This window comes from Mycobacterium sp. 852013-51886_SCH5428379 (assembly GCF_001665575.1).
Taxonomy (GTDB): domain Bacteria; phylum Actinomycetota; class Actinomycetes; order Mycobacteriales; family Mycobacteriaceae; genus Mycobacterium.
Genome location: NZ_LZSU01000035.1, coordinates 56,642 through 107,087, shown reverse-complemented (window position 1 = coordinate 107,087; position 50,446 = coordinate 56,642). Strand labels below are relative to the sequence as shown.

The following is a 50,446-nucleotide window of genomic DNA, read 5'->3' as shown; positions in this document are numbered from 1 at the left end:
AGATGTGTATAAGAGAGGGGGTGGCGGCAGCGCGTCGTTCAGATATGCCAGGGGATCGGAGCATCCGCTGACGTCGACGAACCGTCCGCCGACCGACGCGCACAACGTGGCGTGCGCCGTCGGAACCACTGGCGTGAGGCCGGCGGCGAACATCAGCGCAACCGCGCCGGCTCCGGAATACGACCACATTCTTCGCACCCGCCCATGTTGCGTCATCGACGCGTCATCCGTAGGGACTTCGCCGTAATCGCCGCGTCCGCAGGCGTTCAGAGAGTGCGCCGACTGACGAAACACCGGTGCAGGCCGGTGACGGGATCGTCGAACTCGATGCGCTGGGCGAGCAGTTGCAGCGGTCTGCTGAAGTCGTCGGGTGCGACGTCGATGATGTCCGGGTAGAGCGGATCGTTGCGCAGCGGCATACCGAGGGCGGCCATGTGCACCCGTAGCTGGTGCGTGCGGCCGGTGCGCGGGGTCAGCCGGTAGAGATCGCCGTCGACGTGTTCGACGAGGGTCTCGGCGTTGGGCTCGCCGTCCTCCTCGACTGCCTGTAACTGCCCGCGGTGCTTGACGATTCGGCTGCGCACCATGACGGGGAGCGCGGTGTCGGTGCGGAGGCCGGAGCGCGCGAGGTAGGACTTGCGTATAAGTCCGCGCGCGAACAGGGTCTGGAAGCGGCCGCGGACCTCGCGTCGGGTGGTGAACATCAGCACCCCCGCGGTCAACCGGTCCAGCCGGTGTGCCGGGCTCAGCTCGGGTAGTGCCAATTCGCGGCGCAGCCGGACCAGCGCGGTCTGCGCGACGTGTCTGCCGCGCGGCATGGTCGACAGGAAGTGCGGTTTGTCGACAACCACCAGATCGTCGTCGCGGTACAGCAGCGGGAGGTCGAACGGCACCTCGACCTCGTCGGGCAGATCTCGGTACAGCCAGACATACGCGCCCGGCGGCAGCACCGTGCCCGCCGTCACCGGACTACCGTCGGCGGTGACTACTTCTCCGGCAAGCACTTTCGCCGCCGCCGCCTCGCCGAATCGACTCGCCAGTTCCACCAGAACCGCCCCGCCCCGTAACCGCACCCGGGCCGGACCCAGACCGTCCCGCTGCGGCAGCGGGGCGATCACGTCAACGGCACCGGCTCGAGGATCTCCGCGCGTGCCTCCGGGGCCGCGGCGCGCAGCGCGTCGGCGGACTCGTCGTCGGGCTGCTGCTGGCTGCGCACCTCGGCGTCGACCCGGGCGCAGTAGGTGTCCACCTCGCGGTCGACATCCTCGGCGCTCCAGCCCAGCAGCGGGGCGACCACCTCGGCGACCTCACGCGCGCAATCCACCCCGCGGTGCGGATACTCGATCGAGATACGCATCCGCCGCGACAGGATGTCCTCCAGATGCAGCGCGCCCTCGGCCACGACCGCGTAGGCCGCCTCCACCTTCAGATAGACCGGCGCCTCGGTGATGGGCGTGAGGAGTTCGGGCCGATCCTCCGCCAGCGCCAGCACCTCCCCGATCAGCGAGCCGTACCGGTCCAGCAGATGACGCACCCGATAGGGGTGCAGACCGTTCTGCTCACCGACGTGCTGGGTCTGGTTTATCAGCGCGAAATAGCCGTCGGCGCCCATCAGCGGCACCTTCTCGGTGATCGACGGGGCCACCCGGGTCGGTACGAATTCGGCGGCCGCGTCGATCGCGTCCTCGGCCATCACGCGATAGGTGGTGTACTTGCCGCCGGCGATCGCGACCAGGCCGGGGGCGGGTACGGCGACGGCGTGCTCGCGGGACAGCTTCGAGGTCTCCTCGCTCTCCCCCGCCAGCAGCGGCCGCAGCCCGGCGTAGACACCGTCGATGTCATCGTGGGTCAAAGGTGTGGCCAGCACCGTGTTGACGGTGCCGAGGATGTAGTCGATGTCGGCCTTGGTGGCCGCCGGATGGGCGAGGTCGAGATTCCAGTCGGTGTCAGTGGTGCCGATGATCCAGTGCGTGCCCCACGGGATGACGAACAGCACCGAGTTCTCCGTGCGCAGGATGATCGCGACCTCGCTGACGATGCGGTCGCGGGGTACGACGACGTGCACGCCCTTCGACGCCCGTACCCGGAACCGGCCGCGTTCCTTCGACAGCGCCTGGATCTCGTCGGTCCACACCCCGGTGGCGTTGACCACCACGTGACCGCGGACCTCGGTGACCGCGCCGTCCTCGCTGTCGCGCACGACGACCCCGATCACGCGGTCGCCTTCGCGCAACATGTTGACCACCTGCGTCGAGGTGCGCACCACCGCGCCGTAGTGGGCGGCCGTGCGGGCCACCATCATGGTGTGCCGGGCGTCGTCGACGACGGTGTCGTAGTACCGGATTCCACCGATGAGCGAACTGCGCTTGAGGCCGGGCGCCAGCCGCAGTGCGCCGGCTTTGGTCAGATGTTTCTGCGCGGGAACGCTTTTCGCGCCGCCGAGCTGGTCGTAGAGGAAGATTCCCGCGGCGATGTAGGGCCGCTCCCAAATCCGATTGGTCAGCGGGAACAGGAACGGCAGCGGTTTGACCAGATGCGGCGCCAGCGTGGTCAGTGAGAGTTCGCGTTCGTGCAGCGCCTCCCGCACCAGACCGAATTCGAGCTGTTCGAGATAGCGCAGCCCGCCGTGGAACATCTTGCTGCTGCGGCTCGAGGTGCCGGAGGCGAAGTCGCGGGCCTCCACCAGCGCGACCTTCAGACCCCGGGTGGCCGCATCGAGGGCGGCGCCGGCGCCGACTACTCCCCCGCCGATGACGACGACGTCGAACTGCTCGCTGCCGAGCCGCTGCCAGGCCTCGGTGCGCTGGTCAGGGCCGAGAAGGGTCTGGTCGTTGCCGGGTTCGCGCACGCCTGACTCCTGGTTACTCGTCGGTACGGGTCGTGTCCAGGCTACGTGGCGCTGCCGGATTTGCCCGACTCCAACGCTGTCGTCGGGCCTAATCCAGATCGTCGTGCGCCATCAACCGGCGTCCGGCCTCGACGATCGAACCCGACAGCGACGGGTACACCGACAGCGTTTGCGCCAGGTCGGTCACCGAGATGCGGTTCTGTACCGCCAGCGCGATCGGCAGGATCAGCTCCGAGGCGATGGGCGCGACCACGACGCCGCCGATCACCACACCCGTCGCCGGCCGGCAGAAGATCTTCACGAAACCGTGCCGCAGCAGCGACATCTTGGCGCGGGCGTTGGTGTTGAGCGGGAGCATCAGGGTCCGGGCCGGGACGCTGCCGTCGTCGATGGCGCTCTGCGGGATGCCGACGGCGGCGATCTCGGGGCGGGTAAAGGTGGCCGAGGCGACGGTGCGCAGCCGGATCGGGGCGACGCCCTCGCCCAGTGCGTGGTACATCGCGATGCGGCCCTGCATGGCGGCCACCGACGCCAACGGCAGCAGCCCGGTGCAGTCGCCCGCGGCGTAGATGCCCGACGCCGGCGTGCGCGAGACCCGGTCGACCGGGATGTACCCACCCGGGGCCAACTCGACGCCGACCCGCTCCAGGCCCAGGCCCGAGGTGTTCGGCACCGACCCCACGGTCATCAGTGCGTGGCTGCCCTCGACGGTGCGGCCGTCGGCGATGGCCACCTTCACCCCGCTCTCGGTGCGGGTCACCGATTGCGCGCGGGCGTTCTTGATCAGCGTCACCCCGCGTTCGGCGAACACCTCCTCGAGCGCCGCGGCGGCGTCGCTGTCCTCGTGCGGCAGGATCTGGTCGCGGCTGGCGACCACGGTCACCGTCACCCCGAGTTCGGTGTAGGCGTTGCAGAATTCGGCGCCGGTGACGCCTGAGCCGACGATGATCAGGTGGTCGGGCAGCTCGGTGAGGTCGTAGAGCTGGCGCCACGTCAGGATGCGCTCGCCGTCGGGTTCGGCATTGGGCAGCACCCGGGGGCTGGCGCCTGTCGCGATCAGGACCACGTCGGCTTTGAGCACGCCGGTCTTGCCGTCGTTGGTGGTCACCCGCACGCGGTGATGCGCCATGCCCGGGACGTCGTCGACCAGTTCCCCGCGGCCGCCGATGACGGTGACGCCTTCGCGCAGCAGCTGGCTGCCGATGTCGGCGGACTGCGAACGGGCCAGCGTCTTGACGCGGTTGTGGATGTCGGGCAGCGAGATCTTGGCGTCCTCGATGCTGATGTCGAATCCGAGGCCGGATGCGCGGCGCAATTCGGTGCGCACGCCGGTGGAGGCGATGAACGTCTTCGACGGCACGCAGTCGTAGAGCACGCACGCGCCACCGACGCCGTCGGAGTCGACGACCGTGACTTGAACATCCGGACCGCTGCCTGCGGCCACCAGGGCTGCTTCGTAGCCGGCGGGGCCGCCGCCGATGATGACGATCCTGGTTGTCACGGTCCTAATCTATCCGGCCCGGTTCGATCATGATGTCCGGCGGTGATGCGGTGCTACGGCCGAGGGTTAAGCTCTCCTACCGTGCCGCTCTACGCCGCGTACGGCTCCAACATGCATCCCGAACAGATGATGGAGCGCGCACCGCATTCCCCGATGGCGGGCACCGGCTGGCTGCACGGCTGGCGGTTGACGTTCGGCGGCGAGGACATCGGCTGGGAGGGTGCGCTCGCCACGGTCGTCGAGGATCCGCTGAGCAAGGTCTTCGTCGTGCTCTACGACGTGACCAAGGAGGACGAGGAGACCCTCGACCGCTGGGAGGGTTCCGAGCTCGGCATCCACAAGAAGATCCGCTGCCGCATCCATCCCCTGACTACTGATACCGACACCGAACCGGTGCTGGCCTGGCTCTACGTCGTCGACGCCTGGGAGGGCGGGCTGCCGTCGGCGCGGTATATCGGGGTTATGGCCGATGCGGCGGAGATCGCCGGCGCCCCCGCCGAGTACGTCCACGATCTGCGGATCCGCCCGGCCCGCAACATCGGCCCCGGCACCCACGGCTAGCCCCTCCACCCGCGAGCGTGCGCGTCTGCACACGACACGCCGCAGTTTCACGGCATGTCGCGCACGCTCGGCGCTGGCGAGTGTGCAGAGCCCGCTCAGTCGTCGAATTCGATGACCGGCATCGGCTCGGTCGGCACCTCGGCGACCGCCATCTTGGCCACCGAGTCGGCGGGGATCACGTCGCGCGCCAGGGCCAGCAGCGCCCGTTCGGTGCCGACGTCGCGCCCGGCGCGTTCGGACAGCAGCCAGCGGATCTCGAGCAGATCGCAGAACGCCTGGATCGCGGTGCCGGTGCCGCCGATCGCTTCGTGCGCGCGGTGCATGGTGGGGGTCGCCACCTCCATCACCCACAGCTGTGCGGCCGTCGCATCGTCGACGTCGTGTCCGGCTTCCTGGCTCAGACGCGCCTGGAACGTCCACAGGTCGCCGAGCAGGATGCGGGCCTGCCCCTCGCCGGTGTCCAGCCCGGTCAGCTCGCGCAGCCGTTCGGCGTGGTAGCGGCGATCGCCGACGGCGACATGGAGCCGTTGCCGGTCACCGCCGGTGTCGCCCACGGGCTGCAACGTCACCTCTTCCACGGCGAACCCGAGTTCGTTGAGGCGGCGGATGGTGCCCTCGACGCGGTAGCGGTCGGTGAAGTCGAAGACCGGCTCGGCGTGCAGGACGTCCCACAGCCGCTGGTAGCGATTCGGGATGTCCTGGGCCTCGGCGATCAGCGTGTCCTCGAGGTCCTCGGACGCGCCCAGCCAGGCGGCCAGATCCATCAGATCGGCGGCGACATTCTCCACCAGGATGTCCAGGTCGTGACGGCGCTGGCCGTTGGACAGCTGCGGGTGCACCTCACTGGTCTCCGCGTCGACGAGCCACGCCTGCAGGACCTGGCCGTCGCGGGAGAACAGCGTGTTTGCCAACGAACAGTCGCCCCAGAACACGCCGTGGCGATGCAGTTCGACCAACAGTGAGGCCATCGCGTCGAACAGCCGCGCCCGGTGTTTGGGTTCGTCCGGCGGCAGCCGGCGGAACAGCCGTCGGTACTGCCACGAGCCGTCGAGGAAGCGGGTCAGTAGCAGCGAGGTCTCGAAGTCCGGCTGGTGGACCAGACCCGCGCGGTGCACCGCGGGCAGCCCCATCTCCTCGAGGGCGCCGAGCACGCCGTACTCCTTGTCGGCGATGCGCGGCGGCAACTCCTTGACCGCCCACAGCGCGCCGTCGCAGTGCACGAACCGGACGAGGTGGCGGCTCGGGCCCACGGCGACGTCACGCAGGGGCACGTCGGGCGCCGTCCACTCCTCCAGAGGGCGGTCCCATGGAAGCGCGAGCAGACCGGGCGTCGGCGTGCGCAGGCGGAGCTCCGGCACGGCCATCACTCCAGCCTGTCACCTCCGGCCCCGTCTTCGCGAGCGTGCGTGTCTGCACACGGACACGCCGTGGGAAGCGTGCAGTTTGCGCACGCTCGTCGGAAAGTTGTCCACAGGACGCCCGGCGGGGTCTTCCGGTGCTCACGCTCGCCCGGTCACGATCTCGGCCATGGAACCGACGCTGCACGCGCTGTTCGAGGCCCAAGACGGCGTGGCCACCAGCGCCCAGATCCTGGCGCGGGTGAGCCGACGTCGGTTCGAAGCCGAGCTGGGCTCGGGCCAGCTCGAACGAATGTGGCACGGCATCTACTGCCGCGGCGCGGCCACCGACACGCTGCGGCTGCGTGGCCTGGACCTCGCCTGCGGGCGCTCCGTCCCGGTCTGTCTCGGCACCGCCGCCGCCGTGCACGGCTTCGACACCGAGACGTCCACCGATCTTCATGTCCTCAATCCGCCCGGAGGACAGCTCCGGTCGGCCGACGGTCTGGTCGTCCACCGTCGCGACGGCGCGCCTCTGGTCACCGTTGGCGGGCGGCTCGCCACCGCTGCTCCCTGGACGGCCGTCGAGGTCGCGCGTGGGTTGCGTCGGCCCCGCGCTCTCGCGACGCTCGATGCGGCGCTGCGTAGCGGGACATGCCGCCGACCGGACCTGTGGCGGGCGGCCACTGACCAGTCCGGACGGCGCGGCATCGTCGCCGTGCGCGATTTCATCGCCATCGCCGACAGCCGCGCGGAATCCCCGCTCGAGAGCGAGGCACGGCTGGTGATGCTCGACGGTGGCCTGCCGTCACCCGAGCTGCAGTACGAGCTCATCGACGGCAACCGGGAGCGGCGCCGGCTCGACTTCGCCTGGCCCGCATACCGGCTCGCGGTGGAGTACGACGGCATGGACTGGCACGCCGGCGCCGAGGCCATGAAGCGCGACCGGCGGCGGACCGCGGCTCTGATGGACGTCGGGTGGACGGTCATCGCGATCGTCCTCGACGACGTGCGGCACCGCCCATGGGAACTCGTGGCCCGCATCGACAAGCAGCTTCGTCTCCGTCGCGCGGCGTGAGCGCGACGAAAATGCCGCAGATGCGCGGCGTGTCGTGTGCAGACACGCACGCTCGCGGAAGTTAAGCCAGCAGCGCGGACTGCTCGACCAGGTTGACCAGCACCCGCACCCCGACGCCCAGCGCCCGCTCGTCGAGGTCGAAGTTCGGCTGGTGCAGATCGAGTTGCGCGCCGCGACCGCCCCACACGCCGAGGCGGGCCATCGCTCCCGGCACCTCCTCGAGATACCAGGAAAAGTCCTCGCCGCCGCCGGACTGCCGGGTATCGGCGAGCGCGTCCGGCCCGATCGCCTCGATCGCATGCATCATGATCCGCGTCGACAGCTCTTCGTTGACCACCGGTGGCACGCCCTGGCGGTACTGCACGCTGTACTCGATGCCCAGCGGAGCAAGCAGCGACGAAACGGTCTCGCGGACTAGCGATTCCAGCGTCAGCCAGGTCTCGCGGGAGGCCGTGCGGATGGTGCCGGCCAGCGTGCCGGACTGCGGGATCGCGTTGGCGGCGGTGCCGGCGTTGACCGCACCCCACACCATCACGGTGCTGTTGCGCGGGTCGATGCGGCGCGACAGCACCCCGGGCACGCCGGTGATCAGCGTGCCGAGTCCATAGACCAGATCACTGGTCAGATGCGGTCGCGAGGTGTGTCCACCCGGCGACTGCAGGGTCACCTCCACCTGATCGGCGGCCGAGGTGATCGGGCCGGGCCGGACGGCCACCCGTCCCACCGGCAGCCGGGGGTCGCAGTGCAGCGCGAAGATCCGCGTGACGCCGTTCAGCGCGCCGGCGGAGATGGCGTCGATGGCGCCGCCGGGCATCAGTTCCTCGGCCGCCTGGAACAGCAACCGCACCCCGACGGGTAGCGACGGGGCGGACGCCAGGGCCAGCCCCGCCCCCAGCAGCACCGAGGTGTGCGCATCGTGACCGCAGGCGTGCGCCACGTTGGGCACCACCGACGAGAACGGCAGACCCGTCCGTTCGGCCATCGGCAGCGCGTCCATGTCGGCGCGCAGAGCGATCCGCGGTCCGTGGTCGGGGCCGAAGTCGCACGTCAGTCCGGTGCCGCCCGGCAGTACCTTCGGGTTCAGGCCGGCATCGGCGAGTCGCGCCGCGACGAACTGCGTGGTCGCGAACTCCTGACGCCCGAGTTCAGGGTGGGCGTGGATGTGGCGGCGCCAGGACACGAGTTCGTCGTAGTTCGCCGACAGCCAACGCGCCGCGGCATGTTGCAGCACGCTCACGACGCCCGCCTCCTCTGCCTCTCGAGCACCCGGTCCCGCTGCTCAGCCGTCTCGGCAAGCCGCACCACCGTCCGCGCGAGCATGGTCGCACCTTCGACGACAGCGGTGTCGGCGCTCGGGGACGCCGCGGCCGCCGCGAACGCCGGCTGATGGATCGACGCGCCGCCGGCGTCGATGCCGACGACGGGGTGGATACCGGGGATCACGTGGGTGACGTTGCCCATATCGGTGCTGCCCAGTGGCAGCGCCGCCTCCAGATCCGCAGCAAGGGGTTCGCGTCCGATGCGCTGCATCTCGTCGCGGAAGACCGAAGCCAGCCACTCATCAGGTCGCAGCTCGGCGTAGGGGGGCGCGGTCTCGGCGACCTCGTGCTCACAGCCGGTCGCCACGGCGCCCGCGGCGAAACACCCCGCGACGCGTGCCTCGAGCTCGTGCAACGACACCGAGTCCGAGGCCCGCATCGTGTAGCGCAGCGCGGCCCGCGCAGGGATGACGTTGGTGGCCTGACCGCCCTCGGTGACGATGCCGTGCAACATCTGGCCGGGAACCAACTGCTGACGCAGCAGCCCGATCGCGACCTGCGCGACGGTGACAGCGTCGGCGGCATTCACGCCGAGATGGGGAGCGACCGCCGCATGCGATTCGTGTCCGGTGTAGACGACGTCGACCTCCGAGAGCGCCAGCGAACGGGCGGCCGCGATGTCGACCGGACCCGGGTGCAGCATCACCGCGGCGGCGATGTCGTCGAATACGCCGGCGTCGAGCAGCAGCGCCTTGCCACCGCCCGTCTCCTCGGCGGGGGTGCCGACCAGCACTACCGTCAGACCGAGCTGGTCGGCGACCTCGGCCAACGCGAGCGCGGCGCCGACCGCGGACGCGGCGATGATGTTGTGCCCGCACGCATGCCCGATGCCGGGCAGCGCGTCGTACTCCGCGCAGATGCCGACGACGAGCGGTCCGCTGCCGTAGGAGGCGCGGAATGCGGTGTCGAGCCCGCCGGCGGCCGGGGTGATCGCGAAGCCGTGCTCCGCGACGAGCGCCTGGGTCTTCGCGCAACTGCGGTACTCGGCGAACGCCAGTTCCGGCTCGGCGTGGATGTCGTGGGACAGTGCGATCAGATCGCCACGGCGACGGTCGACGGCGTCCTCGACGCTCGTGGACGCGGTGGCGGAAGGCATTAGCGCAGTATCTCACTCCCCCGACGGGGCTAAGCTGCCCTACCGTGACGAGCCCGGAAGTCAGCCCGGACGCCGGCCCCGACAGGACGGCGCGGGAGGCGGCGGCGGCGATCCGTGACCGCACGGGCATCGACGCCCATGACGTCGCCGTGGTGCTGGGGTCGGGGTGGGCGCCGGCGGCCGATGCGCTGGGGACGCCGCGCGCGCAGGTTCCGATGACCGAGTTGCCGGGTTTCACGCCGCCCAGCGCTCAGGGCCACGGCGGGGTGCTGCGATCGGTCGAGGTGGGCGGCCACCACGTCCTCGTCCTCCTCGGCCGTATCCATGCCTACGAAGGCCACGATCTGCGTCACGTCGTGCACCCGGTGCGCGCGGCGTGCGCGGCGGGTGCCGACACGATCGTGCTGACCAACGCGGCGGGCGGGCTGCGAGAGGACTTCACCGTCGGCCAGCCCGTGCTGATCAGCGACCATTTGAACCTGACCGCACGATCGCCGCTGGTCGGCGCCCAATTCGTAGACCTCGTCGACGCCTACTCCCCCCGGCTGCGTCAGCTGGCCCGGGCCGTCGACCCCGGGCTGGCCGACGGCGTGTACGCGGGGCTGCCGGGTCCGCACTACGAGACGCCCGCCGAGATCCGGATGCTGCGCACCCTCGGCGCCGACCTGGTCGGCATGTCGACGGTGCACGAGACGATCGCCGCGCGCGCGGCGGGCGCCGACGTCCTGGCTCTCTCGCTGGTCACCAATCTGGCCGCGGGGATGACGGGTCAGCCGCTGTCGCATGCTGAGGTGCTGGAGGCGGGCCGTCAGTCCGCGGCGCGGATGGGCGCGTTGCTCGCCGCGGTCATCTCGTCGGTCTGACCCGACGGCGGGTGCCGGGTCAGTCGGCGGCTCGCCCACACCACGGCGCGGGCGATCAGCGGTGAGGCGAACAGCATCAGCAGCACCCGCAGCACCTGCGCGGCGATGATGAAGGTGACGTTGGAGCCGGTCTCGACGGCGGTGGCCAGGACGGCGTAGACGCCGCCGGGGCTGGTCGCCAGGTAGCCCTCCAGCGGGCTGAGGTGGGTGTAGTGCGCGAGGACCACGCCGAGGCCCGCTGTTGCCGCACCGAGCAGCACGATCAGCGTCAGCGCCGCGGGCAGTACGCGGCCGATGACGCGCAGCGATTGCATCGTGAACGCCAGGCCGGCCTGCCATCCGATGAGCAGATAGGCCGCCTGCACCAGGACCGCGGGTACGGCCAGCCCGGGCGCCCCGGCTTGTTCCAGCACGCCGGTGAGTTCCGCGACGACGGTCAGCGCCATCGGGCCGAGCAGCCCGGCGCCGGGCAGTCGCAGCAGCCGCCCGCAGACCGTTCCGGCCACGACGAGGACCAGAAGCAGACCGACGCTCGCGTACCACGGCATGGTCGTGGTCGGGCCGAGGTCGCCGGACGGCTGCGAGCGGTCGGGGCGGTAGACCAGCGCGACCACCACCGGCATGGACGCCGTGATCAGGGCGACGCGCAGATACTGCACCACCGACACCACGCGGTCGTCGCCGCCGAGGTCGCGGGCGATGGCGACCAGACCCGAGGCGCCGCCGGCGGTCAGCGCGAGAGATCCAGTGAGAGGGGTGATCTCGCGGTGCAAGCCGAGCAGTGCGCCGGCGATGACGCTGAGCACCAGGGTCGCCACCGCGATCGCGACGACGAACGGCCAGTCCGCGCCGAGGGCGCCGATGGCGTCCTGGCGGACCATCGTGCCGATGTAGACGCCCAGCACCCCTTGTGCGGCGACGCCGGCGGGTCGGGCCAGTGCGCCGGGTGAGAGCGAGGTGAGGGCGAACCCGATCGCGACGACGAGTGCGGCGAACAGCGCTGCGGACGGCACGCCGGCCAGGGTCAGCGGCACCGTCACGCCGATCGACGCGGCCGCCAGCAGCACCCATTTGATGATTCGCCGCACTGACACCTCCCGATCCCAAGTATCACCTTGGTATCTCGATCATGCAAAGGCGGTGTTCGCGGTTGGATGCCAAGGTATAACTTGCTTATGATGCGGCGCGGCGACGACTCGGCGACCGAGTTGAGAGAGGCGATCATGGCGGTAGCTCGGCAGTTGCGCCGGCACCGCCCCGACCACGGTCTGACGCTGAGCCAGATGGAACTGCTCGGCGAGGTGAGTCGGACCGGGGTGAGCACGCCCGCCGAATTGGGTGCGCGGATGCGTGTGCGGGCGCAGTCGCTGACCGACAGCCTCAACGAACTCGTCGCCCGCGGATTGATCGTCCGGCGTCCAGACGACCGCGACCGGCGCCGGCAGCTCATCGAGATGACTCCCGACGGCCGCGCGTTGCTGGCGGCCGACCGGGCCGAACGCGACGCATGGCTGCGCGATGCAATGGCCGAGACGCTCACCGACCTCGAATACGAATTGCTGATCATCGTCGCGCCGGCGCTGAGGAAGCTGGCATTAATCGACGAAAAACGGGGCACTCTGGGCCCATGACGTCCTCGGCCACCGCGACGACCGTCCAGGAGTGGATCGCCCACGATCCCGATCCGCAGTCTGCTGAAGAGCTGTCGCAGCTCAGTCAGGAAGAGCTCCACGAGCGCTTCTCCAGACCTCTGACCTTCGGAACGGCCGGGTTGCGCGGCCCTCTGCGCGCCGGGCCCAACGGTATGAACCTCGCAGTCGTCATCCGTGCGGCGTGGGGTGTGGCCAAGGTGCTCAAGGACCGCGGACGGGAGGGATCGCAGGTGCTGGTCGGCCGCGACGCGCGGCACCGCTCCGACGAATTCGCCCGCGCCACCGCCGAAGTCCTTGCCGGACAGGGCTTCCGACCGCTCCTACTGCTGGCCGCCGCACCCACACCCGTCATCGCGTTTGCGGTACGGCACATGGTCGCCTCGGCGGGCATCCAGATCACCGCATCGCACAACCCGCCGACCGACAACGGGTTCAAGGTGTACTTCGAGGAGGGGCTGCCGATTGTCGCGCCCATCGATCGCGAAATCGAGCAGGCCATCGCCGAAGCGCCACCGGCCGACGAGATCCCCCGCGCACCTGTCGACACCGCGGGGATCGAGGAGATCCAGTCCTACGTCCACCGCGCCGCCCTGGTGCGACGGACGACGGATCCGGTCCGCGTCGCGGTGACCCCGCTGCACGGTGTGGGCGGTGACTATCTGCTCGACGCACTCGTCCGCGCCGGCATCAGCGACATCCACGTCGTGGAGAGCCAGTTCTCCCCCGATCCCGACTTCCCCACCGTGAAGTTCCCCAACCCGGAGGAGCCCGGCGCCGTCGACGCGCTGCTCGAGTTGGCCGCCGACGTTGACGCCGACATCGCGATCGCCCTCGACCCCGACGCCGACCGGTGCGCGGTCGGGGTACCGACCCCCGACGGCTGGCGCATGCTCTCCGGCGACGAAACCGGTTGGCTGCTGGGCGATTACCTGCTGTCCCAGATCGAGCCGGGCGACGTCATGGCCGGGATGGCGGTGGCCAGCACGGTGGTCTCGTCGCGGATGCTCTCCGAGATCGCCGCGCGCCACGGCGCCCGCTACATCGAGACGCTCACCGGCTTCAAATGGCTGGCCCGCGCCGACGTCGACCCACCCGGGCACACCCTGGTGTACGCCTACGAGGAAGCCATCGGGCACTGCGTCGACCCGGCCGCCGTGCGGGACAAGGACGGCATCAGCGCCGCCGTGCTGGCGTGCGATCTGGTCGCGGCACTGCATAAACAGCACCGCACCGTGCTCGACGCCCTCGACGACCTGGCCCGCCACCACGGTGTGCACACCACCATCGGCGTCACCCGGCACGTGGCCGACGCCGATGAGGCCGCCGCGGCGATGGCCCGGCTGCGCGACACCCCACCCGACCGACTGTGCGGATTCCCCGTGACCGTCATCGACCTGCGCAACGCCGACCCGCCGCTGCGCACCGACGCGCTGATCCTCACCGGGTCCGAGGGCGAAGGTCCGGACGCCACGGCGGTACGCGTGGTGATCCGGCCGTCGGGCACCGAGGCGAAGCTCAAGTCCTACATCGAGGTGCGCTGTCCCGCGGGTCCGGATCTGGCCGCATCTCGCGCCCGCGCCGACCAGTTGCGCGACGAGGTGGCCGAGACCGCACGGCAGTGGTGAACCTCCGCCGCTGATCGGACGGAACCGCACCGGCCTGCCGACCGTCCTATCTACATGCCCGCCGATGTCCGCGTGGACGGTGACGCCGTCCGCATCCTTGCCAGCACCCATGCCGATCACGCCGCCGCGCTCGCCTCAGCGTCAGCCGCCCTGACCGCTGTACCGGTCGGCGCCGTCGCCGACGCCCTGGGCGCCGTCGGTGCGCGGTTCACGGCCGCCCTGGCCGATGCGCTCGCCGCGGCCACCGCCCGGGCCGATGCGCTCGCCGACTTCGCCGCAGCCGGGTCGGCGACCGCGGCTGCGGCGGCGATGTCCTACGACGACGTCCAGATCCGCGCGGCCGCGCTGATCCGCTGCTGAGATGCCCGGCGCGCTGACGGCCGCCCTGTCCGCTCCGCTGCACGAACTCCAAGCGCTGGTGGGGCCCGGCTGGTCCGGCGCAGGGCCGGCCTCTGCGCTGGCCGGCCTGCAGGACACGCTGTCCGGGGTGGCGGAAGCAGTGGACGCCGCCGCACGGCAGGCCGGTGCCGGCTGGACGGGAGCGGGTGCGCGTGGCGCCGAGGAGTTCAGCGGGGCGACGTCGGTGGCGGTGCTGCGGCTGGCCGAATACGCCGGCGAGCTGGGCGCCGGGACCCGCGCCGCCGGTGCGGCCGCCGCCCACGCCCGCGGCCGGCTGCGCGACATCGTCGACCGCTTCGAATCCCGCGCCGCCGCCCTGGAACCGCATCTGGACACACCGGGGGTGGCCGAGGAACTCCTCGCCGAAGCGCAAGGCGCGCTGCGCGAGGCGGTCACCGTCGTCGAAGAACTGCGCGCCGAGCTGGACAGCCGGTCCGCGGCGGTCTCGCCCGCAGGTGGGTCCGCGCCGATGTCGATGCCCGGTGCGCCCACAGGGGTCGGCGGCGGAACGTCGCCGACTGCCGGATCCGGGTCCGGGGGTACGACCCCCTCCGGCGGCGGTGAGTACGCCAGCCTCGCCTCACTCACGACGCCGCGGCCCGACGCCGCCACGTTCGGCGACGGCACCGCTGTGGCACTCCCCGGCGGAGCCACCGCCGACGCCCCCAATCAGGTTGCCGCCGAGGCGGTTCGGCACGCGCTGACCCAGTTGGGCGTGCCCTATCAGTGGGGCGGGACCACGCCGGGCGTCGGGCTGGACTGCAGCGGGCTGACACAGTGGGCGTATCGCGAAGCAGGCCTGGACATTCCGCGGCTGGCCCAGGAGCAGGATGTCGGCGCCGCCGTCTCCCCCGGGGCGCTACGGCCGGGCGACCTGGCGGTGTGGAGTGGCCATGTCGCGATGATCGTCGGGGACGGGGTCATGATCGAGGCGGGTGACCCGGTGCAACTCTCGCCGGTGCGCACCACCAACGCCGGACAGGGCTTCCATGGCTTCTTCCGTCCCACCGGCTGACGCGCACCGCGTCGACCACGCCGTCGCGCGGGCCAGAGCCGTCGCGTCGGTGTGCGCCGGCGCGACCGAGGCGTTGGCGGCCGTGCGCGGCCGCGCTCAATCGTCCGACGGTGTCGTCACGGCGGCGGTCGACGGCGCCGGCACGCTGATTTCGTTGACCTTGGCCGAGTCGGCCTGTCGGCTTCCCGCCGCGCGGATCGGACCGCTGATCGTGGAGACGGTGCAGACGGCGGGCCGCGCCGCCCTGCAACGGCGGCAGGCGGTGCTGCTCGACCTGTGCACAGATCTCGGTCGTTAGGCTGTGCCGCATGGCTGCAGACATCGTGCCGGTTCAGATCTCCCTGACCAAGGGTGACCTGTACACACTCTGGGCTCCGCGCTGGCGGGACGCCGGGGACGAGTGGGAGGCGCTGCTCGGTAAGGACGAGGACGTCTACGCATTCGAATCGGTCGCCGACCTGGTGGCGTTCGTCCGGACCAACACCGACAACGACCTCACCGACCATCCGGCCTGGCAGAAGTTGACGGAGGCGAACGCGCACCGCCTGACGCCCTCCGAGGACCGCCACCACGACATCGTCGGCGTCCCCGAGGTGGTCGCGGAGAAGCCGACCGCTGAGTCCGTCGCCGCCCTGCACCGCACGCTGGCCCTGGTGTCGTCGATCGGATCGGTGTGCGATCTGACGCCGGTGGCCAAGTTCTTCAATGGCAACCCCGTGCTGGGCACCCTCGGCGGCGGCATCGACGCCTTCACCGGCCGCAGCGGACGCAAACGCTGGGGCGAGATCGAAGCGGTCATCGGTCGCGGCTGGGACGGCGTGCTGGACGCCATCGACGAGATCGTCACCGTTCCCGACGTCGACGCGAAGGCCTCGGAGAAGGCCGCCGCCGAACTCGACGAGCCGGCGCCCGAACCCGACGAGACCGAGGACGCCGACGCGGGTGTGAGCGTGGAGCAGCCCGACGACGCCGACGTGGAGGTCGAGCCCGCCGCCGTGGCCGCGGAGGGCGCCGTGCTCGGCGGCGACGAGGACTTCTGGGTCAAGGTCGGAATCGATCCTGTGCGGATGATGACCCGCTCGGGCACCTTCTACACGCTGCGCTGCTATCTCGGCGATCAGCCGGTGTTCCTCGGCCGCAACGGCCGGATCAGCGTGTTCGGCTCCGAGCGGGCACTGGCGCGCTACCTGGCCGACGAACACGACCACGATCTGTCCGACCTGGCCACCTACGACGACATCCGCACGGCGGCCACGGACGGTTCCCTCGAGGTCGAGGTCACCGAGGAGAACATCTACGTCCTCAGTGGGCTGGCCGACGACATCGCCGACGGTCCGGACGCGGTCGACCGCGAACAGCTCAACCTCGCAGTCGAGCTGCTGCGCGACGTCGGTGACTACGCCGGGGACAACACCGTCGAGCAGACATTGGAGCCGACGACCGCACTCGGTGCGTTCATCGCCCACGTCCTCGGCACCGCCGACGCCGTACGCCCCGAGGCTCCGTTCGCCGAGACGGTCCAGCAGTGGGAGGCCCTCGAGGCGTTCGTGGAGTCCCGGCTTCGGCAGGAGTAGGGGTCGGGAGTGGTCAGCCCACCAGCACCGCGTACCGGGGTTTGATCACGTCGTCGATGAGGGCGAGCCGTTCGTCGAACGGGATGAACGACGATTTCATCGCGTTGATGGTGAACCGCATGAGGTCGGTCCACCCGTAGCCGAACGCTTCGACCAGGCGCAGCATCTCCTGGCTCATCGTGGTGTCGCTCATCAGCCGGTTGTCGGTGTTGACCGTGACCCGGAACCGCGACCGGGCCAGCAGGTCGAACGGGTGCTCGGCGATACTGGCGACAGCTCCGGTCTGCACGTTGGAACTCGGGCACAGTTCGAGCGGAATTCGCTTGTCGCGCAGGATGCCGGCCAGCCGGCCCAGGGTCACCGCACCGTCCGGTCCGACGGTGATGTCGTCGACGATGCGCACCCCGTGGCCCAGCCGGTCGGCCCCGCAGAACGCGATCGCCTCGTGGATCGACGGCAGACCGAAGGCCTCGCCGGCGTGGATCGTGAAGCGCGCGTTGTTGTTCCGCATGTATTCGAACGCGTCGAGATGACGGGTGGGCGGATAACCCGCCTCGGCGCCCGCGATGTCGAACCCCACCACTCCGCGGTCACGGAAGCGGATCGCCAGCTCGGCGATCTCCCGGGACCGCGCCGCGTGGCGCATCGCGGTGACCAGACAGCGCACCGTGATCGCCCGGCCGTCGGCGGCGGCGGACTTCTCCCCGTCGGCGAAGCCTGCGAGCACCGCGTCGACGACGTCGTCGAGCGACAATCCGCCGTCGATGTGCAGTTCCGGCGCGAAGCGGATCTCGGCGTAGACGACGTTGTCAGCGGCGAGGTCCTCCACGCACTCCCGCGCCACCCGGTGCAGCGCCGAGGGGGTCTGCATCACCCCGACGGTGTGGGCGAACGGTTCGAGGTAGCGCACCAGCGACCCGCTGTGCGCGGCCGTGCGGAAGAAGTCGGCCAGCCCGTCGACGTCTTGGACGGGCAGATCGTCGTAGCCGGTTTCCTCGGCGAGTTCGAGCACGGTGGCCGGGCGCAGGCCGCCGTCGAGGTGGTCGTGCAGCAGCGCCTTCGGGGCGTGCCGGATCGAGTCGAGGGTCAACGGTGTCATGCGGTGATCCGATCGATGATCAGCGGGCGCTTCGGCGGTGCGGCGTCGGTGACCGTCCACGCGCCGTCGAGTTCGGCGGCGGCGGGCCCGATGCGCCCTGGGGTGTCGGTGTACAGGGTGAACAGCGGCTCACCGGCCGCCACGACGTCACCCGGACGCCGGTGGATGACGATTCCGGCGCCGGATTGCACCTGCTCACCCGGAGCCGAGCGGCCCGCACCGAGCCGCCATACCGCCAGACCCACCGCCATCGCGTCGATGTCCCCCATCGTGCCATTGCGCGGCGCCCGGAGGATCTCGGAATGCGCACCGATCGGCAGCGCGCCGGGCGTCAACGCAGACAGGTCGCCGCCCTGGGCGGCGACGAGGGCGCGGAAACAGTCCATGGCGGTGCCGTCGCGCAGCGTCTGCGCGGGGTCGCGGGCGTCCAGCCCGGCCGCATCGAGCATCTCCGTCGCCAAGGCCACCGTCAGTTCGACGACGTCGGCGGGTCCGCCACCGGCCAGTACGTCGAGCGATTCGGCCACCTCGACGGCGTTTCCCACGGCCTGTCCGAGCGGGACCGACATATCGGTCAGTACTGCGCGGGTGGTCAGTCCGTGTGCGGTGCCGAGTTCGACCATCGTGCGCGCCAGTTCGCGGGCCTCGGCCAGCGACGGCAGGAAAGCCCCGGAGCCGACCTTCGTGTCGAGCACCAGGGCGCGGGCACCCTCGGCGATCTTCTTGCTCATCACCGAGCTCGCGATCAGCGGCAACGATTCGGTCGTGGCGGTGACGTCGCGCAGCGCGTAGATCTTGCGGTCGGCGGGCGCGAGCTCACCTGCGGCGAAGATCGCCGCGCCGATCTCGGAAAGCTGTTGCCGGATCTGGGTTTTGGTCAGCTCGGCAGAGAAGCCGGCGATCGCCTCGAGTTTGTCGAGCGTGCCGCCGGTGTGGCCGAGTCCGCGGCCGGCGGCCTGGGGCACCGCGCCGCCGCAGGCCATCACCACCGGAACCAGCGGGATGGTGATCTTGTCGCCGACCCCACCGGTGGAGTGTTTGTCCACCAGCGCCAGCGGACGCCCGTCCCGGCGCAGGTCGCCGAAGTCGAAGCACTCTCCCGAGGCCACCATGGCCGCCGTCCATCGGGAGATCTCCGCACCCGACATCCCCCGTAGGAAGATCGCCATCAACAGGGCCGACATCTGGGCGTCGTGCACCGTACCGCGGGTATACCCGTCGATCACCCAGTCGATCGCCGCGTCGGACAGGGTGCCACCGTCGCGTTTGGTGCGGATGACGGACGGAGCATCGAGATGCGACCATGCGCCCTGCGCGTCGAAGGCGGTCACCGCGCACGCTCGAGATCGTCGGGTCCGAAGGCGTCGGGCAACAGTTCGTGCAGCGGACGCGGGCCGCGCGGATGATCGATCAGCATCTGCGGGCCGCCGTGTTCGAGCAGTACCTGCCGGCACCGTCCGCAGGGCATCAGGACCTCCCCGTCGGGGCCCACACAGACCAGTGCGAGTAGCCGTCCACCACCGGTGGAGAACAGGGCGCAGACCACAGCACATTCGGCGCAGAGACCTAGGCCATATGAGACATTCTCCACATTGCATCCGGCCACCACCCGCTGATCGTCGACCAGCGCAGCCGCGCCGACCCGATACCCCGAATACGGGGCGTACGCGGCCCTGGATGCTTCGATTGCCTTGTAGCGCAACAGTTTCCAGTCGATTTCCACTGACATCCCAGCTCCTCGGCAGCGATTCTGAATGCATTCCGAAACCACCGCAGCAGCACCCGCGGCGGCGGATAGGGCAACCTAACTTCTGCCCTCTGAGCGGGGCATACGGCTACACGCTAGTTCGTTCAGCAGTACAAAGGGGTCTAGAGTCGCCCCGAGGTTTTGGGGCAGGAGATCAAGGCCAGTTCAGGTCGCGATCGCACCGCCCCGGACGTCCACCGAAGGCGTTGGAGGCCCAGTGAGTACTACGACCCCGGTTGGTACTGGGAACAAGCCGGATACCGACGTTCCGTCGCCCCGCGCGAAGAAGAGGCGCACCCTGTACCGGGGAGACCCGGGTATGTGGTCGTGGGTGCTGCACCGTATCTCGGGCGCCACGATCTTCTTCTTCCTATTCGTCCACGTCGTCGACACCGCGCTCGTGCGGGTCAGCCCCGAGGCCTACAACGCCGTGATCGAGACGTACAAGACCCCGATCGTCGGCCTGATGGAGGTCGGCCTCGTCGGCGCGGTGCTGTACCACGCGCTCAACGGCATCCGCATCATCCTGATCGACTTCTGGAAAGACGGTCCGCGCTACCAGCGGCAGATGCTGTGGGTGGTCGCCGGCGTCTTCATCGCGGTCCTGATCGCCTCGGTCGGCGTCATCGGTATGCACATGGCGGAGAGGTTCTTGTGATGAGCAGGAGCGAAGCGACCCGAGAAGGGTTGAAGTGATGGCCGAAAATCCGTACGACCACATCAGCGAACGCGGTGGCCCTGCGCCGGTGATGCAGCGCAGCCACGATCGGCCGCCCAGCCTGGACAACCCGCGCGCCCCCAAACGGGCCGGCGGTATGCCCAACTTCGAGAAGTACGCGTGGATGTTCATGCGGTTCTCCGGAATCGTGCTGGTGTTCCTCGCGCTGGGTCACCTGTTCATCATGCTGATGTGGGACAAGGGCGTGTACCGCATCGATTTCAACTACGTCGCGCAGCGCTGGTCGTCGCCGTTCTGGCAGACCTGGGATCTGCTGCTGCTGTGGCTGGCCCAGCTGCACGGCGGCAACGGTCTGCGCGTGATCATCGCCGACTACGCCCGCAAGGACTCCACCCGGTTCTGGCTCAACGCGCTGCTGGCGTTGTCGATGATCTTCATCCTCGTCCTCGGCACCTATGTGCTGGTGACGTTCGACGCGAACATCGCTTAAAGGATCTGAAGGACTAAGCCCATGTTGATCGAACATCGCTACGACGTCGTCATCGTCGGCGCCGGCGGCGCGGGTATGCGTGCCGCCGTGGAAGCCGGGCCGCGCGCGCGCACCGCCGTGCTGACCAAGCTCTACCCCACCCGCTCCCACACCGGCGCGGCCCAGGGCGGCATGTGCGCCGCGCTGGCCAACGTCGAGGAGGACAACTGGGAGTGGCACACCTTCGACACCGTCAAGGGCGGCGACTACCTCGCCGACCAGGATGCCGTCGAGGTCATGTGCAAAGAGGCCATCGACGCGGTGCTCGACCTCGAGAAGATGGGGATGCCGTTCAACCGCACCCCCGAGGGCCGCATCGACCAGCGCCGCTTCGGCGGGCACACCCGCGACCACGGCAAGGCCCCTGTGCGCCGCGCCTGCTACGCCGCGGACCGCACCGGCCACATGATCCTGCAGACCCTGTACCAGAACTGCGTCAAGCACGACGTCGAGTTCTTCAACGAGTTCTACGCACTCGACATCACGCTCACCGAGACGCCCAGCGGTCCGGTGGCCACCGGCGTGATCGCCTACGAGCTGGCCACCGGCGACATCCACATCTTCCACGCCAAGGCGATCGTGTTCGCCACCGGCGGCTCGGGCCGGATGTACAAGACCACCTCCAACGCCCACACGCTGACCGGTGACGGGCTGGGCATCATCTTCCGCAAGGGACTTCCCCTGGAGGACATGGAGTTCCACCAGTTCCACCCGACGGGTCTGGCGGGTCTGGGCATCCTCATCTCCGAGGCCGTGCGCGGTGAGGGCGGCCGGCTGCTCAACGGCGAGGGCGAACGCTTCATGGAGCGCTACGCACCCACGATCGTCGACCTCGCGCCGCGCGACATCGTCGCCCGCTCGATGGTGCTCGAGGTGCTCGAGGGCCGCGGCGCCGGACCCAACAAGGACTACGTCTACATCGACGTGCGGCACCTCGGCGAGGACGTGCTCGAGCAGAAGCTGCCCGACATCACCGAGTTCGCGCGGACGTACCTGGGTGTGGATCCGGTCAAGGAACTGGTGCCGGTCTACCCCACCTGCCACTACGTCATGGGTGGTATCCCGACGACGATCCATGGTCAGGTGCTGCGCGACAACACCACGGTCGTGCCGGGGCTCTACGCCGCGGGTGAGTGCGCCTGCGTGTCGGTGCACGGCGCGAACCGGTTGGGCACCAACTCGCTGCTGGACATCAACGTGTTCGGCCGCCGGGCCGGTATCGCCGCGGCGAACTACGCCCTCGGCCACGACTTCGTCGACATGCCGGAGAAGCCGGCCGACATGGTGGTCGGCTGGGTCGGCGACATCCTGTCCGAGCACGGCAACGAGCGGGTCGCCGACATCCGCGGCGCCCTGCAGCAGTCGATGGACAACAACGCCGCGGTGTTCCGGACCGAGGAGACGCTCAAGCAGGCGCTCACCGACATCCACGCGCTCAAGGAGCGGTACTCGCGAATCACGGTGCAGGACAAGGGCAAGCGCTACAACAGCGACCTCCTCGAGGCCATCGAGCTGGGCTTCCTGCTGGAGCTGGCCGAGGTGACCGTCGTGGGCGCGCTCAACCGCAAGGAATCCCGCGGCGGCCACGCCCGCGAGGACTACCCGAACCGGGACGACACCAACTACATGCGTCACACCATGGCCTACAAGGAAGGTTCCGACCTTCTGAGTGACATCCGGTTGGACTACAAGCCCGTGGTGCAGACCCGTTACGAGCCGATGGAACGGAAGTACTGACGATGAGCGCTTGCGCGAAGAGCGAGGACCGAGCATGACCGCTGTTGTCGAACCCCAGACCAAGGATCCGGAACTCCCCCCCGTGCCCGAGGGCGCGGTGATGGTGACGCTCAAGATCGCCCGGTTCAACCCGGAGGACCCCGACGCCGCGGGTTTCCAGAGCTTCCGCGTGCCGTGCCTGCCCACCGACCGGCTGCTGAACCTGCTGCACTACGTGAAGTGGTATCTCGACGGCACGCTGACGTTCCGCCGGTCCTGCGCACACGGGGTGTGCGGATCCGACGCGATGCGGATCAACGGCGTGAACCGGTTGGCGTGCAAGGTGCTGATGCGCGACATGCTGCCCAAGAAGGCCGGTAAGCAGCTCACGATCACCATCGAGCCGATCCGCGGGCTGCCTGTGGAGAAGGACCTCGTGGTCGACATGGAGCCGTTCTTCGACGCCTACCGCGCGGTGAAGCCGTTCCTGATGACCAGCGGCAACCCGCCGACCAAGGAGCGCATCCAGAGCCAGGTCGACCGGGCCCGCTACGACGACACCACCAAGTGCATCCTGTGCGCGTGCTGCACGACCAGCTGCCCGGTGTTCTGGACCGAGGGTTCGTACTTCGGTCCGGCGGCGATCGTCAACGCGCACCGGTTCATCTTCGACAGCCGCGACGAGGGTGCCGCCGAGCGGCTCGACATCCTCAACGAGGTGGACGGGGTGTGGCGCTGCCGCACGACGTTCAACTGCACTGAGTCCTGCCCGCGCGGCATCCAGGTCACCCAGGCGATCCAGGAGGTCAAGCGCGCCCTGATGTTCGCGCGCTAGACAGCGATTTCGGTGTAGCCGGTTGCGTGCGGCGCGACGAACTACACCGATATCGCCCGGGTCAGCCGATCGACGACAGCTGCCAGGCCATGCCGGCCCGGCGCTGCGGCCATGTCGGCGGCGATCCGCCGACTGGCCTCGCGATACCGGGGCTGGGTCAGCACAGCCATGATGTCCCGCCTCAAGGCGCCCGGATCCGGCCGTTCACGCCGGATGCGGCGTCCGGCGCCGGACCATGCGATACGGGCGCCGACCTCCGGTTTGTCCTCCTTCCCGCCCGTCGCGACGATCGGTACGCCGTAGCGCAGCGCGTACTGGACACCGCCGAAACCACCGTTGGTCACGAAAACCGCAGTGCGCGGCAGCAACTCGTCGTACGGCAGATACGTGGCCGCACGGGCGTTGGCAGGGAGCGGCGGCAGGGTGTCGAGCGGGCGGCCACCGGTCGTGACCACCACCAGCACGTCGTCGTCCGCAAGCGCATGCAGGGTCGGCGCGATGGTCTGCCGGTAGTCGACGTTCGCGACCGTGCCCTGGGTGACGTGGATGACGGGCCGGCTTCCGTCGAGGTCCGACCACCACTCCGGAAGCGGGGCCTGCGACCCGCTCGCCGACAGCGGCCCGGCGAAGTGGAGTTCAGGGGGTGCGTCGCTCAACGGGTACTCGAACGACGCAACGCTGAACTGCACGATGGCGTCGGCTCGTCGACCCCAGTTCGTGAACGTGTCCGGCATCGGGCGGCCGTGGACCTGGCGATGCAGATCGTCGATCACTCGGTAGGGCCGCCGCAGCGTTCCGCGAGTGAGGACGGACAGCATCCTGTTCCGCGGTCGATTCAGGAACCGGGCCGGCGGTAGGCCGAGCCCGAAGGGGGCGGTGTCACGACTATCGATGCACAGAGGCAAGACCCCGCACATCACGACCGCTGGACGGGTGGGACGCGGGTGCGCGAGGAGGAACGCCGCACCGACGAACACCGGTTCGGCCAGCACCGCGTCCGCAGGTTGTGCGTCGAGAGCGGCGGTGAGTGCTTCGTACTGCGCCTTCGCGGGACGAGCGAAGACGTGTTCGACGTCGAAGGCGGTGGCTCTCATACCCTTCAGCGCGGCGCGTTCGGGAAAGCTGTGGAGCAGCGACTCGTCGTAGTCGGCCTCGCGTGGCAACCGCAGGTGCGACGCGCCCGTCGCGGTGACCCGCTCGGCGAACCGTGCGCCGGTGAGGACACCCAAGTCAATAGCGCACGCCCCCCGCTCGTACCGCTCCGACCTGCGCCGACAGCAGGCGGAAGCCACCCGCACGCGAATAATCGAAGCGGCTGCTGAGCTGTTCGCCGCGGACGGCTATGCGCGCACCACGCTGGCGAGCATCGCCGCAGCGGCAGGCGTATCGGCCGAAACCGTCCAGGGACACGGTCCCAAAGCCGCGCTGATGATCGCCGCGGTCGAGCACGCCGCCGTCGGCGTAGCCGGCGAGGACAACGTTCTCGACCTCGACATCGGCCGTGAGCTCATCGCCGCCCGGGATCGCGACGAGGCGGTCGATCTGCTCGTCGCCACGCAGACACGGGTGCACCAGAACAGCGCACGGCTTGCGGGAGCGCTGATCGGCGCCGCGTATGCCGACCCGGAGCTCGACCGCTTTCGCCGCGACCTCACCGCCGACGTGACCCTCCAGGTACGGCGGGTGCTCGAGATCTATCGCGACCGGGGGTGGCTGCGCACCGACGTGCCGTTCGACGAGCTGGTCGTAGGATCAGCCGCCCTGGGCGGAATCGAGACCTACCTGCGACTGAGGGACGGCGGCTGGGACATCGACACCTACCGGGAGTGGTGTCGCCGGATGCTGCGCGAGACGGTGTTCGCGCGCTAGACAGCGGGTCAGACCTCGGCCTCGGCGTCTTCGTCTTCCTGCTGCTCGTCGTCCGCCGTGGTCTCCGGCGGCGGAATCTCCCCGGCGCGTTCGGCGACCTGCTCGTCGTAGTAGCGCAGCATCACCGCGAGGGCGGCGGCCACCGGGACAGCCAGGAATGCGCCCACGACGCCGAACGTCGTCGCGCCCAGCGTCACCGCGAGCAGGACGATCACGGCGTGCAGCTTCATCGACTTCGACTGCAGCCACGGCTGCAGCACGTTGCCCTCCAACTGCTGCACGGCCAGGATGATGCCGAGCACGATCAGCGCGTCCACCGGACCGTTCGACACCAGCGCGATCAACACCGCCAGGCCGCCGGCGACGAATGCGCCGACGATAGGCACGAACCCGCCGATGAACGTGATGATGGCCAGCGCGTAGGCCAGCGGCACCCCCACGATCACCAGGCCGATTCCGATCAGCACGGCGTCGACCAGGCTGACGAGCGCCTGGGTGCGGATGAAGCCACCCAGGGTCGACCACACCCGCTGGAGCAGCTCCGCGAGGTGAGGTCCGGCCGGGTTGCCCACCGAGCGGCGCAGCCAGGGGATGAACCGCGGCCCGTCCTTGAGGAAGAAGAACGTCACGACGATCGCGGTGAACGCCGTCACCAATGCCGACGTCGCGGCCCCCACCCCGGTGAACACGCCGGAGGCGATCTGGGCGCTGGACGAGTTCAGCCGGTCGGTGATCGCGGCGACCGCCGAGTTCAATTGCGCTTCACTGATGTTCAGCGGTGGGCCGCCGAGCCAGTCGCGAATCTTCACCACACCCGCGGACGCCTGTTCGGCAAGTTCGGTCGACTGCTCGACGATCGCGGGCGCGATCGCGGCGACCACGCCGGAGATCACTCCGACGGCGATCAGCAGCGTCAGCAGCACCGCCGCCGCCGGCGGCACCCCCTTGTCGCGCAGCCAGCGCACCGGCGGCCACAGCACGGTGCACACGATGAGCGCCAGCAGCACCGGCAGGATGATCGTCCAGGCCTTGCCGACGACCCAGGCCAGCACCCACAGCGTCGCGGCCACCGCGAGGAACTGCACCGCCACCACCGCGGTCGATCGGAGATGCGCACTGAAGATCGTCCCGCGGCTCGGCGCCGCCGTCGTCGTGTCCACCCCTCCTCATTACCCTTCAACCGCCGAATCGAAGTGTGATTCCGCCCGACACTTCGGCGGGCCGCCCGGACCACCCCCGAGCAACGGCCCGAATATCGTTCGTACAGGCTCACACCGCGACCTGCGGTCGTATATTCCGCTGATGGCAATCACCGAACCGCCGCCGCCGGCCGCTGCTCCCGCCGCCGGGGTAAACGGCAAGGGTCTGCAGGCCGGTGCCCTCGGCCTCGTCGGCAACGTGGTCATCGGACTGGCGGCTGTCGCACCGGCCTACAGTCTGGCCGCCACGCTGGGCTTCGTTGTCATGGCGGTCGGCGAGAAGGCGCCCTCGATGTTCGTGCTCGCCTTCATCCCGATGCTGCTCGTCGCCTTCGCCTACAAGGAGCTCTCCCAGGACACCCCCGACTGCGGCACCACGTTCACCTGGGGCACAAAGGCTTTCGGGCCGTGGATCGGCTGGATCGGCGGCTGGGGCCTGGCGGTGTCGGCGATCATCGTGTTGGCCAACGTCGCCGAGGTGGCGGCGATCTACCTGCTGCGGTTCCTCGGCCAGGACGCCCTGGCGGAGAACCTGACGGCCAAGGTGCTGCTCGGCTCGTTCTTCATCATCGCGATGACCCTGGTCAGTGCCCGCGGGATCGTGGTGTCCGAGCGGGTGCAGAACGTGCTGATCGCGATCCAGTTCGGGGTGCTGATCGTGGTCAGCATCATCGCCCTGTTCCGGGTGTTCACCGACACCGCGGGTGCGCAGGCCGTCGATCCGTCGCTGTCCTGGCTGTGGCCCGGCGGTCTCGACGCCTCGTCCATCGCTGCGGCGATCATCCTGTGCATCTTCATCTACTGGGGCTGGGACGCCTGCCTGGCCGTCGGTGAGGAGACCAAGAATCCCGGCAAGACCCCGGGCATCGCCGCGGTCATCACCACGTTGATCCTGGTCTGCACGTACGTGCTGGTCGCCTACGCGGTGCAGTCGTTCGCGGGCTTCAGCTACGTCGGCATCGGCCTGAACAACCCGAACAACACCGACGACGTGCTGACCGTGCTGGGAGAACCGGTGGCGGGCACCATCGCCGCCTCGCTGCTGCTGCTCACCGTGTCGGTGTCGGCGCTGTCGTCGACCCAGACCACGATCCTGCCCACGGCGCGCGGCACCCTGTCGATGGCGGTGTACGAGGCCATCCCGAAGCGGTTCTCCAGCGTGCATCCGCGGTACATGACACCGGCGTTCGGCACCATCGTGATGGGCATCGCGGCGCTGTTCTTCTACCTCGTGCTCAGCTTCCTGTCGTCGAACGCTCTGGCCGACTCGGTGTCGTCGCTGGGGCTCGCGGTCGCGTTCTACTACGGCATCACGGCGTACTCCTGCGTCTGGTATTTCCGGCGCACGCTGTTCACCTCGGCGCGAAACCTGTTCATGCGCGGGATCTTCCCGCTGCTCGGAGCGTTGGCGATGACGTGGGCGTTCGTGCAGAGCGCCGTCGACATGATCCAGCCCGACTACGGCTACACCGCCTACGGCCCGATCGGCGGCGTGTTCGTGCTGGGCGTCGGGATGCTCGTACTGGGGATCCCGCTGATGCTGTTGTGCTTCGCCTTCGGCACCAAACGCTTCTTCCGCGGGGAGACGCTGACGTCGACCACCGAGGTCAAGGTGCCCGATGTCGCCTGAGCATCCGACGAGCAGGACGGACACCCCATGCATCTGACGGTCGGTTACCTCGCCACCCCCACCGGCGACGACGGCGTCGCGCTGGCGGCCGCGCTGGCACGCACGTTCGACGCCCGGGTCGACGTCGTCCTCGTCGTCCGCGAGGAGCTGCCCGACGGGCATCCGGGCCGCGCCCAGTTTCAGCAGCTGCTGGTCGACCGGGGCGAGCGGTGGGTCTCGCAGGCGGTGGCGACGCTGGCCGACAAGGGCGTGACGGCCGGGTCCACCGTGACGGTCGGCGAGTCGTTCGCCCAATCGCTGATCGCGTTCGCCGAGAAGAAGGCGTCCGATCTCATCGTCGTCGGCGGGGCGCGCGACGGCTTCTTCGGCGGACACACCATCGGGCCGGTGACCGGCGCACTGCTGCACTCCTCGCCGATCCCGGTGGCACTCGCGCCGCGCGGGTACGGCGACGACCCCGACGACGAGTTCACCGCCGTGACCGCGGCGGTGCCCACCAGGGCCGGCGACGACAATCCCCTGCCGTTCGCGATCACCCTGGCCAGTGCGGCGAGCCTGCGGATCCGCATGCTGTCGCTGGTGTCGGCGGAGAACCTCGCCGAGGCGTCCAACGCCAGGGAGGTGCGTCAACTCCAGGTCGCCGCAGCCGAGGAGAACCTCGCCGTGGCCGCGCGCGCCCTGCCCGACGTCCCGGACATCGAGTCGCTGGTCGCCGACGGAATGACGTTGGAGTCGGCGCTCAAGAAACTCACGTGGGACGATGGCGCGCTGCTGGTGGTCGGCTCGAGCCGATTCGCCGCGCCGCGCCGGATCTTCCTGGGCTCGACCGCCGCGCGCATCCTGGCCGGCGTGGACGTGCCCGTGGTGGTCGTCCCACGCGCGGAGGACTGAGGGTCCCCGCCCGCGATGGCGCTGCGCCGCCTCGCCGCAGTCGGCGTTGCGCTTCCGTCATCTTCGTCAGCCCCGGATGCACGGTGAAAACCAGCTCGTCACGCTAACCTCCTCTCGTGCTCGATCACTGGCCACTCCTCGGTCGGGACCGAGAAATCATCGAGGTGACCGATGCATACGCAGGCGGTCGCTACCGCGGAGCGGCGCTGGCGGGCAAGCCCGGTGTCGGCAAGTCACGGCTCGCCCGCGAAGCTGTGCAGCGGGCGTCCGAGGCGGGCTGGGCCGTGCGGTACGTGGCGGCGACGGCCACCAGCCGCTCGATACCCCTCGGCGCCTTCGCCCAATGGACCGAGGAGTTCGAAGGCCCTCCGATGGCCTTGGCGCGTAGGGTCGTCGCCGCGCTGACCGCGGGCGCCCAACCCGACCGCCTGCTGGTCCTGGTCGACGACGCGCACCTGCTCGACGATCTGTCCGCCCTTGCGGTGCATCAGCTCGCGCAGTCAGGTGCCGCCGCAGTGATCCTGACGCTTCGCACGGGCGAAGCCGCTCCACCCGCCGTGACGGCACTGTGGAAAGACGGCCTGCTCCGACGGCAGGATGTACAACCGTTGTCGCGCGAGGCATCCGACGAATTGCTCGCGGTGGCGCTCGAGGCGCCACCAAATCGGGCATGCGCCGACGGGCTGTGGCGGCTCACCGAGGGAAACGCGCTGTTCCTTCGCCAGTTCGTCGAGCAGGAACATCGCGCGGGACGGCTGGTTCCTGAGGGCGGCGTGATTCGTTGGCTCCCCGGCACCGTTATGTCGGCGTCCCTCGCCGAACTGGTGGATTCGCAAATCGGCGCCATCCCGGACACGGTGCGCGACGTCCTCGATCTCGTCGCGGTCGCCGAACCCATCGATTGGCACACCTTGCGGTTACTTGCCGATCAATTCGCCATCGAAGAAGCCGAACAACGCGAGTTGATCCGGACGGCGGACGACGTGGTCTACGTCGACCATCCCATGTACGTCGAGGTCCGTCTCAACCGGTGCGGACCATCACGGTTGCGCCGATTACGGGGCCAGGTCGCAAAGGCCATGAAGGACAGCGGCGGTCCGGCCAACGCCATGCGACGAGGACTGCTCTGGCTGGATTCGGACCTACCGCCCGAGCCGGATGTGCTGTTGTCGGCGGCGGGCGCGGCGAGTTCACTGCTGGACTTCGAGACAGCCGAACGGCTCTTCACGGCGGCCGCCGACGCCGGTGCCGGTACGAACGCGCGTATTCAGTTGGCCTACAACCTGTTCATGATGCAGAAGGGCAAGTTCGCCTCGGAGGTCATCGACAGTATCGAGGCCCGGGAGGCCTCGCGCGCTGCCTACATCAACGACGTGATCATGCGCGCCGCCAACCTGTTGTGGCCGTTGCGATCGCCCGAGGAGTCCTGGCGGGTCATCGACGAGGCGCTCGAGACCGCGTCGGGCGCTCACCGACACCAGCTGTTGGTGTTCCGCGCCAATCAACTCTCGCTGGCCGCCAGGCCGCTCGACGTCCTCGACATCGCGGCGAGCATCGACTATTCCGAGGTCGACGACTTCGGGACGACCATCGGCCTCTGCGCAGAGACCTTGGCGTTCGGCGAACTCGGGCAGCCCGAGAAAGCCGTGTCGAAGGCGCTCGAGTGTCGTCTCGTGGTCGATTCGAGCGAACAGGGCAGGTTCCTCCGCCAGCCGCTGGTGGAGTTCCATACCTTCGCCCTCGCCGCCGCCGGACTCGTCGGTGCAGCCGTCGAGGTGGCCGAAGATCATCTTCACGGCGAGCGGGACGCTCCCGCCCCTGCACAGGTGGTGGCCACCCAGATCGCCGGGATGGCGGCGTTGGCCGCGGGTGATCTCGGCGCGGCCCTGCGACATCTGCCCACCCAACTGGACGAAGCCGAATCCGCCGCCGCGAACAGCTTTTGGGTGGCCAGCAGCTTCCCCCGGTTCCACCTGCTGCGCGCGCAGGCGCTGGCCCGATCCGGTGACGCCGATGCGGCCGACGTTGCGCTGTCGACCGCTCGTGCACACCGACACCCGGCCTACGTCTACATCAACTCGACCGAACTGCTCACCGAGGCCTGGGTGGCCGCAGCGCGCCAGCGGCTCGCCGAGGCGCGCCGGCTGTGTCGCAGCGCGGCCGATGTCGCACGTGAACACGGTCAGTCGGCTCGTGAGGTGTGGTGTCTGCAGACCGCGGTGCAGTTCGACGACACTGAAGTCGCCCCACGGCTTGCCGAGTTGGCGACGTTGGTCGGGGGTCCCAGAGCCGCGGTGGCCGCACGTTACGCGTCCGCGCTGAGCACCGACGACGCAGGCGGCCTCGATCAGGTGTCGGTCGAATTCGAGGCGATGGGCGACCTGCTCGCCGCTGCGGACGCCGCGGGGCAGGCCGCCACGTCACACCGTTGCGCGGGCCGCGTCGGTAGCGCGATGACCGCTGCGTCACGGATGCGTCGACTGGCCGCCGCCTGTGATGGCGCCACCAGCCCGGCGATCACCGCTGCAGCGTTCGCACCGCCGTTCACTCGCCGTGAGCGCGAGATCGCGGTGCTGGTGGCGCAGGGACTGTCGAATCGGGAGATCGCGCAGGCGGTCTCGCTGTCGGTGCGCACAGTCGAAAGCCATATCTACAACGCCAGCGCAAGAGCCGGAGTGACGGGGCGTGGCGCGCTCGCCGAGGTGATCCGCGGTATCACCGACTGACCGTGCGTCGCCGGTCAGCGTTTGGCGAAAATCGTGCGGTGCCATTCCTTATCGGCGACGGCGGTGATGTCGCTCATCACGTGCTTGATGGTGAGGTACTCCTCGAACGAGTAGTCACTCATGTCCTTGCCGAACCCGGATGCGCCCACCCCGCCGTGCGGCATCTCGCTGATGATCGGAATGTGGTCGTTGATCCACACGCAGCCGGCGTTGATCTCCCGCGACGCCCGCTGCGCGCGGTACACATCGCGGGTCCACGCCGACGCCGCCAATCCGTAGTCGGTGTCGTTGGCCTGGCGCAGCGCGTCGTCGTCGTCGGTGAACGGACGGACCGTGAGCACCGGGCCGAAGATCTCGTCGCGGTAGGCCTCGGACTGTTCGGACACGTCGGCGATCAGCGTCGGGCGGTAGAACGCGCCGGGTAGATCCGGGGCCGCGCCGCCGGTGACCACGCGCCCACCCTCGGCCGGCGCCCGCTCGACCATCGCCGCCACCTTGTCCCGGTGCGCGAACGAGATCAGCGGGCCGAGGTCGGTGTCGGGATCCTGCGGATCCCCGACGACGATCTTGCCCATCACCTCGGCGACACCGGCGACGAAGTCGTCGTAGAGGTCGCGCGCGACGATCGCCCGGGTGGCGGCCGTGCAGTCCTGGCCACTGTTGATCAGGGAGCCCGCGACCGCACCCTGGATCGCAGCGTCGAGGTCGGCGTCGTCGAACACCACGAACGGGGCCTTGCCCCCGAGCTCGAGTTGGGTGCGGTGCCCGTGCACAGCGGCCGCCGACATCACCTTGCGGCCGACCAGGGTCGAACCGGTGAACGTCACGAGATCGACATCGGGATGCCCGGCCAGGGCCGTGCCCACATCCGCACCCACCCCGGTGACGACGTTGAGGACCCCCGGCGGCAGGCCCGCCTCGCCGGCCAGGCGGGCCAGTGTCAGGGTGGTCAGCGGAGTCAGCTCGCACGGTTTGATGACCACCGTGCACCCGGCCGCCAGCGCGGGCAACACCTTCCAGACCGCCATCTGCAGCGGATAATTCCACGGCGTGATGGTGGCGACGACGCCGATGGCCTCGCGGCGGATGCTCGAGGTGTGGTCCCCGGAGTACTCGGCGGTGGCCTTGCCCTCGAGGTGGCGGGCAGCACCGGCGAAGAAGTCGATGTTGTCGACGCTGCCGGGGACGTCGAACTCGCGGGCCAGCCGCACCGGTTTGCCGGTCTGGCTGACCTCCTCGGCGACCAGCTCCTCGGTGTGATCGCCGGCCAGCACGGCCAGCTTCGCCAGCACGGCCGACCGTTCGGCCGGTGTCGCGCCGGCCCATCCCCGCAACGCCGCGCGAGCCGCCGCGACCGCGACGTCGACGTCCTTGTTCACCGCTCGGGCGTACTCGGACACCACCCGTCCGGTCGCCGGGTCGATGATCTCGAACGTCCCGCCGCCGGTCCGCACAGGCGCCCCGTCGATCCAACTGCTCGCAATCGCGTTCACCGTGGAGGTCATGCCGCAACGCTATCGGACCCGTCGAGACCCGGCTACGCATTACCGCACCGACACTGGCCCGAAACAATCGATTTCATGGAGTTGGTTGCCGTCTGCAACGAATTCCGTGCACAATGCCAGACATGGCCAACCCTGACGGCGAGCACGACGTCGCGCCCGTGACGCTGCGCGTGAGCCAGTCCCGGCCGACGACGTTCTTCCAGCTCGACGAGCTGTCCAAAGCGATCATCGAGAAGCTCCAGGCCGACGGCCGCCGGTCCTACGCGGGCATCGGCAAAGCGGTCGGGCTCTCCGAGGCCGCGGTGCGTCAGCGCGTGCAGCGCATGGTCGACGCCGGGGTCATGCAGATCGTGGCGGTCACCGATCCGATGCAGCTCGGCTTCGCCCGGCAGGCGATGATCGGGATCCGCTGCACCGGCGACACCACCAAGATCGCCGAGAAGCTCGCCGCGATGCCGTCGGTCGACTACGTGGTGCTGACCGCCGGATCGTTCGACGCCATCGCCGAGGTGGTGTGCGAGGACGACGACGACCTTCTCGACCTGCTCAACACCAAGATCCGGGCGCTTCCGGGAGTCATTTCCACCGAAACCCTGGTCTATCTGAGACTTGTGAAACAGCAATACAATTGGGGCACTCGATGACGATCATCTCCGAAACCGAACAAACCGCGACATCTGACCTGGCCGCCAAGGCGAACCGCCATCTGTGGGGCCATTTCGCCCGCCACGGCGAGGGGATCACTCCGCCGATCATCACCCGCGGCGAGGGCGTCAGGATCTGGGATGACAAGGGCAAGAGCTACATCGACGGCCTGAGTGGCTTGTTCGTCGTCCAGGCCGGACACGGTCGCAAGGAGTTGGCCGAGGCGGCCGCGAAGCAGGCCGAACAGCTGGCGTTCTTCCCGCTGTGGTCCTACGCCACCCCGACCGCGGTCGAACTGGCCGAGCGCATCGCCGGCTACGCCCCGGGTGACCTGAACCGCGTGTTCTTCACCACCGGCGGCGGCGAGGCCGTCGAGAGCGCCTGGAAGCTGGCCAAGCAGTACTTCAAGCTGACCGGCAAACCCGGTAAGCACAAGGTGGTTTCGCGCTCGATCGCCTATCACGGCACGCCGCAGGGCGCGCTGTCGATCACCGGCATACCCGCGTTCAAGGCGCCGTTCGAACCCCTGGTTCCCGGCGGTTTCCGCGCCCCGAACACCAACTTCTACCGGGCACCGGCCGAATACGCCCACGACGAAAAGGCTTTCGGCCGCTACTGCGCCGACCGGATCGCCGAGGCGATCGAGTTCGAGGGGCCGGATACGGTCTGCGCTGTTTTTCTGGAGCCGGTGCAGAACGCGGGCGGCTGCTTCCCGCCGCCGCCAGGGTATTTCGAGCGGGTGCGGGAGATCTGCGACGAGTACGACGTGCTGCTCGTCTCCGACGAGGTCATTTGCGCCTTCGGCCGCATCGGTTCGATGTTCGCCTGCAACGACTTCGACTACGTACCGGACATCATCACCTGCGCCAAGGGGCTGACGTCGGGCTACTCCCCGATCGGCGCGATGGTCGCCAGCGACCGGCTGTTCGAACCGTTCAACGACGGCTCCACGGTGTTCGGGCACGGCTACACCTTCGGTGGGCACCCGGTGTCGTCGGCGGTCGCGCTGGCCAATCTCGACATCTTCGAGCGCGAAGGCCTCAACGACCGGGTCAAGCAGAACGCCCCGGCGTTCCGGGCCACGCTCGAGCAGCTCCTCGAGTTGCCGATCGTCGGCGACGTCCGTGGTGAGGGTTACTTCTACGGCATCGAACTCGTCAAAGACAAAGCAAGTAAGGCCACCTTCAACGACGAGGAGTCCGAGCGGCTGCTGCGCGGCTTCCTGACCCCCGCCCTGTGGGACGCCGGCCTGTACTGCCGCGCCGACGACCGCGGAGATCCGGTGGTGCAGTTGGCGCCGCCACTGATCAGCGGACAGAAGGAATTCGACGCGATCTACGAGATCCTGCACGGGGTGCTGACCGAGGCGAGCCGGCGGCTCTGACCGTGGTCGGACGCGGGGGCAAGCCACCGATCGATCCGGTGCGGTGGCAGCCGCCGCCCATCGACGAGCTGCCGGCACTGCCCGCGCCGACGCTGACCGTGGTGCCGGTGCCGGGCCACGCGCCCGAGGACGTGGTGGTCGACGCCGAGGGACGGTTGTGGACCGGCGTCGACGACGGCCGCATCATCCGGTTGACCGCCGACGGCGGCGAGCCCACCGTCATCGCGAACACCGGTGGGCGCCCGCTGGGCCTCGACGTGGCCCGCGACGGCCGAGTGCTGGTGTGCGACAGCCCGCGCGGGCTGCTGTCCCTGGATCCGCAGACCGGCGCGCTCGAACCGCTGGTCGAGACAGTCAGCGGCCGACACCTCCAGTTCTGCTCCAACGTGGTCGAAACCGATGACGGCAGAATCTATTTCACCGAGTCGACAAGCGCGTTCACCTATGCGCACTTCAAGGGCGCCGCGTTGGAGGCGAGGGGCCGGGGCGGGTTGTTCCGTCGCGATCCCGATGGCACCGTGACGACGCTGGCCGACGGGCTGTACTTCACCAACGGCGTCACCGTGACAGCCGACGGATCGGCCCTGGTGTTCGCCGAGACGCTCGGCCGTCGGCTCTCGAAGCTGTGGTTGACCGGTCCGCAGGCCGGGACGATCACTCCCCTGGTGGTCAACCTGCCCGGCTATCCCGACAACCTCTCGACCGGCGCCGACGGCCGGATCTGGGTTGCGATGGTCTCGCCGCCCAGCGCGGTCGCGGAGGCGTTGGCGCCCCGCGCTCCGGTGTTGCGCAAGCTGCTGTGGTTGCTGCCGGATCGGTTCGCCCCGCAACTCACCCCCGAGGTGTGGGCGGTGGCGTTCGACCCGGACACCGGCAGCGTCGTGGCCGGCCTGCGGACCACGCACGCCGACTTCGGCATGGTCACGGGCCTGGTCGAATCCGGCGGACGGCTGTGGATGGGGTCGATCGGTGCGTCGGCACTGGCGCACGTGGCCCTGACCGACATGACGCTCTGACACCGCTCCTGGCGTCGAGATCGACGTTTCGCCGGGATCCACTCGCACTCTTACGCCCGTGTGTTCATTTCGGCGGATCACAGCAACCACATCTGTCACAGCGAGCCTTCCGGCCGGCGCCCCGAAGATCAATTAGTCTGCGCTGTTGATGGGGACCTCACGCAGACTGTCGACCCGCGTCGCGGCGCTCGTCGCGGCGGCGACGATGCTGGTCACGCCCGGGGTCGCCGCCGCCCAGCCGGCCGATGCCGGGGCCTGCCCGTACCGCGTGGCGACACCGCCCGCAGTCGACGCGTCCGAGGTGCCCAAACCCGGCCAGGACGCCCCGGTGCCGCTGCCGGTGCCGGCCACCCCCCTCGGCGGTGACGCGCTGTCCAGCTGCGGGGTGATCACCGCACCCGGCGCCCCGCCGCCGCCCGGCGACGTGTCGGCCGAAGCCTGGCTGGTCGCCGACCTCGACACCGGCGACGTGATCGCGGCCCGCGATCCGCACGGCCGGCACCGGCCCGCCAGCGTCATCAAGGTGCTCACCGCCGTCCAGTCGATCAAGGAGCTCAACCTCGCCAAGGCCGTTCCCGGTACCGCGGAGGACGCCGCGGCCGAGGGCACCAGCGTCGGTGTGGACGTCGGCGGCCTGTACACCGTCAACGATCTGCTGCACGGACTGCTGATGTACTCCGGCAACGACGCCGCCCACGCGCTGGCCCGCCAGCTCGGCGGTATGGACACCGCACTGCTGAAGATCAACCAGCTGGCGAGCAAACTCGGTGGCCGCGACACCCGTGTCGCGACGCCGTCCGGCCTCGACGGACCCGGCATGAGCACGTCGGCCTATGACCTCGGGCTGTTCTACCGGTACGCGTGGCGCAACGAGACGTTCTCCGACATCGTGCGCACCCGCAGTTACGACTTCCCCGGCCGCGACGGCAATCCGCCGTATCCGATCGAGAACGACGTCAAGCTGCTCTACAACTACCCCGGCGCGCTGGGCGGCAAGACCGGCTTCACCGACGACGCCGGTCAGACGTTCGTCGGCGGCGCCGAACGCGACGGTCGCCGGCTGGTCGCGGTGCTGCTGCGCGGCACCCGCCAACCGATCGCACCCTGGGAGCAGGCGGCCCGCCTGCTGGACTACGGCTTCGCGCTGCCCCAGGGCACCAAGGTGGGCACGCTGATCGAGCCGGATCCCTCGCTGGATCCGAAACCGGAGACCGCGGAGATCGACGCCGCCGCTCAGGCCGCGGCCGTCCTACCCGCTGCCGACGCCATGCCGGTGCGCGTGGGCGTCGGCGTGATCGGCGGCATCATCGTGTTCGCGCTGATCATGGCCGCACGCTCGCTCAATCGCCGCCCGCAGCACTGAGTCCGCCCCACCGCGACAGCAGCGCCGCCGCACCCTCGACCCACCGCGCGATCAACGCGTCCGCGGGTTCGGCCGCGCTGACCTGCCCCACCGCCTGACCGGCGTTCACCGGCGTCGCGGCGCCCGCACGGTCGGTGAGCACCCGCTCCGGCAGATACGCCGGCCACGGATATCCCTGCGCGAGATCGAACTCCCGCGTCACCGTCGTGTCGGTGCCTGCCGCGTCCAGCAGCGCCGAGCGCGCGTCGGACGCGGTGACCGCCTCCGGGCAGACGGCGAACGCGGTGCCGACCCAGGCCCCTGCGGCCCCCGCGGCGAGCACCGCGGCCAGACCTCTCGGCGAGGCGATGCCGCCGGCCGCCAGCACCGGGACGTCCACGGCGTCGAGCACGTCGGCGAGCAGCGGCAGGGTGCCCATGCGCGGTTCGCCGTGCCCCCCGCCCTCGGCGCCGCGGGCCACCACCACGTCGACGCCGGCGGCCACCGCGCGCCGGGCGGCGTCGACGGTGGGCACCTGCGTGACGGTCGCGACGCCCGCGTCCTGCGCACGGCGCACCCAGTTCCAGTCGTCGCCGAAGCTCACGCTCAGCAGTGCGGGGCGGGCGGTCAGGGCGATATCGAGCAGTTCCGGCCGAGCCGTCATCACCCAGTGCACCAGGCCGATACCGAACGGCAGGCCCAGATCGCGGACGGGTGCGAGCTCCGCGCTCAGCAGATCCCCGGTGGCGGCGCTGCCCATCCCCACCATGCCCAGTCCCCCGGCGCGGGACACCGCCGCGGCGAGCCCGCCGCCCGCTGCCCCGCCCATGGGGGCGTTGACGATCGGGACGTCCAGGCCCATCGAGCGGGTCCACGGGGTGGTCAGCGGCTTGATCACCGGCACGGTGCGACGGTACCGCTTTGCTACGGTGGGGAGGTCACCAGATGACACCGGACGAGCGGCACCGTACCCGGCCAGCGACAAGACGGCGCCTCGGAGGTGTGCTGTGTCGTGGCTGATCCTGATCGTGTCGGGTGCGTTCGAGGCCGTGTGGGCCGTCGCCCTGAGTAAGTCGCAGGGTTTCACGCGCCCTGGACCCATCGCGGCTTTCGTTGCTGCACTGGTGGTCTCGCTGGCAGGTCTGGGCTACGCGCTGCGCGACATTCCCGTCGGCACCGGTTACGCCGTGTGGGTGGGCGTCGGTGCGGCGCTCACGGTGGCCTACTCGCTGCTGACCGGCGCGGAGAGCGCGTCGCCGATCAAGATGGCACTCATGCTGGGCATCGTCGGCTGCGTCGTCGGGTTGCAGCTGGTCAGCCAGAGCCACTAACGCCGACGCAGCCGCGAAAGGCTCAACGCCCCAAGGGCTCCCACGGCGCCGGCGAGCACTGCACCGGACACTCCGATGCGCTCGCCGGCGTCCACCCTGGTGACGATCTGCGCCGGGTTTGGCGGGGCGACCGGCGCGGCCAGCATGTTGTCCGGCGACGTGGCTGCCCACGCGGTCGCGAACAGGATGAGCCGAGATGTGATGTAGGCGAACACCATCAGACCCAGCACCGGGCCGAACGTCGCGCCCGCGGGGCCGTTCACCACCGACTGCAGGTACACCGAGCCGACCTGTTTGAAGACCTCGAAGGCGACCGCCGCCAGCAACCCGGCCCGTACCGAGCTGCGGAAGCTGATCGACTCGCGGGGCAGCCGGGCGATCAGATAGGTGAACAGCACCCAGGACACCAGCACCGCGACCACGAGGGAAACGATCTTCAGCCCGACGCTCAGCCCGGGCACCTCCGGCACCTGCAGCCAGGCGAGGATGTTCTTGATCAGGCCGCGGTCGCCGAGCGCGGTCAGGCCGATCGTGACGACCAGGGCCAGGAACGTCGACCCGAGCGCTCCGAGATCGGAGAGCTTGGTGCGCAGGAAGCCGTCCCGGTCACCGCGCTGCAGACCCCACATCTGACTCAGCGCCTCACGCAGGTTGGCCATCCAGCCCAGCCCGGCCCACGCCGCCGTCGCGAGGCCGATCAGACCGACCGAGGTCCGCGACTGGATCGCCGAATCCATCAGCTCGATCAGCTGCTGGCCGAGGTCCCCCGACACGGCGGCGCGGATGCGCTCTTCGACCTGCAGGAGCAGATCGGGCCGGTTGGCCAGCACGAAACCGCCCGCGGAGAAGCCGACCATCGTGAGCGGGAACAACGCGAACACGGTGAAGTACGTGATGCCCGCGGCGTAGAAGTCACCCTTGCTGTCCTGGTAGCGCTGCTGGGCCCGCATGACGTGGTCGAACCACTCGTAGCGCGCACGCAGCCGGTCGAGCAGGCCCGGTTCGGCCGGTTCTTCCACTACCAGCCTCCTGTGGTCAGCGTCGCGAAGGCAGGAAGCCCAGCCGGTCGTATACCCGCTGCAGCGTCGTGGCAGACACCTCACGCGCCCGCTCGGCTCCGGCGGCCAGGACGGATTCCAGTTCCGCGGGGTCGGCGAGCAGTTCGTCGACCCGGTTCTTGATCGGTGTCACAAACTCGACCACTGCGTCGGCGGTGTCCTTCTTCAGGTCCCCGTAGCCGCGGCCCTGATAGGCGTCCACGAGCGCGTCGACGTCGGTGCCGGTGACTGCTGACTGGATGGTCAGCAGGTTCGACACGCCCGCCTTGGTCTCCCGGTCGAAGCGGATCTCCCGCTCGCTGTCGGTGACCGCCGAGCGGATCTTCTTGGCCGTCTTTCTGGGATCGTCGAGCAGGGTGATCAGGCCCGCGTCGGTGGCCGCCGACTTGCTCATCTTGGCGGTGGGGTCCTGCAGGTCGTAGATCTTCGCGGTGGCCTTCGGGATCATCGCCTCGGGGACGACGAACGTGTCCGGGAAGCGCGCGTTGAACCGCTGCGCGACGTCGCGGGAGAGTTCGAGGTGCTGGCGCTGGTCTTCGCCGACGGGCACCAGATCGGTGTCGTAGAGCAGGATGTCGGCGGCCATCAGGACCGGATAGGTGAACAGGCCGACGGTGGTGGCGTCGGCGCCCTCCTTCTGGGACTTGTCCTTGAACTGCGTCATCCGCGAGGCCTGCCCGAAACCGGTGAAACAGCCCAGCGCCCAGGCCAATTCGGTGTGGGCCGGTACGTGGCTCTGCACGAACACCGTGCTGCGCGACGGGTCGATGCCCAAAGCGAGGTACTGCGCGGCGGTCACCAGTGTGCGGTGACGCAGTGTGGCGGGGTCCTGGGCGACGGTGATCGCGTGCAGATCGACGACGCAGAAGTACGCGTCGTAACCATCCTGCAGTGCGGTCCAGTGGGTGACCGCCCCCAGCGCGTTACCGAGGTGCAGCGAATCGGACGTCGGCTGCACGCCGGAGAAGACGACACGGGGCACCGCGGGCGGGGTCTCTACGGGAGAGTTCATGGTGAATCGATCATTTCATGTCCCGATCGGCCGCTACCATTCGCGCGGTGCGACGAATCATGGTGCTCATCGCGTCGATCTGTCTGGTCGCGACGGTGGCAGGTTGCCAGAACGATTCGGCCCAGCCTCCGCAGCGGGAGGCGTCCCAAGCCGTCGTGATCGTCTCCGGCGGTAGCGCGACCAGTCCGTTCACCACACCGGATCAGGCCTGCGCCACCGGACTGGCCGCGGGCAACACCGATACCGCGCTTCGCGAACATCTGCTCGCCCAGGGCTACACCGTCTACACCTCACCGGCAATGGCCGGTCGCGGGCAGGTCACCGACCAGACCGGGTTCGGCGCGTTCGGGGTGTGCCCGGTGACCCTGCCCGACAGCATGACCGTGGACTCCACCGCGAGCATCGACCTCGCCGGGGAACACCTGGCCCGGTTCCTGAACTGGTTGCACACCGACAAGGGCGTCACCGAGGTCGATCTCGTCGGCCACTCGATGGGCGGGCTGTACTCGCGCTCGGCGATCCGGGTGCTCGCGGCCACCGGGGCGCCGGTGAAGGTCCGGTCGTTGACGACGATCGGTACGCCCTGGCAGGGCACCTACCTGTCCGACTACGCCAACGGGGTCCTGCCGCTCTCGGACTGCCTCGGCGACGCGTTCTGCCAAGCGGCCATGAAGGCGTTCAAAGACGAGGTGACCCGGCTGATGGCCGGCGCGGGACGCGAGGTCAACCGGCCCTACCTCATGGGCGACAACGGGTGGAACGTCTTCCAGTCCGGGGTGCTCGCCGAGATCCCGGTGACGCTGATCGGCGGCGACAGGTTCAAACGGGACGGCCGCACCAATCCCGCGGTGTGGCCCAACGACGGCCTGGTGGCGCTGCAGAGCGCCCTGGCCGAGGACGTCAGCGACGCCGTGCTGCCCCACCGGCGCTGCCACACGTTCGACGACACCCACAGCATCTATGTCTCCGATCAGACGAAGCTGGAGTGGTCGACCGCGCTGACGTGGGATCCGCGCGTCCTCGATGTGGTGCACCAGGCGATCGAGAACGCACCGAACGCCCTCGACGGGACGAATCGGGAGGGTTGCCCGGCCGCCTAGCAGTACTCCACGGTGACCGGGGCGTGGTCGGACCAGCGCAGCGCGTAGGCGTCCGCCCGTTCCACCCGGGCGACGTGTGCCCGCGGTGCCAGCGACGGACTGGCCAGCTGGTAGTCGATCCGCCAGCCGGCGTCGTTGTCGAAGGCCCGCCCGCGCCAGGACCACCACGAGTAGGGGCCGGGCACCTCGGGGTGTAGCACCCGCACGACGTCCACCCAACCCGTGGTGAGCAGGTCGGTCAGCCAGGCCCGTTCGCTCGGCAGGAACCCGGACTTCTTGAGGTTGCCCTTCCAGTTCTTGATGTCGAGTTCGGTGTGCGCGATGTTCCAGTCGCCGCACACCACGGCGTCGGTGTCGCGGATCTCGGCCATCCGGTCGGCCAGCGCGGTCATGAACCGCTCCTTCTCCAGCTGCCGGTCGGTCTCGGCCTCCCCGGTCTGCACGTAGACGCTGGCCACCGTCAGACCGCCGGTGTCGACCTCGAGGTAGCGGCCGTGCTCGCCGAACTCCTCGGACTCCATCCGGCGGTGCTCATGGATCGCGTGCCGGGACAGCACCGCCACCCCGTTGCGGCCCTTGAGGTGGGGACTGGCCGACGCGAGGTGCCAGCCGTCGGCGAGCGCCGGCGCGAGCGCATCGGCCAGCTGGTCGTCGTCGGCGCGGGTCTCCTGCAGGCACACGACGTCGGCAGTGGTCTCCTTCAGCCAGGCCAGCAACCCGAGGTTCTCGGTTGAGCGCTGTTTGACCGCGGCCCGGATGCCGTTGACGTTGATCGTGCTGACTATCACGGCGCCAGACCTTAGTTCACATGCTTGCGGTACCGGCGGTATCACCTTAGTGTCGGGCAGCATGACCGAACGCGCACCGATCCATGTGGGATCCGGCGAACCGATGGTGCTGCTGCATCCGTTCATGATGTCGCAGAACGTGTGGAAGAACGTTGCGCCTGCCATCGCTGACACGGGCCGCTACGAGGTCTACGCGCCGACGATGCTCGGGCACAACGGCGGCGGCAAGGGCCCGTTCTTCCTCGACAGCGGGTCACTGGCCGACGACGTGGAGCGCCGGATGGACGCGCTCGGCTGGGACACCGCCCACGTCGTGGGCAATTCGCTCGGCGGCTGGGTCGCCTTCGAACTCGAGCGGCGCGGCCGGGCCCGCACGCTCACCGGTATCGCCCCGGCCGGCGGTTGGCGTCACTTCACCCCGGCCAAATTCGAGATCGTCGGGAAGTTCCTGGCAGGACTACCGATCTGGCTGGTGGCGCTGATCTTCAAGGAGCGGGTGCTCAAGCTGCCCATCACGCGCTACCTGGCATATCCGGCGGTCAGCGCCACGGCCGATGCCCTGTCCGACGAAGACGTCGCCGACATCATCAATGACGTCTCGCACTGCCCCGCCTACTACCAGTTGCTGGTGAAGTCGCTGACCCTGCCCGGCCTGCTCGAGATCGCCGAGGGCAAGGTCCCCACGCATCTGGTGATCTGTGAGAAGGACCGGGTGCTGCCGCATCCGCGGTTCACCCGGCACTTCACCACCCACCTGCCGGAGGACACCAGGGTGACCCACCTCGACGGCGTCGGTCACATCCCGATGTTCGAGGCGCCGGGCCGCATCGCCGATCTCATCGTCGAGTTCGTCGACGAGCACGCCGGCCCGAACCGCGCGACCGGCTAGTCGCCGACGCCCTCGTCTCCGTCGGTGGCGAGGCCTTCGGCACCCGGCGTCGCGGGCGTGGCCACGACGTCGTCCTCGGACGGGGTGTCGGACGTGTTGTAACGCTCACCTGGGGATGTCACGGTGTGTGCCTCCTGGCATCGACTGTTGCGGTCCCGGGCGGAATACCCCGGGGCCGCAACAGTCAACCCCGCTCAGTCCCGGGCACCCTCGAGCGCCTCGTTGAGCGTCTTGCTCGGCCGCATGACGGCAGTGGTCTTCTCGCGGTCGGGGTAGTAGTAGCCGCCGATGTCCACCGAATCGCCCTGGACCTCGTTGAGCTCCTTGACGATCGCGTCTTCCTTCTCCCCCAGCGTCTTGGCCAGCGAGTTGAAGTGGTCGGCGAGCTCCTTGTCCTCGTCCTGGCCGGCAAGTTCACGCGCCCAGTACAGGGCGAGGTAGAACTGGCTGCCTCGGTTGTCGAGTTCACCGGCCTTGCGCGAGGGACTCTTGTTGTCCTCCAACAGCTTCCCGATGGCCGCATCCAGGGTGGTACCCAGCAGCACCGCGCGCTTGTTGTCGGTCTTGCGGCCAATGTCCTCGAAACACGCACCGAGGGCGAGGAATTCGCCGAGAGAGTCCCACCGCAGGTGGTTCTCCTCGATCAGCTGGTGTACGTGCTTGGGCGCCGAACCACCCGCGCCGGTCTCGTACATCCCGCCGCCGGCCATCAGCGGCACGATCGAGAGCATCTTGGCGCTGGTGCCGAGTTCCAGGATCGGGAACAGGTCGGTCAGGTAGTCGCGCAGGATGTTTCCGGTCACCGCGATGGTGTCCTCACCGCGGATCAGCCGCTCGAGCGTGTACCGCATGGCCCACACCTGCGGCATGATCTGGATGTGTAGACCCTCGGTGTCGTGGTCCTTGAGGTACTTCTTGACCTTCTTGCGCAGCTCGACCTCGTGGGGCCGCTCGGTGTCCAGCCAGAACAGCGCCGTCATACCCGACGCCCGCGCCCGGGTGACCGCCAGCTTCACCCAGTCCTGGATCGCCGCGTCCTTGACGATCGGCATGCGCCAGATGTCGCCGGTCTCGACGTTCTGGCTCAGCAGCACCTCACCGGTGTCGATGTCGACGATGTCGGCGACCCCGTCCTCCGGGATCTCGAACGTCTTGTCGTGGCTGCCGTACTCCTCGGCCTTCATCGCCATCAGACCCACGTTGGGGACGGTGCCCATCGTGGTCGGGTCGAATTGGCCGTGGGTCTTACAGAAGTTGATCATCTCCTGGTAGATCCGGGAGAAGGTGGACTCGGGGTTGACGGCCTTGGTGTCCTTGGTGCGGCCGTCGGCGCCGTACATCTTGCCGCCGAGCCGGATCATCGCCGGCATGGAGGCGTCGACGATCACGTCGGACGGCGAGTGGAAGTTGGTGATACCGCGCGCCGAGTCCACCATGGCCAGTTCGGGCCGGTGCTCGTGGCAGGCGTGGATGTCGTTGATGATCTCCTCGCGCTGCGAGGCCGGCAGCTTCTCGATCTTGTCGTACAGATCGGACATCCCGTTGTTGACGTTGACGCCGAGTTCGTCGAAGAGCTTCTGGTGCTTGGCGAATGCGTCCTTGTAGAAGACCTTGACCGCGTGCCCGAACACGATGGGGTGGCTGACCTTCATCATCGTCGCCTTGACGTGCAACGAGAACATCACGCCGGTCTCGTAGGCGTCCTGCATCTCGGCTTCGTAGAAGTCGCAGAGCGCCTTCTTGCTCATGAACATGCTGTCGATGACGTCGCCCTCTTCGAGTTTCACCTCGGGTTTGAGCACGAGGGTCTCGCCACTCTTCGTGGTGAGCACCATCTTGACCTTGCGGTCCTTGTCGATCGTCATGGACTTCTCGCCTGCGTAGAAGTCGCCGCCGCGCATGGTCGCCACGTGCGTGCGTGACGCCTGCGACCACTTGCCCATGCTGTGCGGATGCTTGCGGGCGTACTCCTTGACCGCAGCGGGGGCGCGCCTGTCCGAGTTGCCCTGGCGCAGCACAGGATTGACCGCGCTGCCGAGCACCTTCGAGTAGCGCTCCTTGATCTCGCGCTCTTCGTCGTTCTTCGGATCGCCGACCCAGTCGGGCAGGTCGTAGCCCTTGGCCTTGAGTTCCTTGATCGCGGCCAGCAGCTGCGGCACCGAGGCGCTGATGTTCGGCAGCTTGATGATGTTGGTGTCCGGGGACTGCGTCAGCTCGCCGAGCGTCGCGAGGTTGTCCGGTACCTTCTGCTCGTCGGTCAGGCGGTCGGAGAACTCGGCGAGGATGCGCGCCGCCACCGAGATGTCACTGGTCTCGACATTGATGCCGGCCGGCTGGGTGAAGGTCCGGACGATGGGCAGGAATGCGTAGGTCGCCAGCATCGGCGCCTCGTCGGTCAGCGTGTAGATGATCGTCGGCTGGTCGTCACTCATTGGTCAGTCTCCCGGCGTCGGCGGCTATCAATCTGAGGGTCTGTCGCATCAGTTGTGACGCTACCCGTGGAGGCCCTGCCTGTGGTCACCTGGTGGCACCAGCACCGATCGTTGCGCTAAGCTGCGAAGCGGTCATGAGTGCCAGCGCATAGCCCCGGCTTGCTGGCCGGCAACCCTCCAACCGCGGTGGGGTGCCCCGGGAGACGACCAGGTTGAGTAGCCGCCACGGCTATAAGGCAAGCGCGGGTCCGCCGTGAAACGGGCCCCCTGTTTCATGGAGGAACGTCGATGACCCAATCCGATCCCACGGCCGACCCCACGGCCAACTGGTCTTTCGAGACCAAACAGGTCCACGCCGGCCAGACGCCCGACGCCGCGACCAGCGCGCGAGCCCTGCCCATCTACCAGACCACGAGCTACACGTTCCGCGACACCGACCACGCCGCGGCACTGTTCGGGCTCGCCGAGACCGGCAACATCTACACCCGGATCATGAACCCGACGACCGATGTCGTCGAGCAGCGCATCGCCGCACTCGAGGGCGGCGTCGCCGCGCTGTTTCTGTCCTCCGGGCAGGCCGCCGAGACCCTGGCAATCCTGAACATCGCGAACGCCGGCGACCACATCGTGTCCTCCCCGCGCCTCTACGGCGGCACCTACAACCTGTTCCACTACACGCTGGCCAAGCTCGGTATCGAGGTCGGCTTCGTCGAGGACCCCGATGACCTCGAGTCGTGGCGGGCCGCCGTGCGGCCCAACACCAAGGCCTTCTTCGGCGAGACGATCTCGAACCCACAAATAGATGTGCTCGATGTTCCTTCTGTTGCTGCGGTTGCACACGAAAACGGCGTTCCGCTCATCGTCGACAACACCATCGCCACGCCGTACCTGATTCAACCGCTGAGCCACGGCGCCGACATCGTCGTGCACTCGGCGACGAAGTACCTCGGTGGCCACGGCAATGCGATCGCCGGTGTGATCGTCGACGGCGGCACGTTCGACTGGACCAGCGGCAAGTTCCCCGGCTTCACCACACCGGATCCCAGCTACCACGGAGCGGTGTTCGCCGACCTCGGGGCGCCCGCGTTCGCGCTCAAGGCCCGGGTGCAACTGCTGCGCGACCTGGGCAGCGCCGCCGCACCCTTCAATGCGTTCCTCATCGCCCAGGGCCTGGAGACGCTGAGCCTGCGGATGGAGCGCCACGTGTCGAACGCGCAGCGCGTCGCCGAATACCTGGCCGGACACCCCGACGTGTTGTCGGTGAACTACGCCGGGCTGCCCGATTCGCCGTGGCACGAACTCGGAAAACGGTTGGCCCCCAAGGGCACCGGCGCGGTGTTGGCCTTCGAGTTGGCCGGCGGCGTCGATGCGGGTAAGGCCTTCGTCAACGCGCTGACGCTGCACAGCCACGTCGCCAACATCGGTGACGTGCGCTCGCTGGTCATCCATCCGGCGTCGACCACGCACGCGCAGCTGAGCCCGGAGGAGCAGCTGGCCAGCGGCGTCACCCCCGGCCTGGTCCGCCTGGCCGTCGGGATCGAGGGCATCGACGACATCCTCGCCGACCTCGAGCAGGGGTTCGCCGCCGCCAAGGCACTCGCCTGAAGCCGGAGAGACCGCAAGTGACGATTTTCGACATCCCGGCCGTGCCCGCACTCGACCTGCCCGCCGAGGGCGAGATCGGCGTGGTCGACATCGGTCCGCTGACCCTGGAGAACGGCACCGTCCTCGACGACGTGTCGATCGCCGTCCAGCGATGGGGTGAACTGTCCCCCACCCGCGACAACGTGGTGATGGTGCTGCACGCGCTGACCGGCGACTCACACATCACCGGCCCGGCCGGACCGGACCATCCCACCCCCGGCTGGTGGGACGGCGTCGCCGGCCCGGGCGCCCCCATTGACACCGACCGCTGGTGTGCGGTGTCGACGAATGTGCTCGGCGGCTGCCGTGGTTCCACCGGGCCCTCGTCGATCGCACCCGACGGCCGGGCGTGGGGCTCCCGCTTCCCCGCGATCACCGTCCGCGATCAGGTCCACGCCGACCTGAAGGCACTGCGCGCGCTCGGGATCTCCGAGGTCGCCGCGGTGGTCGGCGGATCCATGGGCGGGGCACGGGCGCTCGAGTGGATCGTGGGGCACCCGGACACGGTGCGCGCGGCGCTCGTGTTGGCGGTCGGCGCCAGGGCCACCGCCGACCAGATCGGCACGCAGAGCACGCAGGTGGCGGCGATCAAAGCCGATCCGGACTGGTGCGGCGGCGACTACCACGACACCGGGCGGGCCCCGACGGCCGGTCTGGGCATCGCCCGGCGGTTCGCCCACCTGACCTACCGCGGCGAACAGGAACTCGACGACCGGTTCGCCAATGACGGTCAGGGCGAGGAGAATCCGGCCGACGGCGGCCGCTACGCGGTGCAGAGCTACCTGGAGTACCAGGGCACCAAACTGGTCGAGCGGTTCGACGCGGGCACCTACGTGACGTTGACCGATGCGCTGTCCAGCCACGACGTCGGCCGCGGCCGCGGCGGTGTGCGGGCCGCGCTGCAGAGCTGCCGGGTGCCGACGGTGGTCGGCGGTATCACCTCCGACCGGCTGTATCCGCTGCGGCTGCAGCAGGAGCTGGCCGATCTGCTGCCGGGGTGCGCGGCGCTCGACGTGGTCGAGTCGAGCTACGGGCACGACGGATTCCTCGTCGAGACCGACGCGGTCGGTGAGCTCATCCGGCGCACGCTCACCCTGGCGGACCGGTGACCCAGGAGTCCGCGCCGCCGTCACTGTCATTCGGGGCGCAGGCGGCGGCGTACGAACGCGGCAGACCGTCCTATCCGCCGGAGGCGATCGACTGGCTGCTGCCGCCGGACGCCCGCGACGTCCTCGACCTCGGCGCCGGCACCGGCAAGCTCACCACCCGACTGGTCGAGCGGGGGCTGCAGGTGATCGCGGTCGATCCGATCCCCGAGATGCTCGAGGTGCTGACCCGGTCGTTGCCGGAGACCCCAGCGCTGCTGGGTACCGCCGAGGAGATCCCGCTGGCCGACGACAGCGTCGATGCGGTGCTGGTGGCGCAGGCCTGGCACTGGTTCGACGTGGACCGCGCGGTCCGCGAGGTGGCGCGGGTACTGCGTCCCGGCGGCCGGCTCGGACTGGTGTGGAACACCCGCGACGAACGGTCCGGGTGGGTCAAGGACCTGGGCGACATCATCGGCCACGAGAACGATCCGTTCACCGACGAGGTGTCGCTGCCCGCGCCCTTCACCGACGTGCAGCGCCACCACGTCGAGTGGACGAGTTACCTGACGCCGCAGGCGCTCATCGACCTCGTCGCGTCGCGCAGCTACTGCATCACCTCCCCGACCGAGGTGCGCACCCGCACGCTCGACCGCGTCCGCGAACTGCTCGCCACCCATCCGGCGCTGGTGCACACCACCGGGCTGGCGCTGCCGTACGTGACTGTGTGCATCAAGGCGACGGTGGGCTGAGCCGCCGCTAGCTCGTCCCCAGCGGGTCGATGGTCCAGGCGACGTAGAGCATGACCGCGCTCACCGACGCCGTGGTCGCGAAGTCGACGGCCTTGCTGCGTACCGCGAGCAGGCCCGCCCGGTCATCGGTCAGCGAAACCCTAAGTGCCGCAGCGATACCCACGCCGACCGCCATCACCAGCGCGCCGCGGCGCCAATACCCGGCGATGACGAGGACGAACGCGGCGACCAGGACCAGACCCACCACCAGGATCGGCCACTGCCCCGCGAACACCTTGCGGGCGAACTGCCGCGGTGTCACTTCTGCGCTTCGACCCGCTCGACGACGTTGGTGAGCAGGAACGCCCGGGTGAGCGGACCGACGCCGCCCGGGTTCGGCGAGACGTGGCCCGCCACCTCCCAGACATCGGGTGCGACGTCGCCGACCAGCTTGCCGGCGGCGTCGCGGCTCACCCCGACGTCGACGACCGCCGCACCGGCCTTGACCATCTCGGCGGTCACCATGTGCGACACCCCGGCCGCGGCCACGATGATGTCGGCCTCGAGCGTGAACTGCGGCAGGTGCCGGGTTGCGGTGTGGCACAACGTCACCGTCGCGTTCTCCGAGCGGCGGGTGAGCAGCAGGCCCAGCGGGCGCCCGACGGTCACCCCGCGGCCGATCACCACCACGTGGGC

General features: G+C 69.2%; 48 protein-coding genes, 1 pseudogene and 2 riboswitches (1 of these 51 only partly in view). Of the genes and pseudogenes, 27 read left to right on the top strand and 22 right to left on the bottom strand.

Annotation, left to right across the window (positions count from 1 at the left end; translation table 11 throughout):
• The 4 genes and pseudogenes from A5757_RS23685 to A5757_RS14690 form a co-directional block, all read right to left on the bottom strand.
• Nucleotides 1-189, bottom strand: a pseudogene (locus tag A5757_RS23685) (RNA-binding protein); the annotation flags it as partial.
• A gap of 77 nt (nucleotides 190-266) precedes the next feature.
• Nucleotides 267-1,115 carry a pseudouridine synthase gene (locus A5757_RS14700; protein ID WP_066835396.1) on the bottom strand — a complete coding sequence of 283 codons (849 nt, stop codon included), beginning with the start codon at nucleotides 1,113-1,115 and terminating at the stop codon, nucleotides 267-269.
• Complete coding sequence (locus A5757_RS14695; RefSeq protein ID WP_066835373.1) at nucleotides 1,115-2,848, bottom strand: glycerol-3-phosphate dehydrogenase/oxidase; 1,734 nt, start codon at nucleotides 2,846-2,848, stop codon at nucleotides 1,115-1,117. Before A5757_RS14695 ends, A5757_RS14700 begins: the two co-directional genes overlap by 1 nt.
• A gap of 88 nt (nucleotides 2,849-2,936) precedes the next feature.
• Nucleotides 2,937-4,349: an NAD(P)H-quinone dehydrogenase gene (locus A5757_RS14690; RefSeq protein ID WP_066835371.1), complete on the bottom strand. Its 1,413-nt coding sequence runs from the start codon at nucleotides 4,347-4,349 to the stop codon at nucleotides 2,937-2,939.
• 81 nt (nucleotides 4,350-4,430) lie between these two features.
• On the opposite strand from A5757_RS14690, the gene A5757_RS14685 reads away from it, so the two are divergent.
• On the top strand, nucleotides 4,431-4,910 hold the full coding sequence (locus A5757_RS14685; RefSeq protein ID WP_066835369.1) for a gamma-glutamylcyclotransferase: 480 nt from the start codon (nucleotides 4,431-4,433) through the stop codon (nucleotides 4,908-4,910).
• A gap of 95 nt (nucleotides 4,911-5,005) precedes the next feature.
• Here A5757_RS14685 and A5757_RS14680 read toward each other — a convergent pair whose 3' ends face one another.
• A complete protein-coding gene (locus A5757_RS14680; RefSeq protein ID WP_066835367.1) occupies nucleotides 5,006-6,274 on the bottom strand; it encodes a DUF4032 domain-containing protein in 1,269 nt (422 codons plus the stop codon).
• A gap of 163 nt (nucleotides 6,275-6,437) precedes the next feature.
• Here A5757_RS14680 and A5757_RS14675 point away from each other — a divergent pair, with 163 nt between their 5' ends.
• Nucleotides 6,438-7,325 carry a DUF559 domain-containing protein gene (locus A5757_RS14675; RefSeq protein WP_066835365.1) on the top strand — a complete coding sequence of 296 codons (888 nt, stop codon included), beginning with the start codon at nucleotides 6,438-6,440 and terminating at the stop codon, nucleotides 7,323-7,325.
• A gap of 61 nt (nucleotides 7,326-7,386) precedes the next feature.
• Here the strand turns inward: A5757_RS14675 and A5757_RS14670 are convergent, their stop codons facing one another.
• Both A5757_RS14670 and A5757_RS14665 read right to left on the bottom strand, forming a co-directional pair.
• Nucleotides 7,387-8,562 carry a M20 family metallopeptidase gene (locus A5757_RS14670; protein ID WP_066835363.1) on the bottom strand — a complete coding sequence of 392 codons (1,176 nt, stop codon included), beginning with the start codon at nucleotides 8,560-8,562 and terminating at the stop codon, nucleotides 7,387-7,389.
• Nucleotides 8,559-9,740, bottom strand: coding sequence for a M20 family metallopeptidase (locus A5757_RS14665; RefSeq protein WP_066835360.1), 1,182 nt, complete (start codon nucleotides 9,738-9,740; stop codon nucleotides 8,559-8,561). The genes A5757_RS14670 and A5757_RS14665 overlap by 4 nt, the downstream gene beginning before the upstream one ends.
• Nucleotides 9,741-9,784: 44 nt before the next feature.
• Here A5757_RS14665 and A5757_RS14660 point away from each other — a divergent pair, with 44 nt between their 5' ends.
• Complete coding sequence (locus tag A5757_RS14660; protein ID WP_066835358.1) at nucleotides 9,785-10,603, top strand: purine-nucleoside phosphorylase; 819 nt, start codon at nucleotides 9,785-9,787, stop codon at nucleotides 10,601-10,603.
• On the opposite strand, the gene A5757_RS14655 is transcribed toward A5757_RS14660, so the two are convergent.
• Nucleotides 10,549-11,691: an AbrB family transcriptional regulator gene (locus A5757_RS14655; RefSeq protein ID WP_066835356.1), complete on the bottom strand. Its 1,143-nt coding sequence runs from the start codon at nucleotides 11,689-11,691 to the stop codon at nucleotides 10,549-10,551. The genes A5757_RS14660 and A5757_RS14655 overlap by 55 nt on opposite strands.
• A gap of 90 nt (nucleotides 11,692-11,781) precedes the next feature.
• Here A5757_RS14655 and A5757_RS14650 point away from each other — a divergent pair, with 90 nt between their 5' ends.
• The 6 genes from A5757_RS14650 to A5757_RS14625 are packed head-to-tail and all read left to right on the top strand — an operon-like array spanning nucleotide 11,782 to nucleotide 16,868.
• On the top strand, nucleotides 11,782-12,234 hold the full coding sequence (locus tag A5757_RS14650; RefSeq protein WP_066835394.1) for a MarR family winged helix-turn-helix transcriptional regulator: 453 nt from the start codon (nucleotides 11,782-11,784) through the stop codon (nucleotides 12,232-12,234).
• Entirely contained in the window at nucleotides 12,231-13,880 is a 1,650-nt protein-coding gene (locus A5757_RS14645) for a phospho-sugar mutase (RefSeq protein ID WP_066835354.1), read from the top strand. Before A5757_RS14650 ends, A5757_RS14645 begins: the two co-directional genes overlap by 4 nt.
• A 54-nt stretch (nucleotides 13,881-13,934) precedes the next feature.
• Nucleotides 13,935-14,240 (top strand): type VII secretion target, encoded by a 306-nt coding sequence (locus A5757_RS14640; protein WP_066835352.1) that lies wholly within the window; start codon nucleotides 13,935-13,937, stop codon nucleotides 14,238-14,240.
• Between the two features lies 1 nt (nucleotide 14,241).
• Nucleotides 14,242-15,294: a C40 family peptidase gene (locus tag A5757_RS14635; protein ID WP_066835350.1), complete on the top strand. Its 1,053-nt coding sequence runs from the start codon at nucleotides 14,242-14,244 to the stop codon at nucleotides 15,292-15,294.
• Nucleotides 15,269-15,592, top strand: a complete 324-nt coding sequence (locus A5757_RS14630) for a YbaB/EbfC family nucleoid-associated protein (RefSeq protein WP_066835348.1) — start codon at nucleotides 15,269-15,271, stop codon at nucleotides 15,590-15,592. The genes A5757_RS14635 and A5757_RS14630 overlap by 26 nt, the downstream gene beginning before the upstream one ends.
• Before the next feature lie 10 nt (nucleotides 15,593-15,602).
• On the top strand, nucleotides 15,603-16,868 hold the full coding sequence (locus A5757_RS14625; RefSeq protein WP_066835346.1) for a primosomal protein: 1,266 nt from the start codon (nucleotides 15,603-15,605) through the stop codon (nucleotides 16,866-16,868).
• A 13-nt stretch (nucleotides 16,869-16,881) separates the two neighbouring features.
• On the opposite strand, the gene A5757_RS14620 is transcribed toward A5757_RS14625, so the two are convergent.
• Genes A5757_RS14620 through A5757_RS14610 form a run of 3 tightly spaced genes read right to left on the bottom strand, consistent with a single transcriptional unit; the run spans nucleotide 16,882 to nucleotide 19,696 of the window.
• Nucleotides 16,882-17,967: an adenosine deaminase gene (locus A5757_RS14620; protein WP_066835344.1), complete on the bottom strand. Its 1,086-nt coding sequence runs from the start codon at nucleotides 17,965-17,967 to the stop codon at nucleotides 16,882-16,884.
• Entirely contained in the window at nucleotides 17,964-19,298 is a 1,335-nt protein-coding gene (locus A5757_RS14615) for a thymidine phosphorylase (RefSeq protein ID WP_066835342.1), read from the bottom strand. The genes A5757_RS14620 and A5757_RS14615 overlap by 4 nt, the downstream gene beginning before the upstream one ends.
• On the bottom strand, nucleotides 19,295-19,696 hold the full coding sequence (locus A5757_RS14610) for a cytidine deaminase (RefSeq protein WP_066835340.1): 402 nt from the start codon (nucleotides 19,694-19,696) through the stop codon (nucleotides 19,295-19,297). Before A5757_RS14610 ends, A5757_RS14615 begins: the two co-directional genes overlap by 4 nt.
• A 235-nt stretch (nucleotides 19,697-19,931) precedes the next feature.
• On the opposite strand from A5757_RS14610, the gene sdhC reads away from it, so the two are divergent.
• From sdhC to A5757_RS14590, 4 genes are read left to right on the top strand one after another with little or no spacing between them, the layout of a single operon-like run.
• Complete coding sequence (sdhC, locus tag A5757_RS14605; protein ID WP_082929477.1) at nucleotides 19,932-20,372, top strand: succinate dehydrogenase, cytochrome b556 subunit; 441 nt, start codon at nucleotides 19,932-19,934, stop codon at nucleotides 20,370-20,372.
• A gap of 37 nt (nucleotides 20,373-20,409) precedes the next feature.
• A complete protein-coding gene (locus A5757_RS14600; RefSeq protein WP_066835332.1) occupies nucleotides 20,410-20,883 on the top strand; it encodes a succinate dehydrogenase hydrophobic membrane anchor subunit in 474 nt (157 codons plus the stop codon).
• Between the two features lie 21 nt (nucleotides 20,884-20,904).
• Nucleotides 20,905-22,659 (top strand): succinate dehydrogenase flavoprotein subunit, encoded by a 1,755-nt coding sequence (gene sdhA / locus A5757_RS14595; protein WP_066835330.1) that lies wholly within the window; start codon nucleotides 20,905-20,907, stop codon nucleotides 22,657-22,659.
• 34 nt (nucleotides 22,660-22,693) lie between these two features.
• The gene (locus A5757_RS14590; RefSeq protein ID WP_066835328.1) at nucleotides 22,694-23,473 is read left to right on the top strand and encodes a succinate dehydrogenase iron-sulfur subunit; all 780 of its coding nucleotides are present in this window, start codon (nucleotides 22,694-22,696) and stop codon (nucleotides 23,471-23,473) included.
• 41 nt (nucleotides 23,474-23,514) lie between these two features.
• Here the strand turns inward: A5757_RS14590 and A5757_RS14585 are convergent, their stop codons facing one another.
• Nucleotides 23,515-24,702: a glycosyltransferase gene (locus tag A5757_RS14585; protein WP_066835326.1), complete on the bottom strand. Its 1,188-nt coding sequence runs from the start codon at nucleotides 24,700-24,702 to the stop codon at nucleotides 23,515-23,517.
• Between A5757_RS14585 and A5757_RS14580 the strand changes: the two genes are divergently transcribed.
• Complete coding sequence (locus tag A5757_RS14580) at nucleotides 24,689-25,342, top strand: TetR/AcrR family transcriptional regulator (protein ID WP_156618404.1); 654 nt, start codon at nucleotides 24,689-24,691, stop codon at nucleotides 25,340-25,342. The genes A5757_RS14585 and A5757_RS14580 overlap by 14 nt on opposite strands.
• Nucleotides 25,343-25,350: 8 nt before the next feature.
• Here the strand turns inward: A5757_RS14580 and A5757_RS14575 are convergent, their stop codons facing one another.
• Nucleotides 25,351-26,502 (bottom strand): AI-2E family transporter, encoded by a 1,152-nt coding sequence (locus A5757_RS14575; RefSeq protein WP_066835324.1) that lies wholly within the window; start codon nucleotides 26,500-26,502, stop codon nucleotides 25,351-25,353.
• Nucleotides 26,503-26,644: 142 nt separating this feature from the next.
• Between A5757_RS14575 and A5757_RS14570 the strand changes: the two genes are divergently transcribed.
• The 3 genes from A5757_RS14570 (at nucleotide 26,645) to A5757_RS14560 (ending at nucleotide 31,788) form a co-directional block, all read left to right on the top strand.
• Entirely contained in the window at nucleotides 26,645-28,171 is a 1,527-nt protein-coding gene (locus tag A5757_RS14570; RefSeq protein WP_066835323.1) for an APC family permease, read from the top strand.
• 27 nt (nucleotides 28,172-28,198) lie between these two features.
• Complete coding sequence (locus A5757_RS14565) at nucleotides 28,199-29,062, top strand: universal stress protein (protein WP_066835322.1); 864 nt, start codon at nucleotides 28,199-28,201, stop codon at nucleotides 29,060-29,062.
• Between the two features lie 116 nt (nucleotides 29,063-29,178).
• Nucleotides 29,179-31,788, top strand: a complete 2,610-nt coding sequence (locus tag A5757_RS14560) for a LuxR family transcriptional regulator (protein ID WP_066835321.1) — start codon at nucleotides 29,179-29,181, stop codon at nucleotides 31,786-31,788.
• Nucleotides 31,789-31,802: 14 nt separating this feature from the next.
• Here A5757_RS14560 and A5757_RS14555 read toward each other — a convergent pair whose 3' ends face one another.
• Nucleotides 31,803-33,293, bottom strand: a complete 1,491-nt coding sequence (locus A5757_RS14555) for a gamma-aminobutyraldehyde dehydrogenase (RefSeq protein ID WP_066835320.1) — start codon at nucleotides 33,291-33,293, stop codon at nucleotides 31,803-31,805.
• Between the two features lie 122 nt (nucleotides 33,294-33,415).
• Between A5757_RS14555 and A5757_RS14550 the strand changes: the two genes are divergently transcribed.
• The 4 genes from A5757_RS14550 (at nucleotide 33,416) to A5757_RS14535 (ending at nucleotide 37,701) form a co-directional block, all read left to right on the top strand.
• Nucleotides 33,416-33,937 (top strand): Lrp/AsnC family transcriptional regulator, encoded by a 522-nt coding sequence (locus A5757_RS14550; protein ID WP_066835316.1) that lies wholly within the window; start codon nucleotides 33,416-33,418, stop codon nucleotides 33,935-33,937.
• The gene (locus A5757_RS14545) at nucleotides 33,934-35,322 is read left to right on the top strand and encodes an aspartate aminotransferase family protein (RefSeq protein WP_066835314.1); all 1,389 of its coding nucleotides are present in this window, start codon (nucleotides 33,934-33,936) and stop codon (nucleotides 35,320-35,322) included. The genes A5757_RS14550 and A5757_RS14545 overlap by 4 nt, the downstream gene beginning before the upstream one ends.
• A gap of 2 nt (nucleotides 35,323-35,324) precedes the next feature.
• Nucleotides 35,325-36,338: an SMP-30/gluconolactonase/LRE family protein gene (locus A5757_RS14540; protein WP_066835312.1), complete on the top strand. Its 1,014-nt coding sequence runs from the start codon at nucleotides 35,325-35,327 to the stop codon at nucleotides 36,336-36,338.
• 148 nt (nucleotides 36,339-36,486) lie between these two features.
• Nucleotides 36,487-37,701 (top strand): D-alanyl-D-alanine carboxypeptidase family protein, encoded by a 1,215-nt coding sequence (locus A5757_RS14535; protein ID WP_066835310.1) that lies wholly within the window; start codon nucleotides 36,487-36,489, stop codon nucleotides 37,699-37,701.
• Here the strand turns inward: A5757_RS14535 and A5757_RS14530 are convergent.
• Complete coding sequence (locus tag A5757_RS14530) at nucleotides 37,679-38,542, bottom strand: nitronate monooxygenase family protein (protein WP_066835390.1); 864 nt, start codon at nucleotides 38,540-38,542, stop codon at nucleotides 37,679-37,681. The genes A5757_RS14535 and A5757_RS14530 overlap by 23 nt on opposite strands.
• Nucleotides 38,543-38,612: 70 nt before the next feature.
• Nucleotides 38,613-38,676: riboswitch (guanidine-III (ykkC-III) riboswitch) on the top strand.
• A gap of 11 nt (nucleotides 38,677-38,687) precedes the next feature.
• Between A5757_RS14530 and A5757_RS14525 the strand changes: the two genes are divergently transcribed.
• Nucleotides 38,688-39,011 carry a multidrug efflux SMR transporter gene (locus tag A5757_RS14525; protein ID WP_066835308.1) on the top strand — a complete coding sequence of 108 codons (324 nt, stop codon included), beginning with the start codon at nucleotides 38,688-38,690 and terminating at the stop codon, nucleotides 39,009-39,011.
• Here the strand turns inward: A5757_RS14525 and yhjD are convergent.
• Nucleotides 39,008-40,030 (bottom strand): inner membrane protein YhjD, encoded by a 1,023-nt coding sequence (gene yhjD, locus A5757_RS14520; RefSeq protein WP_066835306.1) that lies wholly within the window; start codon nucleotides 40,028-40,030, stop codon nucleotides 39,008-39,010. The genes A5757_RS14525 and yhjD overlap by 4 nt on opposite strands.
• A 16-nt stretch (nucleotides 40,031-40,046) precedes the next feature.
• On the bottom strand, nucleotides 40,047-41,081 hold the full coding sequence (gene trpS, locus A5757_RS14515) for a tryptophan--tRNA ligase (RefSeq protein WP_066835304.1): 1,035 nt from the start codon (nucleotides 41,079-41,081) through the stop codon (nucleotides 40,047-40,049).
• A 47-nt stretch (nucleotides 41,082-41,128) separates the two neighbouring features.
• On the opposite strand from trpS, the gene A5757_RS14510 reads away from it, so the two are divergent.
• On the top strand, nucleotides 41,129-42,181 hold the full coding sequence (locus tag A5757_RS14510) for an alpha/beta hydrolase (protein WP_066835302.1): 1,053 nt from the start codon (nucleotides 41,129-41,131) through the stop codon (nucleotides 42,179-42,181).
• Here the strand turns inward: A5757_RS14510 and A5757_RS14505 are convergent.
• Nucleotides 42,178-42,969, bottom strand: a complete 792-nt coding sequence (locus A5757_RS14505; RefSeq protein ID WP_066835300.1) for an exodeoxyribonuclease III — start codon at nucleotides 42,967-42,969, stop codon at nucleotides 42,178-42,180. The two genes, A5757_RS14510 and A5757_RS14505, sit on opposite strands and share 4 nt — an antisense overlap.
• A gap of 61 nt (nucleotides 42,970-43,030) precedes the next feature.
• Here A5757_RS14505 and A5757_RS14500 point away from each other — a divergent pair, with 61 nt between their 5' ends.
• Nucleotides 43,031-43,858 carry an alpha/beta fold hydrolase gene (locus A5757_RS14500; RefSeq protein ID WP_066835298.1) on the top strand — a complete coding sequence of 276 codons (828 nt, stop codon included), beginning with the start codon at nucleotides 43,031-43,033 and terminating at the stop codon, nucleotides 43,856-43,858.
• Here the strand turns inward: A5757_RS14500 and A5757_RS23890 are convergent.
• Both A5757_RS23890 and A5757_RS14495 read right to left on the bottom strand, forming a co-directional pair.
• Nucleotides 43,855-43,980: a hypothetical protein gene (locus tag A5757_RS23890; RefSeq protein WP_255360371.1), complete on the bottom strand. Its 126-nt coding sequence runs from the start codon at nucleotides 43,978-43,980 to the stop codon at nucleotides 43,855-43,857. The genes A5757_RS14500 and A5757_RS23890 overlap by 4 nt on opposite strands.
• Nucleotides 43,981-44,052: 72 nt before the next feature.
• Nucleotides 44,053-46,290: an NADP-dependent isocitrate dehydrogenase gene (locus tag A5757_RS14495; RefSeq protein ID WP_066835297.1), complete on the bottom strand. Its 2,238-nt coding sequence runs from the start codon at nucleotides 46,288-46,290 to the stop codon at nucleotides 44,053-44,055.
• Nucleotides 46,291-46,420: 130 nt separating this feature from the next.
• Nucleotides 46,421-46,539, top strand: a riboswitch (SAM riboswitch).
• A 39-nt stretch (nucleotides 46,540-46,578) separates the two neighbouring features.
• Between A5757_RS14495 and A5757_RS14490 the strand changes: the two genes are divergently transcribed.
• From A5757_RS14490 to A5757_RS14480, 3 genes are read left to right on the top strand one after another with little or no spacing between them, the layout of a single operon-like run.
• Entirely contained in the window at nucleotides 46,579-47,895 is a 1,317-nt protein-coding gene (locus A5757_RS14490; RefSeq protein ID WP_066835296.1) for a bifunctional o-acetylhomoserine/o-acetylserine sulfhydrylase, read from the top strand.
• Between the two features lie 32 nt (nucleotides 47,896-47,927).
• Nucleotides 47,928-49,043: a homoserine O-acetyltransferase gene (locus tag A5757_RS14485; protein WP_197497346.1), complete on the top strand. Its 1,116-nt coding sequence runs from the start codon at nucleotides 47,928-47,930 to the stop codon at nucleotides 49,041-49,043.
• Complete coding sequence (locus tag A5757_RS14480) at nucleotides 49,040-49,771, top strand: class I SAM-dependent methyltransferase (protein ID WP_066835294.1); 732 nt, start codon at nucleotides 49,040-49,042, stop codon at nucleotides 49,769-49,771. Before A5757_RS14485 ends, A5757_RS14480 begins: the two co-directional genes overlap by 4 nt.
• Before the next feature lie 7 nt (nucleotides 49,772-49,778).
• On the opposite strand, the gene A5757_RS14475 is transcribed toward A5757_RS14480, so the two are convergent.
• A complete protein-coding gene (locus A5757_RS14475; RefSeq protein ID WP_066835293.1) occupies nucleotides 49,779-50,072 on the bottom strand; it encodes a DUF3017 domain-containing protein in 294 nt (97 codons plus the stop codon).
• On the bottom strand, nucleotides 50,069-50,446 hold the end of the coding sequence (locus A5757_RS14470) for a bifunctional methylenetetrahydrofolate dehydrogenase/methenyltetrahydrofolate cyclohydrolase (RefSeq protein WP_197497344.1). Its footprint extends 474 nt past the window's final position; 378 of the gene's 852 nt are visible here — the last part of the coding sequence; the start codon falls outside the window, past its right edge; its stop codon occupies nucleotides 50,069-50,071. Before A5757_RS14470 ends, A5757_RS14475 begins: the two co-directional genes overlap by 4 nt.

Coding starts and splice junctions, on each gene's coding strand:
- A5757_RS14680 (WP_066835367.1), bottom strand. CDS start 6,274: ATGGCCGTGCCGGAGCTCCGCCTGCGCACGCCGACGCCCGGTCTGCTC.
- A5757_RS14675 (WP_066835365.1), top strand. CDS start 6,438: ATGGAACCGACGCTGCACGCGCTGTTCGAGGCCCAAGACGGCGTGGCC.
- A5757_RS14665 (WP_066835360.1), bottom strand. CDS start 9,740: ATGCCTTCCGCCACCGCGTCCACGAGCGTCGAGGACGCCGTCGACCGT.
- A5757_RS14650 (WP_066835394.1), top strand. CDS start 11,782: ATGCGGCGCGGCGACGACTCGGCGACCGAGTTGAGAGAGGCGATCATG.
- A5757_RS14645 (WP_066835354.1), top strand. CDS start 12,231: ATGACGTCCTCGGCCACCGCGACGACCGTCCAGGAGTGGATCGCCCAC.
- A5757_RS14640 (WP_066835352.1), top strand. CDS start 13,935: ATGCCCGCCGATGTCCGCGTGGACGGTGACGCCGTCCGCATCCTTGCC.
- A5757_RS14635 (WP_066835350.1), top strand. CDS start 14,242: ATGCCCGGCGCGCTGACGGCCGCCCTGTCCGCTCCGCTGCACGAACTC.
- A5757_RS14630 (WP_066835348.1), top strand. CDS start 15,269: ATGGCTTCTTCCGTCCCACCGGCTGACGCGCACCGCGTCGACCACGCC.
- A5757_RS14625 (WP_066835346.1), top strand. CDS start 15,603: ATGGCTGCAGACATCGTGCCGGTTCAGATCTCCCTGACCAAGGGTGAC.
- A5757_RS14620 (WP_066835344.1), bottom strand. CDS start 17,967: ATGACACCGTTGACCCTCGACTCGATCCGGCACGCCCCGAAGGCGCTG.
- A5757_RS14610 (WP_066835340.1), bottom strand. CDS start 19,696: ATGTCAGTGGAAATCGACTGGAAACTGTTGCGCTACAAGGCAATCGAA.
- A5757_RS14600 (WP_066835332.1), top strand. CDS start 20,410: ATGGCCGAAAATCCGTACGACCACATCAGCGAACGCGGTGGCCCTGCG.
- sdhA (WP_066835330.1), top strand. CDS start 20,905: ATGTTGATCGAACATCGCTACGACGTCGTCATCGTCGGCGCCGGCGGC.
- A5757_RS14590 (WP_066835328.1), top strand. CDS start 22,694: ATGACCGCTGTTGTCGAACCCCAGACCAAGGATCCGGAACTCCCCCCC.
- A5757_RS14570 (WP_066835323.1), top strand. CDS start 26,645: ATGGCAATCACCGAACCGCCGCCGCCGGCCGCTGCTCCCGCCGCCGGG.
- A5757_RS14565 (WP_066835322.1), top strand. CDS start 28,199: ATGCATCTGACGGTCGGTTACCTCGCCACCCCCACCGGCGACGACGGC.
- A5757_RS14555 (WP_066835320.1), bottom strand. CDS start 33,293: ATGACCTCCACGGTGAACGCGATTGCGAGCAGTTGGATCGACGGGGCG.
- A5757_RS14550 (WP_066835316.1), top strand. CDS start 33,416: ATGGCCAACCCTGACGGCGAGCACGACGTCGCGCCCGTGACGCTGCGC.
- A5757_RS14545 (WP_066835314.1), top strand. CDS start 33,934: ATGACGATCATCTCCGAAACCGAACAAACCGCGACATCTGACCTGGCC.
- A5757_RS14535 (WP_066835310.1), top strand. CDS start 36,487: ATGGGGACCTCACGCAGACTGTCGACCCGCGTCGCGGCGCTCGTCGCG.
- A5757_RS14530 (WP_066835390.1), bottom strand. CDS start 38,542: ATGGGCCTGGACGTCCCGATCGTCAACGCCCCCATGGGCGGGGCAGCG.
- trpS (WP_066835304.1), bottom strand. CDS start 41,081: ATGAACTCTCCCGTAGAGACCCCGCCCGCGGTGCCCCGTGTCGTCTTC.
- A5757_RS14500 (WP_066835298.1), top strand. CDS start 43,031: ATGACCGAACGCGCACCGATCCATGTGGGATCCGGCGAACCGATGGTG.
- A5757_RS14495 (WP_066835297.1), bottom strand. CDS start 46,290: ATGAGTGACGACCAGCCGACGATCATCTACACGCTGACCGACGAGGCG.
- A5757_RS14490 (WP_066835296.1), top strand. CDS start 46,579: ATGACCCAATCCGATCCCACGGCCGACCCCACGGCCAACTGGTCTTTC.